General features: G+C 39.5%; 40 protein-coding genes (1 of these 40 running past the window's edge). 11 read left to right on the top strand and 29 right to left on the bottom strand.

Annotation, left to right across the window (positions count from 1 at the left end; genetic code table 11):
* The 7 genes from rlmF to AC04Q1_RS12835 all read right to left on the bottom strand — a co-directional run.
* Positions 1 to 499: the 5' end (the start) of a 23S rRNA (adenine(1618)-N(6))-methyltransferase RlmF gene (gene rlmF, locus AC04Q1_RS12865; RefSeq protein WP_478365005.1), read on the bottom strand. 518 nt of this gene lie to the left of the window's left edge; only the first 499 of its 1,017 coding nucleotides appear in the window; its start codon is at positions 497 to 499; its stop codon lies off the left edge, out of view.
* A gap of 369 nt (positions 500 to 868) precedes the next feature.
* A complete protein-coding gene (gene dctA, locus AC04Q1_RS12860) occupies positions 869 to 2,137 on the bottom strand; it encodes a C4-dicarboxylate transporter DctA (RefSeq protein ID WP_478365004.1) in 1,269 nt (422 codons plus the stop codon).
* A 359-nt stretch (positions 2,138 to 2,496) separates the two neighbouring features.
* Positions 2,497 to 3,339, bottom strand: coding sequence for a cyanophycinase (locus AC04Q1_RS12855; protein ID WP_478365003.1), 843 nt, complete (start codon positions 3,337 to 3,339; stop codon positions 2,497 to 2,499).
* Positions 3,339 to 4,364, bottom strand: a complete 1,026-nt coding sequence (locus tag AC04Q1_RS12850; RefSeq protein WP_478365002.1) for an isoaspartyl peptidase/L-asparaginase family protein — start codon at positions 4,362 to 4,364, stop codon at positions 3,339 to 3,341. The genes AC04Q1_RS12855 and AC04Q1_RS12850 overlap by 1 nt, the downstream gene beginning before the upstream one ends.
* A 57-nt stretch (positions 4,365 to 4,421) precedes the next feature.
* Positions 4,422 to 6,191: an ABC transporter ATP-binding protein gene (locus tag AC04Q1_RS12845; RefSeq protein ID WP_478365001.1), complete on the bottom strand. Its 1,770-nt coding sequence runs from the start codon at positions 6,189 to 6,191 to the stop codon at positions 4,422 to 4,424.
* 108 nt (positions 6,192 to 6,299) lie between these two features.
* On the bottom strand, positions 6,300 to 7,052 hold the full coding sequence (gene truA / locus AC04Q1_RS12840) for a tRNA pseudouridine(38-40) synthase TruA (RefSeq protein WP_478365000.1): 753 nt from the start codon (positions 7,050 to 7,052) through the stop codon (positions 6,300 to 6,302).
* 76 nt (positions 7,053 to 7,128) lie between these two features.
* Positions 7,129 to 9,612 carry a prolyl oligopeptidase family serine peptidase gene (locus tag AC04Q1_RS12835; RefSeq protein ID WP_478364999.1) on the bottom strand — a complete coding sequence of 828 codons (2,484 nt, stop codon included), beginning with the start codon at positions 9,610 to 9,612 and terminating at the stop codon, positions 7,129 to 7,131.
* A 253-nt stretch (positions 9,613 to 9,865) separates the two neighbouring features.
* Here AC04Q1_RS12835 and AC04Q1_RS12830 point away from each other — a divergent pair, with 253 nt between their 5' ends.
* The 7 genes from AC04Q1_RS12830 to AC04Q1_RS12800 all read left to right on the top strand — a co-directional run bounded on the left by AC04Q1_RS12830 (position 9,866) and on the right by AC04Q1_RS12800 (position 18,844).
* A complete protein-coding gene (locus AC04Q1_RS12830) occupies positions 9,866 to 10,324 on the top strand; it encodes a DUF4293 domain-containing protein (protein WP_478364998.1) in 459 nt (152 codons plus the stop codon).
* A 3-nt stretch (positions 10,325 to 10,327) separates the two neighbouring features.
* Positions 10,328 to 10,798 carry a DUF4293 domain-containing protein gene (locus tag AC04Q1_RS12825; RefSeq protein WP_478364997.1) on the top strand — a complete coding sequence of 157 codons (471 nt, stop codon included), beginning with the start codon at positions 10,328 to 10,330 and terminating at the stop codon, positions 10,796 to 10,798.
* Between the two features lie 31 nt (positions 10,799 to 10,829).
* Positions 10,830 to 11,684, top strand: coding sequence for a carboxylesterase family protein (locus AC04Q1_RS12820; RefSeq protein WP_478364996.1), 855 nt, complete (start codon positions 10,830 to 10,832; stop codon positions 11,682 to 11,684).
* Between the two features lie 324 nt (positions 11,685 to 12,008).
* Entirely contained in the window at positions 12,009 to 13,919 is a 1,911-nt protein-coding gene (locus tag AC04Q1_RS12815; RefSeq protein ID WP_478364995.1) for a DEAD/DEAH box helicase, read from the top strand.
* 250 nt (positions 13,920 to 14,169) lie between these two features.
* Positions 14,170 to 16,011: an alpha-L-fucosidase gene (locus AC04Q1_RS12810; RefSeq protein ID WP_478364994.1), complete on the top strand. Its 1,842-nt coding sequence runs from the start codon at positions 14,170 to 14,172 to the stop codon at positions 16,009 to 16,011.
* Between the two features lie 70 nt (positions 16,012 to 16,081).
* Entirely contained in the window at positions 16,082 to 17,668 is a 1,587-nt protein-coding gene (gene bshC / locus AC04Q1_RS12805) for a bacillithiol biosynthesis cysteine-adding enzyme BshC (RefSeq protein ID WP_478364993.1), read from the top strand.
* Between the two features lie 90 nt (positions 17,669 to 17,758).
* Complete coding sequence (locus tag AC04Q1_RS12800) at positions 17,759 to 18,844, top strand: Ldh family oxidoreductase (RefSeq protein ID WP_478364992.1); 1,086 nt, start codon at positions 17,759 to 17,761, stop codon at positions 18,842 to 18,844.
* Between the two features lie 145 nt (positions 18,845 to 18,989).
* Here the strand turns inward: AC04Q1_RS12800 and AC04Q1_RS12795 are convergent, their stop codons facing one another.
* From AC04Q1_RS12795 to AC04Q1_RS12725, 15 genes are all read right to left on the bottom strand, one after another.
* Positions 18,990 to 21,662 carry a glycoside hydrolase family 3 N-terminal domain-containing protein gene (locus AC04Q1_RS12795; protein ID WP_478364991.1) on the bottom strand — a complete coding sequence of 891 codons (2,673 nt, stop codon included), beginning with the start codon at positions 21,660 to 21,662 and terminating at the stop codon, positions 18,990 to 18,992.
* Positions 21,662 to 23,092: an alpha-L-fucosidase gene (locus AC04Q1_RS12790; protein WP_478364990.1), complete on the bottom strand. Its 1,431-nt coding sequence runs from the start codon at positions 23,090 to 23,092 to the stop codon at positions 21,662 to 21,664. The genes AC04Q1_RS12795 and AC04Q1_RS12790 overlap by 1 nt, the downstream gene beginning before the upstream one ends.
* 50 nt (positions 23,093 to 23,142) lie before the next feature.
* Positions 23,143 to 24,777 (bottom strand): SusD/RagB family nutrient-binding outer membrane lipoprotein, encoded by a 1,635-nt coding sequence (locus AC04Q1_RS12785; protein ID WP_478364989.1) that lies wholly within the window; start codon positions 24,775 to 24,777, stop codon positions 23,143 to 23,145.
* Between the two features lie 21 nt (positions 24,778 to 24,798).
* A complete protein-coding gene (locus tag AC04Q1_RS12780) occupies positions 24,799 to 28,254 on the bottom strand; it encodes a SusC/RagA family TonB-linked outer membrane protein (protein WP_478364988.1) in 3,456 nt (1,151 codons plus the stop codon).
* 122 nt (positions 28,255 to 28,376) lie between these two features.
* Complete coding sequence (locus AC04Q1_RS12775; protein WP_478364987.1) at positions 28,377 to 29,567, bottom strand: ROK family transcriptional regulator; 1,191 nt, start codon at positions 29,565 to 29,567, stop codon at positions 28,377 to 28,379.
* A gap of 85 nt (positions 29,568 to 29,652) precedes the next feature.
* A complete protein-coding gene (locus AC04Q1_RS12770; RefSeq protein ID WP_478364986.1) occupies positions 29,653 to 30,972 on the bottom strand; it encodes a cytochrome c in 1,320 nt (439 codons plus the stop codon).
* Position 30,973: 1 nt separating this feature from the next.
* On the bottom strand, positions 30,974 to 31,552 hold the full coding sequence (locus AC04Q1_RS12765) for a redoxin domain-containing protein (RefSeq protein WP_478364985.1): 579 nt from the start codon (positions 31,550 to 31,552) through the stop codon (positions 30,974 to 30,976).
* Positions 31,553 to 31,611: 59 nt separating this feature from the next.
* Entirely contained in the window at positions 31,612 to 33,330 is a 1,719-nt protein-coding gene (locus tag AC04Q1_RS12760) for a SusD/RagB family nutrient-binding outer membrane lipoprotein (protein ID WP_478364984.1), read from the bottom strand.
* 25 nt (positions 33,331 to 33,355) lie between these two features.
* On the bottom strand, positions 33,356 to 36,670 hold the full coding sequence (locus AC04Q1_RS12755; protein WP_478364983.1) for a SusC/RagA family TonB-linked outer membrane protein: 3,315 nt from the start codon (positions 36,668 to 36,670) through the stop codon (positions 33,356 to 33,358).
* 500 nt (positions 36,671 to 37,170) lie between these two features.
* The gene (locus AC04Q1_RS12750; RefSeq protein WP_478364982.1) at positions 37,171 to 38,328 is read right to left on the bottom strand and encodes a peptide-N-glycosidase F-related protein; all 1,158 of its coding nucleotides are present in this window, start codon (positions 38,326 to 38,328) and stop codon (positions 37,171 to 37,173) included.
* 276 nt (positions 38,329 to 38,604) lie between these two features.
* A complete protein-coding gene (lepB, locus tag AC04Q1_RS12745) occupies positions 38,605 to 39,798 on the bottom strand; it encodes a signal peptidase I (RefSeq protein WP_478364981.1) in 1,194 nt (397 codons plus the stop codon).
* A gap of 171 nt (positions 39,799 to 39,969) precedes the next feature.
* Positions 39,970 to 40,704, bottom strand: coding sequence for a 4-hydroxy-tetrahydrodipicolinate reductase (gene dapB, locus AC04Q1_RS12740; protein WP_478364980.1), 735 nt, complete (start codon positions 40,702 to 40,704; stop codon positions 39,970 to 39,972).
* A 124-nt stretch (positions 40,705 to 40,828) separates the two neighbouring features.
* A complete protein-coding gene (locus tag AC04Q1_RS12735; protein ID WP_478364979.1) occupies positions 40,829 to 41,551 on the bottom strand; it encodes a DUF5683 domain-containing protein in 723 nt (240 codons plus the stop codon).
* A complete protein-coding gene (locus AC04Q1_RS12730) occupies positions 41,551 to 42,459 on the bottom strand; it encodes a ParB/RepB/Spo0J family partition protein (RefSeq protein ID WP_478364978.1) in 909 nt (302 codons plus the stop codon). Before AC04Q1_RS12730 ends, AC04Q1_RS12735 begins: the two co-directional genes overlap by 1 nt.
* A 7-nt stretch (positions 42,460 to 42,466) precedes the next feature.
* Positions 42,467 to 43,270: a ParA family protein gene (locus AC04Q1_RS12725; protein WP_029280114.1), complete on the bottom strand. Its 804-nt coding sequence runs from the start codon at positions 43,268 to 43,270 to the stop codon at positions 42,467 to 42,469.
* Between the two features lie 179 nt (positions 43,271 to 43,449).
* Between AC04Q1_RS12725 and AC04Q1_RS12720 the strand changes: the two genes are divergently transcribed.
* Both AC04Q1_RS12720 and AC04Q1_RS12715 read left to right on the top strand, forming a co-directional pair.
* On the top strand, positions 43,450 to 43,971 hold the full coding sequence (locus tag AC04Q1_RS12720; protein WP_478364977.1) for an NADPH-dependent FMN reductase: 522 nt from the start codon (positions 43,450 to 43,452) through the stop codon (positions 43,969 to 43,971).
* Positions 43,972 to 44,860: 889 nt separating this feature from the next.
* A complete protein-coding gene (locus AC04Q1_RS12715) occupies positions 44,861 to 46,609 on the top strand; it encodes an ATP-binding protein (RefSeq protein WP_478364976.1) in 1,749 nt (582 codons plus the stop codon).
* Between the two features lie 134 nt (positions 46,610 to 46,743).
* Here the strand turns inward: AC04Q1_RS12715 and AC04Q1_RS12710 are convergent, their stop codons facing one another.
* The 4 genes from AC04Q1_RS12710 to AC04Q1_RS12695 all read right to left on the bottom strand — a co-directional run bounded on the left by AC04Q1_RS12710 (position 46,744) and on the right by AC04Q1_RS12695 (position 51,478).
* Positions 46,744 to 47,220: an acyl-CoA thioesterase gene (locus tag AC04Q1_RS12710; RefSeq protein WP_478364975.1), complete on the bottom strand. Its 477-nt coding sequence runs from the start codon at positions 47,218 to 47,220 to the stop codon at positions 46,744 to 46,746.
* A gap of 213 nt (positions 47,221 to 47,433) precedes the next feature.
* Positions 47,434 to 49,578 carry a glycoside hydrolase family 97 protein gene (locus tag AC04Q1_RS12705; RefSeq protein ID WP_478364974.1) on the bottom strand — a complete coding sequence of 715 codons (2,145 nt, stop codon included), beginning with the start codon at positions 49,576 to 49,578 and terminating at the stop codon, positions 47,434 to 47,436.
* Positions 49,579 to 49,752: 174 nt separating this feature from the next.
* Positions 49,753 to 51,006 carry a DUF2130 domain-containing protein gene (locus AC04Q1_RS12700; RefSeq protein WP_478364973.1) on the bottom strand — a complete coding sequence of 418 codons (1,254 nt, stop codon included), beginning with the start codon at positions 51,004 to 51,006 and terminating at the stop codon, positions 49,753 to 49,755.
* 91 nt (positions 51,007 to 51,097) lie between these two features.
* The gene (locus tag AC04Q1_RS12695) at positions 51,098 to 51,478 is read right to left on the bottom strand and encodes an OsmC family protein (RefSeq protein WP_478364972.1); all 381 of its coding nucleotides are present in this window, start codon (positions 51,476 to 51,478) and stop codon (positions 51,098 to 51,100) included.
* 183 nt (positions 51,479 to 51,661) lie between these two features.
* Between AC04Q1_RS12695 and AC04Q1_RS12690 the strand changes: the two genes are divergently transcribed.
* Positions 51,662 to 52,027: a YtxH domain-containing protein gene (locus AC04Q1_RS12690; protein WP_138818195.1), complete on the top strand. Its 366-nt coding sequence runs from the start codon at positions 51,662 to 51,664 to the stop codon at positions 52,025 to 52,027.
* Between the two features lie 150 nt (positions 52,028 to 52,177).
* Positions 52,178 to 52,879, top strand: coding sequence for a YdcF family protein (locus AC04Q1_RS12685; RefSeq protein ID WP_478364971.1), 702 nt, complete (start codon positions 52,178 to 52,180; stop codon positions 52,877 to 52,879).
* A gap of 145 nt (positions 52,880 to 53,024) precedes the next feature.
* Here the strand turns inward: AC04Q1_RS12685 and obgE are convergent, their stop codons facing one another.
* The 3 genes from obgE to AC04Q1_RS12670 all read right to left on the bottom strand — a co-directional run bounded on the left by obgE (position 53,025) and on the right by AC04Q1_RS12670 (position 57,067).
* The gene (gene obgE / locus AC04Q1_RS12680) at positions 53,025 to 54,020 is read right to left on the bottom strand and encodes a GTPase ObgE (RefSeq protein ID WP_478364970.1); all 996 of its coding nucleotides are present in this window, start codon (positions 54,018 to 54,020) and stop codon (positions 53,025 to 53,027) included.
* Positions 54,021 to 54,227: 207 nt separating this feature from the next.
* Positions 54,228 to 54,803 (bottom strand): adenylate kinase, encoded by a 576-nt coding sequence (locus AC04Q1_RS12675; RefSeq protein ID WP_478364969.1) that lies wholly within the window; start codon positions 54,801 to 54,803, stop codon positions 54,228 to 54,230.
* A gap of 437 nt (positions 54,804 to 55,240) precedes the next feature.
* Positions 55,241 to 57,067 (bottom strand): glycoside hydrolase family 2 protein, encoded by a 1,827-nt coding sequence (locus AC04Q1_RS12670; RefSeq protein ID WP_478364968.1) that lies wholly within the window; start codon positions 57,065 to 57,067, stop codon positions 55,241 to 55,243.
* Between the last annotated feature and the right edge of the window lie 604 nt (positions 57,068 to 57,671).

Genomic DNA, 57,671 nt, shown 5'->3' with positions numbered 1-57,671 from the left:
CCGCACCCTGCAAAGGTTTATTGGCTTCGATAATACGTTTGGCAGAATCCACCGAAAGTGGGTCAATCTCTGTTCCAACGAAACTCCAGCCATATTCCTGATGACCGATGATCGGATAAATACAATTGGCACCTACGCCGATATCCAATACATTGATGTTGGCACCCTTTGGATTTTTGCCTTTATTGCTTGAGCCTAAAAGATCAGCAACATAATGGATGTAATCGGCCCTGCCCGGAATTGGCGGACAAAGAAAATCGGCAGGGATATCCCATTGGGAGATGTTATAGAAATACTTTAATAAGGCCCTGTTAAGCGCTTTAACAGCATTTTGATCAGCAAAATCGATAGAATCGTCGTTATGCTCGTTTTTAAAAACGAAACGTTTCAATTCTTTAGAAGTTGCAGTAAGTTGTTTGAAATTGTAACGCGAACGGTGTTTGTTGCGTGGATGTAACTCGCTTTTTTCTTTGCGGTTATTTTGTTCTTCTTGAGCCAATGTGCTATGAGTTAATTAAACAAGCTGTGTGCATGTTTCTGCTGCAAAGATAGGTAATTAGTTGGGAGTTTGGAGTTTTTAGTTCGGAGTCACCCAGTGGGCCGGTATCCGTACCCATTAATTAGTTGGGAGTTCGGAGTTTTTAGTTCGGAGTCACCCAGTGGGCCGGCATCCTTACCTATTAATTAGTTAAGGGTTCGGAGTTTTTAGCTGGGAGTTATCCAATGGGCCGGCATCCTTACCGATTAATTAGTTAAGGTTCGGAGTTTTTAGTTTATAGACCGATCAACTCCGAGCACTAAACTCCAAACTAAGGATTTGCTTTCTGCTCCCAAAACTGAAAACTCCAAACTGAGAACTCCAAACTTTCTATGCTTTCTCTATTCGAATAGCATTTTGATATTTCTCTTCATCAAACTGGTTTTCACTTTTCGCTATTACGATTGTAGCTACGCCGTTTCCAATTACATTGGTGATGGCCCTGGCTTCGCTCATAAAACGGTCTACACCGATTAATATCGAAATGTGTTCGATGGGCATAATCTTTAACGCGGTCAGGGTAGATACCAAAACAATAAAGCCACTTCCCGTAACACCCGCAGCGCCTTTGGAAGTAACCATTAAAACGCCTAAAACCGTAATCTGCTGCCCCAGGGATAAGTCGACATGAAAAACCTGACAAAGAAAGATCACCGACATGGCCAGATAAATCGCTGTTCCATCAAGATTAAATGAATAACCCGTTGGGATAACTAAACCGACAACCGATTTATCGCAACCAATAGCTTCCATTTTCTGCATCATACTTGGCAGGGCAGACTCTGAAGAAGAGGTACCCAGTACAATTAAAATTTCCTGACGGATGTACTTCAGATATTGCCATAAACTAAATTTATAGTATCTGCAAATCCCGTTTAATACAATAAAAATAAACAGAATGCAGGTGAGGTAAACCGAGCCCATGAGTTTGGCCATGCCCACTATACTTTGCAGTCCATGGGTACCGATGCTAAATGCCATTCCACCGAAAGCCCCGATTGGTGCCAGGCGCATAATTACCTTCATAATTTTGAAAAGCACTTTCGATATTTTGTCGAATGCATTGAGCACGCTAGTTCCCTCTCCGCCCAGTTTATTTAAGCCATAACCAAAAAGTATGGCAAAGAGCAAAATCTGTAAAATATTTCCTTCTGCGAAAGCGGCAATCACGTTATGCGGAATAATATGTAAAAAGAATTCGGCCCAGTTCATATCCTTCGCTTGCTCAGCATAACCCGTAATCTTGGCCGCATCACCCGCTTTGGCTACCATTCCGGCACCTGGTTTTAAAATATTGGCCACCAACAAACCGATCGCAATAGCCACTGTACTTACGATTTCGAAATACAAAAGCGCCTTACCCCCTACCCGGCCCACCTTTTTCATATCGCCCATGTGTGCGATCCCCAAAACAATCGTAAAGAATATAATCGGGGCAATTAACATGCTGATCAGGTTGATAAAACCCTGACTGATTAATTTAGCCGTTGGCGCAAAACCGGGAAAGTAAGCACCAACACTAATCCCTATGATGATGGCTAAAATAACCTGGAAGGTTAAATTGGAAAATACTTTCTTTACAAATTCTAGTAACGTCATCTACATGGGGTTATTGGAGAATATTTTTTCATTTAAACGATTGAAATTTGTTAATTTATCCCATATGTCAAGTGAGCTCATTGAGTATCTTATTTTTATAATTTGAAAGCACTTCGACTCCGATCAGTACAACATGAATAAAAATATCCGTTATAAATAAACCCGGTTTGGAAAAATGAAAGATAGCGTAATTTTTCTTTTCGTTTAAATTCTTTATAAATATAAAGTGAGCTGAAATAAAAACCTATACCGATTTCAATGGGTATGCTCTTATCCAGGCGATTGAATCGCAATATTATTGCTGCGCTCGTTAGAAGGGGCGCAAACGTAAGTGGGTTAACAATTTAAAAGTACGTTATTTAAGGTTTAATGTCGATTATATCACCAGCAGTGAAGATTCCAAATTCTGCCTGTTTAAATTTTAGCAAACCTTTGTCCGTATTTTTAAGCGCTTTAGGGTTAGCGAAACGGATTACCTGACTTTCGCCAGCTACCTTTGCTTTATTGCCATGAACAATGATCGCCGTACTTTCATCAATGCCTATACAAACCAGATCAGGATGCGCAGCCAAAGCTGATATTAGCCGGTTATAGCGGCTGCGTTTTAAAAAATGCTGATCGATAATGGTATTTTCCAACAAACCCATCCCCTCCGAAAATTCGATGTTTTTATTCCAAAGTTTGTTAAAGGTTTCCTTGTACACAGTATCCAAAAGCTGTTGGCCTGTAATCATGTATTTACTCATTACGGCCGCACCCGCGCTTGTTCCCGCAATGGTAGCACCATTTTGATAAGCTTTATGGATGGCATTATACACGGGTGTATGGAGCACCGATTTCATAAAACGGTTTTGGTCGCCACCTAAAATGTAGATCAGTTTTGCTCCGGTAAGCGAATCAATCCATTTTTTATTGTTCGCATCGTGTTTGCTAAAATTGAAATTCCTGACCGTTTTATTGCCTATTTTTTTCAATTGGGCAGCAAGGCTTTTGAAACCCGAATCTGGGATTTCGCTGGCCATTGGCAATACAATGATATAATCACTGGCTGTTAGGTTGGCGGTATTCAGCATTTCTTTCATCAAAGCATCAGAACGGTTGCCACCACCAATAATAAACAAGTTGCCTTTAGCCGGTTTGCTTTGTGCGTTTACCAATAGGGAAAAACCAACCAATAGCAAGCTTAAAAAAAGTTTCTTCATTATTTATAAATGTTTACTTCAATTTTTCCATCAGCGGTAATGGTACCTCTGTACATCCCTTCGGTATTGAATGGTAAAGCCACATTGCCTTTTTTATCTAAAGCAATCAAGCCACCATCGCCACCCATTTTGCCCACTTTATCCAATACAATTTTCGAAGCTTCGGCGACGGATAATCCTTTATATTCCATTAAATCGGAAATGGTTTTGGCTACCACGTTACGGATATAAAATTCGCCCCAGCCCGTGCAAGAAATGCCGGCAGTTTCATTATTACAATAGGTACCCGCACCAATAATCGGTGCATCGCCCACCCTACCATATTTTTTGTTCGTCATGCCACCAGTAGAAGTACCTGCTGCCAGGTTACCCGCTTTATCTAAGGCCACACAGCCTACCGTACCAAATTTATAATCACGGTTTTTGATGCCAAACAATTCTGATTTTTTGCTTCCATGGTCTAACACCGCTTTAGTAGAATCCTCTTTAATGGCCTCCTGTAAACCATCCCAACGTTCTTTTGTCCAGTAGTATTTAGGATCAACGATTTCCAGTCCGGCCTCTTTTGCAAACTGATCGGCCCCGGCACCAACCATCATCACATGCTCTGATTTTTCCATTACGGCCCTTGCAGCAGAAATCGGATTTTTAATGGTCGTAACCCCGGCAACAGCTCCTGCCATTAAAGTTTTACCATCCATAATTGCGGCATCGAGTTCATTTCTGCCATCGTGGGTAAAAACAGCGCCTTTACCCGCATTAAAATGCGGATCGTTTTCTAACACATGGATAGTGGCCTCTACGGCGTCAAGACTCGATTTACCTGCTTTAATTTCGGCATAACCTGCGTTTAGGGCCTTTGTAAGGGCAGCGATATAAGCAGCTTCTTTCTCCGGCGTCATGTTTTTCTTCAGAATGGTACCTGCACCACCATGGATCACCATTACATATTTTTTCTGCTGTGCAGAAAGGTTTAGCGTTATTGCCGAGAGCAAAAACAGGATAAACAATCTTAATAATTTCATCTTCTTATTGGATTTAGGAAGGTGTTAAATTAAGAAAATCCTGAGAATAAATGGGCTTTAAACTTTAGCAATCCCCTTCGACGAAAACTGCAGATCGTAAAGTTTTTTATAATAACCGTTTAACCTGAGCAACTGTTGGTGGGTGCCTTTTTCTTTGATCTCCCCTTTATCGAGTACAATGATCTGATCGGCCTTTTGAATGGTGGATAAACGGTGGGCAATTACAATTGAGGTACGGCCTTCCATAAGGTTATCAATGGCTTTTTGGATCAACAACTCTGTTTCGGTATCTACTGATGAAGTGGCCTCATCTAAAACCAGAATGGCAGGATTGTGTACCAAGGCACGAATAAAAGAAATCAACTGCGCCTGTCCTGCCGAAAGTGTAGCGCCCCTCTCCATCACATTATATTGATAACCGCCAGGCAAACGCTCAATAAAATCGTGTGCTCCAACCTTTTTTGCTGCATTAACAACCTCTTCAATGGTAATCTCGGGATTATTGAGCGTGATGTTGTTTAAAATGGTATCTGAAAACAGGAAAACATCCTGAAGTACGGTGGCGATGTGACTTCTGAGGTAATCCAACTCGAAATCTTCAATATGAATACCATCTACGGTAATATCTCCTTTTCTTACTTCGTAAAAACGGTTCAGGATATTGATAGTTGAAGATTTACCCGCACCAGTAGCACCAACTAGTGCTACGGTTTGACCCGCTTTCACCTCAAAGCTAAGATCTTTCAATACGTAGTTTTCGTCGTTATAGGCAAACCAAACCTTTTCGAATTTAATGTTTCCTTCCAATTTGGCAGGTTTTTGCGTGCCCTCATTTGGCGTAGTCTCATCGGTATCCAAAACTTTAAATACACGTTCGGCGCCTACCATTCCCATCTGCAGGGTATTAAATTTATCGGCCAACTGGCGGATCGGTGTAAATACCATGCCCAGGTACATGATAAACTGGGTGATGGTACCAGGCGTTACGTCCAACGGTTTAGAAAGGATGCTTTTTGCACCATACCAAACCAATAAACCCAACGACATGGCCGAGATTAACTCCACCACCGGGAAAAAGATAGAATAATACCAGTTAGAACGGATATTGGCATCACGGTAACGTTTGTTGATGGCGTAAAATTTCCGGTATTCCTGTTTCTCCCGGGCAAAATATTGTACGATTGATACCCCTGTAATGTGTTCCTGTAAAAAGGTATTGAGATTGGAAACCTCATTTCTGATTTCCTGAAAGGCCACCTTAATGGCTTTCTGGAATTTTCTTGTTGCAATGATCAAGAGTGGAATAGGCAAAAGCACCACCAAACTCAATTGCCAATCGGTATATAACATTACGCACACAATCACCACCACCTGCAAACTATCGCCGATCATGGAAATTAAACCTTCAGAAAAAATATCGGCAATGGTTTCTAAATCGGAGACTGTTCGGGTAATTAATTGCCCTATCGGTGTTTTATCAAAGAATTTAAGACGAAGTTTTGTGATATGGTTAAAAACATTGATCCGCAGGTCGCGGATAACCGATTGCCCAAGCGTATTGGTTAATAGTGTGTGGTTATATTGGATTAAAGTCTGTAAGATCAACATAAAAACCATCAGCATGGTCATATTCACCAAACCCGAATAATTGCCTGTTAAAATATAATGATCCAGCGTGTATTTAATCAAAAACGGACGTACGGGGGAAATGGCGGCAAGCAGAATGGTTAAAATAACCGACCATACAAAAACGGCACGGTAAGGCTTTACGTATTGAAAAATACGTTTCAGTAATCCGGTGTTATATACGTCGCCTGTAACTGCCATGTTATGGTTAACTGGTTAATGGGTTAAATTGGTTAACTGTTATTCGGCCAACTGTTTAATATTTGAAATGGGTTAGTGGGGTTTAAACCGATTAACCAGTTTATACAGTTAACCCAAATACGGGTATTCTATCTTCACTAAATACAAACCACAGGCAGGTACCGATTGCCCGGCCTTACTTCGGTTTTTACTTTCTATTATTGCTTTAAAATCGGCCAAATTTATCTCTTTTTTACCGATTTCTACTAAGGTCCCCATAATGGCCCGTACCATATTGCGTAAAAAGCGGTCGGCCTGAATGGTAAAAACCAATCCATCTTTCTGCTGTTCGAAAACCGCTTTGGTGATTTTACAATTATTGGTAAAAGTTTGGGTATTCGATTTGCTGAAACATGAAAAATCGGTATAATTTAATAAAATCGCAGCTGCCTCGTTCATCGCCGCAACATCGAGCTGATCTTTAACCAACCACGACCGGTTTAATTTAAAAGGATCCTTTTCGAAGTGCAGGAAATATTGATAGGCACGTGCAGTGGCATCAAAGCGGGCATGGGCATCATCGCGCACAGGTATAATCCGTTTCGCTGCAATTTGATACGGCAGCATGGCGTTGATCCCGGTTATGGCATTTAATACCTTTGCTTCTTCTACGCCTTCCACATCAAAATGGGCATAAAAATCAGTAGCATGTACCCCGGCGTCTGTTCTGCCACACCCCAAAGTTTCGATAGGCTGCCGAAAAAACACAGACATCGCCTTATCCAGCAATTCCTGAACGGTGATTGCATTGGGTTGGGTTTGCCAGCCATGGTATAAGCTGCCATCGTATGCGATTTGTATGAAATACCTTTTTTTACTCAAAGCGATGCAAAAGTACTTTTTTCCTTTTATTAAAGGAACACGTACTTCATTTATTCCGATTATCCTTCACTATGGTTTAGCGGTATTTTTTTTTGTCAAACTGCCATTTATTATTGTAAAAACCAGCTAGTTTAATGCCTAGGTTTCCTTCTTTTGGCAAGTCTGATGAAAATACCATAAAATCAGGGAAACCACTGCCACCCGCAAAATACTGGTTGGCGTAGGCAGCTTTCATTCCTGCTACTCCGGTACTGGCCACTACGCCTATCAAGAGTTGATCATCCTGTTGTGGCCAAATATAATATGCAGCTAAATCATCTCCTTTCCATGTGCCTTGTGTTGTGGTTATTTGCGAACTGCTTACCTGTATCGGGCAATTGCCAAGTAATTTTTTCCAGGCGGAATTATTTTCGGAGTTTCCATATAAAATAATATTACGCCCCTGATATTTTGATGCTGAAAATTCTTTATCCATTATGATATCAACTGCTCCGTTACCACGGTAATACCAGGTTTCGGCATCGTAATTGGCTTTATTTAAATTAGCCATATTGGCTTCGGCGGCACCGCTTGTTCCCACTACAAAAACCATTTTATGGTTAAACGCTTCTTTAAAAGTGCCATACCTCAACGGGTTTTTATCTCTTTTATCCATCTTTGTGATGATTTGCCATGATGCATTGTTTTTCGCTAAAAAGAGCGTATCGTTAGCGCTTTGGGTGGCATAAGTAATAACATTTAAGCTATCTAAAGTAATTTTTACAGTTGTTTTTGCACCAAAATCTGTTAGCGCCAATTTTAAAAGCGCAACGTTCTGGGTTGTACCTACAATGCTTGATAGCTTCCGGTCTCGCATTAAAATGATGCGGCTATATTGTAAGGGCTGCGTTTGCTGATAAATGGTAGCCCAGCGATAAGTAGCCGAAATCCCCGGACTGGATGTCGTAAAATCGATGCGGTTTACAGCAGAATCGGCAGCAATGGTATGCCACTTAAAAAAGCTGAAAATAGGTGGCCAATCTACACTCTGATCGCCGAACCAGTGCTCGCCTCCCGGGTATTCGTAATAACTAAAATCGGCATGAAAACCCGAAAGCAATTTCTTCATTTGCCTCGCATAACTAACCGGCACAACCTTATCGGCATCACCATGCAATATATAAACACCTAATGGCGTATAATTTGTCGCTATTTTAGGCACATCACTTTGATTACCAGCCCGTAACAACATTCTCTCGACCATATTTTTACTGCTGTCAGGAATTTTCCCATCTGCAGAACCATAATCTTTAAGCGAAGCATAACCTGCAGCAGGTGCAATGGCTGCCCATTTATCGGGGTAAGTGGCGCCTAAAAACCAGGTGCCGTGCCCACCCATAGAATGACCCGTGAGGTAAATCTGTTTATCGCTTGGTTTAAACTGATCTTTAGCCAATGCCAGCACCTCTAAGGCATCCTGGCGGCCCCAGTCTTCCCAATTAAAGCCCCTTGGCCTGCGGTTAGTGGCCGCAACTATGGTTCCCCAATCTTTAGATTTATAGGCTTTTGCCTGACCAATGGCCTCTACTCCAGCGCCATGTACGGAAAGAAACAATGCCGAATTTGGTTTCCAGCCGTTAAGTTGTGGGGTAACTGCGAAATATTGCAAGCTACCATCAATTTTGCTTATAAAGGTCTGTTTATGAGTTGACGAATTTGCCAAAGCTTCAATTGCAATCGTTTTCTGATCTACATTTTTTTTGTTCTGTAAGAGTTGTATTTCGAGATTATAATTACCTGGTGTTGTGATGCCGCTTGCGTCTAACTCGAAAATCACTTTTCGCATGCTCAGTTTTGCAATGCGCGGAATGGCTAATTCCAGTTGTTTTCCATTTAAAATGGTTTTGAAGTGCAAATCATTTAAATCTTTCAAAGAAGAATTACATACTGTTAGTGCCCCTTTCAGCACAGTGTTTGCCTGATTGAGCACAATGCTCGGCAAAGTAATATCATCTGTATGGATGCGTATTTTTTTTGTGTCAATGATGATCATTGGCAATATGCTGACGCCCCTTACAAAAAGTTCGTTCAGGCCTTTTCTTAACTGAACCGGAATATTCATATAACCCGAGGCATAAGGATCGCCCATGTGCGGGGTACCATTAAAAAACAAGCTATTGCCACCCATTACATTTAAAATTGCAGTTTGTTCTTTAGGAGAAGTATAAGTAACGTAAATATAATCAGAACCTCTATCTATACTACCCGGATTCAGGAAGGGATTATTTGTGGTTTGAGAAGATCTTCGCGAGAATGCACTAAAGCGGCCATTGGCATCTGCTTTAATGGCTTTCCATAACACTTTTTGTCCATCTTTACCTGCCGAAAATGTTCCGTTTTCTGTCGGCTTTTCTAATTTTCCGTTAGCCATTTGCCAGGCCAATAGATCAGTATAAGTGGCTTCACGGCCATAACGGCTACCGCTGGCTACCGTTAATGCTTTTTCAAATTTAAGGGTATCTTGTGCATAGGTTTTTATAACAGCAAATAAGAGTACTAGAAAAAGTAAGTTTTTTAGCATAAATTGTTTGTTAGTGTGGTTGATCAAAGTTAATCGATTTAAAAGACTGCCATCGCAGAACAGCTGGATGTAATACCTTTTTTACCCAAAGCGGTGCCCTTTGGCATTGAACGTTTGGACTTAAGAGTTTAGCGTAAAATATTGACCAAAAATTGCAATTCATGATTCTTATATCCCCAGCGCTGTTTCAGAACTTTAATCTTTCTTTCTTTTCTCAAAAAAGGCTAGATTTGTTGCTATACATTTTACATTCATGATACAAAGAATACAATCGATCTGGCTTTTATTAGCGTCAATTATAATTTTATGTTTACTATTTGTTCCTATTTTAACAATTGTTAATGAAAATACAGGCTATGTATTATTTGGAACAGGAATTAAAGAATTTAAAAATGGTGTCGAAACGGCATCAGCTATCAACACTCCTTTACTTATTATTACCGTTTTAGCTGGACTACTTAGCTTAATTAACATTTTCAATTTTAGAAACAGAGCATTACAAAAACGAATTGCTATTATAAACGTCGCATTCATTTTAGGCCTATCTTTTTGGCTATTTCACTTAGCCCAACAAATTCCTGGAGGTATTGAGCATGCAGAAATTAATCCAGGTCTGTTTCTGCCACTAGGCAACATTATTTTTACCCTACTGGCTATAAGAAGTATTGGAAAGGATGAAAAATTGATCCGTTCGGCTGAGCGCCTACGTTAAACTATGATACAAAGAATACAATCGATCTGGTTTTTATTGGCGGCTTTAACATTGGTTTTGATGTTGTTTTTGCCTATAATGAGTAAAAATATAAATGGGACTCCCTTCCCTGTACTGTATACCTGGGGTGTTTCATCTACCTGGGATTTGGGTGAATATATGTCAACTATGATCCAGCCGACCTATCCCTTATTAATAACCAACATCGCTGTAGCACTTATCTGTTTTATCAATATTTTCAATTATAGAAAAAGAAGTTTCCAAAAGCGCTTTGCCATAATTTCAATCCTATTAATTGTTGGATTTGCTTTTTTGTGTAGTGTATACGCCCAAAAATTACCGGGTGGTGTTGAGGGGGCAAGTTTTGGGGTTGGTGCTTATTTACCAGCTGTAGCCATTTTATTTGTAGTATTGGGTATTTTCGGCATCAATAAAGATGAAAGATTGATCCGTTCGGCGGAAAGGTTAAGATAATTCTTTCATTTCAACAGAAAATTACCTCTCTATGCGGATAAAATTAAACCTTGCTTCTTTTGCTTCTGTTGTATTTTTGCTTTGCGGAATCTTATCATGTAGCAAGCGCATTCATACTTTTGGAAAAACCAAGATCGCTAAAAGTGCTGATTCGCTTTATCTTAAACAAAGGATAGCAGGAATAAAAGGTTCAAATACCGATGCTTTTACGAGAGGATCATTCAAAGGCACAGCTGATACCGCAATTGTATACCGATTGTTAAAACCCAATAACACCAAAGGCAAACTTCCATTGGTGATCGTGTTTCATGGATCAAATGCCGTTGGGAACGACAATACCAGTCAGCTGGGCATATTGGCAAAACTATTCGCCAGCGCCGAACTCCAGTTAAAATACCCTGCTTTCATTTTAGCACCCCAATTTCCTTCACGTTCGTCGAATTATGTTTTAGATCGAAGCAGAAATGTATTAACTTCGGTACCACAGCCCTGCCTAACAACTTCCTTAGAGCTGATCGACAGCTTAAAAAACACTTTAAATATCGATGAAAAAAGGATTTACCTCATCGGTTTTTCGATGGGTGCTTCTTCGGTGATCAACGCTTTAGCGTTAAAACCAGAGTTATTTGCCGCAGGGATCAGTATTTCGGGCATACCGCAATTCGACCAGGTAAATGCACTGGCGAACATCCCTATATGGCTCATCCACGGCAATATAGACACCGAGAACCCTTTTGATAGCGACAAACAGTTTTTTGAAGCGGTAAGCTATAAAAACAAAACCCGGTTCTGGGAATTCGATAATCTTGCCCACAACGATATTTTCGCGCCCGCAATTTTAACAGATGAGCTGCCCAAATGGCTCTTCAACAACAAACGTAAATAGCTGCATCGCCCGGGCCACCTAAACCCGGTTGGTGTGGAAATCCTTTTTAAAAACCTGTAAGGTTTAAAAAGATTGAAACGGAAAACGGGACTGCCGCGACCTAAGCCCCGCTACAGTTGCTTTCCAAATAAAAAACATACGTCTTTGCCTTGGTTACCATCTCCTTTTAAACCCATTCCACCACCCATTTCCCATCATCCATATAACCTCCCCCCTTATCACCTTATTTTCAAATATTTAGCTTAAAAAACTATTTACTTGATTCTCTGTAAAATACGGATTATTAACCGTACCTTTGCGGCTCAATTAAAAATAAAAAGACGAATGACAAACCCATTTCAATTATTGGGGATAAGTGATGACGTCGTTAATGCCGTAAAGGATCTTGGATTTGAAACTCCAACACCTATTCAGGAGCAAAGTATTCCTGTACTGTTAGAAGGCACTAATGATTTTGTTGGTTTGGCCCAAACAGGAACAGGAAAAACAGCCGCATTTGGTTTGCCGCTGTTAGAACTAATCGATTTTAAAGTTAACAAACCACAGGCACTGATTTTATGCCCTACCCGTGAGTTATGCTTGCAAATCGCTAACGACCTTAAAAACTTTTCTAAAAACGTTGCTAATGCCCACGTTGTTGCCGTTTACGGTGGCGCGAACATTATGCAACAACTACGCGAAATACGCCAAGGCGTTCAGATCGTAGTGGCCACGCCCGGCCGTATGTTGGATATCATTGGCCGTAAAGCCATTGACTTCACTAACGTTAAATATGTTGTGCTTGATGAAGCTGACGAGATGTTGAACATGGGTTTCCAGGACGACATTAACGACATTTTATCAACTACACCTGATGACAAAAAAACCTGGTTATTCTCGGCTACCATGCCTGCAGAAGTTCGCCGTATAGCTAAAAACTATATGGATAACCCTGTTGAATTAACCATGGGCACAAAAAATACTGGTAACGTAAACATCGAACACGAATATTATATTGTTCGTGCACGTGATAAATACGCGGCCTTAAAACGTATTGTAGATTTTAACCCTGAAATTTTTGCGGTAGTATTTTGTAAAACCAAACTGGATACACAAGATGTTGCCGAGCATTTAATTAAAGATGGTTACAATGCTGATGCTTTACACGGCGATTTATCGCAACAACAACGTGATAAGGTAATGCAACGTTTCCGTGAGCGTAACATGCAGTTGTTAATTGCTACTGATGTTGCTGCACGTGGTATCGATGTAAACAATGTAACTCACGTAATCAATTATTCTTTACCTGATGAAATTGAAAGTTATACCCACCGTTCAGGCCGTACCGGCCGTGCTGGCAAAACCGGTATTTCGATCTGTATCATCAATTCTAAAGAACTTGGTAAAATCCGTCAGTTAGAACGCATTATTGGTAAACAATTTACCAAAGCTGAGCTTCCTACAGGATTTGACGTTTGTGAAAAACAGTTATTCTCTTTGGTACATAAAGTACACAATGTAGAAGTGAACAACGAACAGATTGATCAGTATATTCCACGTATTATGGACGAATTTGCTGATCTGTCAAAAGAAGATGTAATTAAACGTTTTGCTTCGTTAGAATTTAACCGCTTCCTGGATTACTATTCTAAAGCACCTGATTTAAATGCAGCAGTTGGCGACGACCGCGGTGCAGACAGAGGCGAAAGAGGTGCCGGACGCGGACGTGGTAGCGAAGGTTACACCCGTTTGTTTATCAACTTAGGTTCGGTAGATGAGTTTACCCGTGGCGATATGTTATCGTTTATTTGTAATAATGGTAAAATTGGTGGCAAAAGCGTTGGTAAAATCGATTTAAAAGGTGTTTTCTCTTTCTTTGAAGTGGAAGACGATGTAGCTGACAAAGTTTTTGAAGGCTTTAAATCTGTTGAGTTTAACGGTCGTCAGGTACGTATCGAAAAAAGCGGCGACGGTGGTCGTGGTGAAGGCGCAGGCGAAAGACGCGGTGGCGGCGAAAGACGTGGCGGTGGTTTTGGCGGAGAACGCAGAAGCGGCGGTGGCGGTGGTTACCGTGGCGGTGGCGACAGAAGAAGTTCTGGCGGTGGTAGCGGACGACGTGAAGGCGGAAGCGGCGGTGGCGGTTTCAGAGATTTCTCTGGACGTAGCCGTGATGACAAAGGTGGCAACACCGGAGGTCCACGCAGAGAAGGCGGAAACCGTGAAGGTGGAAGTGGTGAACGCAGAAAAAAATGGTAAATCACTAAACCAAATATATTACAGCCGTCCCGATTTTTCGGGACGGCTTTTTTTTGCAATAACATTCCGTTATTGCCGCCCATGAAGCGTTTCCTAACGGAACGGCCCATAATCCTGTGATGTCAGATGTTAGCATCTGACATATGGTCGAAATCCAGTCAGATGCTAACATCTGACTTCGCAACCTTTTTTTATTTTAGAAACAGCTATAAAAAGTTATATTTATTGTTTAGTTATACTACACAAAACCATGCGTTATTTAAAGTTTTTCATTATTTTATTTCCTCTATTTGTAGCGGGCGGACTTTCCGCTCAACAAAAAGTTTCTGATCAAAAAATGCAGTGGTTTGCCGATGCCAAACTGGGTATTTTTATCCATTGGGGTATCTATTCCGTGAATGGAATTTCTGAATCATGGTCATTTTTTAACAATTACATCAACCATGATGCTTATATGAAACAGCTTGATGGTTTTACAGCAGCAAAATATAATCCGGATGAATGGGTAAAACTGATTAAAGAAAGCGGGGCTAAATATGCAGTAATCACCACCAAACACCACGATGGTGTATCACTTTGGGACAGTAAAATGCCAAACGCGACTACAACATTAAAAAACAGTGCCGCAAAAAAAGATCTGATCACTCCATTTGTTGCAGAACTTAAAAAATCAGGCTTAAAAACAGGGTTGTATTTTTCTTTGCCCGATTGGAGTTACCCGGATTATGATGGTTTTACCCGCGACAGGAAACGTTACGATTATAAAAAGGACCCTACACGTTTTAAAAAATTCCAGAATTACTTTCAGGGGCAGTTAAATGAACTCTCGACAAAATACAATCCGGATCTTTTATGGTTCGACGGCGATTGGGAGCATAGCGGAGAAGAGTGGCAGGCCAAAAATATATTGGAAAATTTACGCAAGACAAATAAAGACATCATTGTCAACTCGCGCTTAAACGGTCATGGTGATTATGATACGCCTGAGCAAGGTGTTCCGGTAGTAAAACCAGGCTCACCAGAATGGGAACTTTGTTATACGATGAACGATTCGTGGGGTTATCAGCCTTATGATAAGCACTACAAATCATCCAACATGATTATCCGTACCCTGGTTGATTGCATCAGTATGGGCGGTAATTTATTATTGGATATTGGTCCGAAAGCCGATGGAACAATTGCTCCAGAGCAGGTTCAGATTTTAAAAGATTTAGGCCGCTGGACCAAAAAAAATAGCGAAGCGATTTACGGTACGCAAACGGGCATACCATCAAAACACTTCAACGGCAAAACGGCGCTATCCAAAGACAAAAAAACCTTATTCCTTTACCTGGATTATAAAACTGATCAGGGTGTTTTGTTATCAGGTATAAAATCAAAGATAAAAGATGTTCAGGTGGTTGGTGGCGGGCAGGTGAAATTCTTCAACATCACCGATTCTGATTATATGCTCCATATTCCTTTTACTGATTTTGATCAGGATGTAACGGTGGTAAAGGTAAGTTTTAAGGAGCCTGTTGATCTTATTGAAACCGAAAGCAGAGCGATCTCATTAAAAGATTTATTAACGGAGAATAAAAAACTGAATCTAACTTCTTATAAATTAAAGCAATTGGCTAGTAGCTTAGATAAAGGTACCAACATTTTTAAAGACAGCAATTTAGCAGCTGATGGCATGAATTTCAATGCCAATATTAAACCACTGGATCAAACGGTAAATAATTGGGTGATCAAAAACGCTGAAGCCTTATACAAAACAACAGGGGGAATTCCGGCAGGACATTACCAAGGTAATACTGTGCTTTCTGCCGATAAGCAGACCCTTTATTTATTTGTTGAAGGAACTCCAACCGGCCCTATTGCCATAAAAGGTTTGAAAAACAACATCAGCAGGATCCGGATTGTAGGCGAAGGTACGATGCTTCCTCACGAAATCTATAACAAACTGTACTGGAGCAAAATACCGGGTATTGTTTACATTCCGGTTCCAAAAGATAAACTAGATCCTGAATTAACTGTAATTGCGGTGCTCTTAGATGGTCCGGTTGATTTATACCGTGAAAAAGTTGGCGCGATAGAAAGTAATCTTTAAATTATTTGACAATTGTAAAATAGTGGTACAACTTTACGATTATCCTTAAATTGCATTACTTTCGCACATCATGCAGGCAAAATATATCTCATATCAGGAAACCGGGTCATTTTCAAAACTGGTTTTGGATTATATCAATAACGAAGAGCAACTTAAAGCTTTTTATAGTTACCGTCCTGATATGGAGGGTTTGGCCAAGGCAATTGAGAACAGAAATTTCTTAGGAAATAGAGAAACCCTGGTTAAAGTTTTACAAGATCAATACCAACACTTACAGCCCAATAAATCGGTTACCAAAAACATAGAGCTTTTGGGGGCACCAAATACCTTTACGGTAACAACAGGTCACCAATTGAATTTATTTACCGGTCCGCTCTATTTTATTTACAAAATTGTAACCACCATTAATTTAGCCATTGAGTTAAAAATGGCGCATCCCGATAAAAACTTTGTTCCGGTGTATTGGATGGCAACGGAGGATCACGATTTTGACGAGATTAACCATGTAAGTGTTGATGAAAAAAACATCAGCTGGATACAGCAAACCAATGGTGCAACCGGCAGGTTAAGTACCAAAACTGTTGCCGCAGCAGTAACCGCATATAAAGGTTATTTAGGCATCTCAAAAAATGGAAAACGGATTGCCAAACTGGTAGAACAGGCTTATTTACAACACAATAATTTAGCCGATGCCACCCGCTTTTTGGTGAATAACCTTTTCGAAAAGTATGGTTTGGTAATTGTAAATGCGGATGACGCCCAATTAAAAAAGCAATTTGGAAATATCATTACCAATGATATTATCCACCACAATAGTGCGAAGAATATCGAAGAAAGTTCAAAAAAACTCGAAGATTTAGGGTACAAAACGCAGGTAAATGGGCGGGATATTAATTTCTTTTATTTAATTGATAACCTGCGCGAGCGTTTGATTTTTGAAAAAGGCAAATATATCGTCAACCATACGGATATCAGCTTTACTGAAGAAACGCTAAAAGCTGAAATCGAATCGCACCCTGAGCGTTTTAGCCCGAATGTAGTAATGCGGCCCATGTACCAGGAAGTTATTTTACCCAACATTGCCTATATAGGTGGCGGTGCCGAAGTAGCCTATTGGATGCAGTTAAAGGCGAATTTCGATTTCTATAAGGTTGATTTTCCTGTTTTACTGTTACGTAACTCCGCAATATTGATCGATAAACGCAGTGCCCAGAACTTATACCATTTAGGTTTTTCTTTAGAAGATATTTTCTTACCTGTTGAAGAATTAAAAAATATCTGGGTAAAGCGAAATACAAGCGCGCAATTGAGTTTGGCTGACGAAACAAGAGCGATTAACAGTATTTTCGATCAGATTAAGCTCAATGCCTATAAAATTGACAAAACACTTTCTGTTTCTACGGATACGGCAAAACAAAGAACCAATCATTTATTGGCTAACCTGGAAAAGAAACTGTTCCGCGCAGAAAAGCGCAAACACGAAACGGCATTGCTGCAAATTGAGCATGTAAAGAAAAGACTTTTTCCTAACGGGACACTGCAGGAAAGAATATTGAATATTGCGCCTATGTATGTAAATTATGGGGAAGATTTTCTTTCTTCCTGTATAGAAAATTTTGAACCATTGGGCGGTGATTTTACTGTTTTATTACCGTAATTTATTTTTAGATTCGTCATGCTGAACTTGTTTCAGCATCTATCAAGGAAGACCCTGAAATAAATTCAGGGTGACGACAAATAGTATACTATGAACTTCATCACCTTTACCGAAACCAACCTTCGTACTTTTACTTATAGCGTTTTTAAAAAAATGGGCTGTTCTGATGCGCATGCTGATTTGGCAACCGATGTATTGGTCCGCTCAGATTTACGGGGTATTGATTCGCATGGTGTTGCCCGCTTAAGCGGTTATGTACGTCTTTGGGAAAAGAAAAGAATCAATGCTACGCCTGATATTAAAATTGTACATGAAACACCAACCACAGCAACGGTTGATGGTGATGCAGGTTTAGGTTTAGTGGTTGCCCCTTTCGCCATGAAGGTGGCGATTGAAAAAGCAGAAAAATATGGTAGCGGATGGGTATCGGTTAAAAACTCCAATCATTTTGGTATTGCGGGTTATCATGCGTTGATGGCAGTGGAAAAAGATATGATCGGTATCAGTATGACAAATGCAAGTCCGCTGGTGGCCCCTACCTATGCCAACGAACGTTTATTGGGCACCAACCCAATGTGTTATGCTTTCCCGGCAGGGAAATATCCGCCCGTAATTGTAGACATGGCCACGGCAGCCGCAGCGAACGGAAAATTAGAAATTGCCCAGCGCGCCAATAAAAGCATTCCGGATGGCTGGGTTCAAGATAAAAACGGCGAAAACTCTACTGATCCCAACGAATTAAAAAACGGTGGCTCACTTTTACCTTTAGGTAGCGATAAAGATCATGGCAGTCATAAAGGCTATGGTTTGAGTGCAACAGTTGATATTTTATCAGCGGTGCTCTCTGGCGCTAATTATGGCCCTTGGGTACCTCCATTTGTGGCTTTCCTCGAACCCTCAGCAAATCCTGTTGGCGAAGGGTTAGGTCACTTTTTAGGCGCTATGCGCGTAGATGGTTTCAGACCAGCCGAAGACTTCAAGAGCCACTTAGATAATTGGGTAGAACGCTTTAAAAGTGCCAAAACAATTGATCCTGATAAAAAGGTCATCATCCCTGGAGAGCCCGAGCATGAATTTGAACAGGAAAGAAAGATGAGTGGTATCCCGATAATTGATGTGGTGGTACAGGATCTGAATGAGCTGGCTGTAAAATTGGGTTTGGAAGAATTGAAGTAGATTTGTGGTTAACCGGTTAACTGTGGGATTCCCTCCATTACATGTTTCGTGGAAAACACTGGTTTATAAAAAGCCGCAGATTTAACCAGAATCTGCGGCAACTATTACTTGATATGGTTTATACCCAACCATAGGGGGTGTCTTTTTAAGGCTTAACGGTTAAGTTCTCTTTTAAATAAAGCGTCTTGCTTGATGAGCCGATCATGATCCGATATTCTCCTGGAACCACTCCCCAAACATTATTGATATCAAGTGTTTGAAGTACACCTTTATCCACTTTGAAAGAAATTACCTTGGTTTCTCCTGCTTTTAAATAAATTCTTTGGAAGGCCCTTAAGGCGAGAACAGGCTGTGCCAGTTTGCTCAACAGTGGTCTCATGTACAACTGTACCACTTCCTCACCATCATCATTGCCCGTATTTTTAAGCTCGAAATTTACAGTAGCTGTTTCCTTTTTAGCGATACTTTTGCGGCTAAACTTTAAATTGCTATACGAGAAACTGGTATAACTTAACCCATAACCAAAGGGAAAAAGCGGTTCTCCACTTAAATTATTATAATCATCGCCCCTTCCTGTAGGTTTATGGTTGTAAACCAGGGGCAGCTGGGATTCATCAATAGGATAAGTAATCGGGAGTTTTCCCGATGGATTTACTTTTCCGAGCAATACATCTGCAACAGCACTGCCACCTGCTTCACCCGGGTACCATACATTTAAAACCCCACTCACTTTATTTAACCAGGGCTTCATATTGATGGCACTCCCCCCTGTTAATACCACAACAACAGGTGTCCCTGTTTTTGAAAGTTCTTCGAGTAACAATTCCTGATTACCGGGTAAGGTTAACATTGCCCGATCTAAAAACTCTCCTTCTTTTATGCCCGCAACGAATACCACTACATCATTATTTTTAGCAGCCTTTACCGCATCAACGATTTCGTTCGATGGCCCGTTACCATAATCCCAGATCAGTTTGATCCTGCCATTGCCTTTAGCTTCGAAGAACTCGACTTTAATGGAATAATCTTTATTTTTTTCAAAATGAAACGGAATTGTTTTGGTACTGAAAGATCTTTTATCCCAATTATCGATGATTACATGGCCATCCAGGTATAACCGGTAACCGTCATTTCCTTCCAATCCGATATTCACCTCTGTATTTTGAGGTACTTTAAGCGTACCCTCCCACCTTACCGAATAATCATCTAACTGGAGCTTTTCATCTGGTGGGTACAAGGTCCAGCTGAAATTGATAGTCTTATCGTTTACTTCCTTTATCGGCTTGCCTGAGAAATTAAGTCCTTTATAGTACATTCCAGCTAACCCTGATTTTTGATTTATAGAAAGAAACTGACTATCGATTGGAATATAGGCATGAAGCTCCCTGCTGCTACCTTTTAAATAACTGATCTCCGTTTCATTGGATACTGCATTTTTTAAACCTTCCAATATATTGATCTTATTATTTCCGGTACCGCTATAACCGCCCAATCGGCCTTCAATTGCATCTTCACCTAGTACTAAGATCCGTTTTGCATTTTTTAGGGGAAGAACATGGTTATCATTTTTAAGCAGCACAAAAGATTTTAATGCAGCTTCTTTAGCCAGGTGGTGGTGGGTTTGATCGGTTAACATCTTTTCGGCAACACGCTCGTCTACATAAGGGTGTTCAAACAATCCCAGCTCAAATTTAGCCCGCAGCACTCTCGCAAGTGCATCATCAATCCTCGATTTTGGAATGCTGCCATCCAAAAATGCAGGCAAGAAAAGTTTATAGTGATTATAATCTACCTGAAAAATAACATCAAGGCCAGCATTAATCGATTGCGCAGTGGCATCTTTATAATCTTTAGCTGTAAAGTGTAATACGTTGGCTCCGCCCACTGCACCGGCATCAGAAATCACGAAACCTTTAAATCCCCATTCCGTTTTTAATTTGGTGGTAAGCAACCATTTGTTTGAAGTTGCCGGTGTACCAAAAACGCTGTTATAGGAGGTCATTAATGAGCGGATACCTACATTTTTAACACCATCCTTAAAAGCAGGAAAGTGGATTTCTTCCAGATAATGTTTATCCAGTTCTATCGGATAGCTATCACGGCCACCATCGCCTACATTAGCGACAAAATGTTTCGGGGTAACAATGATATTCTGCCTTTCTATGGCATTCATAAAAGCACGACCCATTATTGTGGTGAGATATGGATCTTCCCCATAGGTTTCTTCTACCCTGCCCCACCTTACATCTGTAGCCATATTGATCACTGGAGCTAAAAGATCCCTCAGGCCACGTGCGCTGGCCTCGGCAGCAATAACTGTACCTACTTTGGCCACCAGAGTGGTATCGAAACTCGCCGCCAAACCAATTGACTGTGGAAAAGCGGTGGCCCCTTGCCGAACCAAACCGTGTAAAGCCTCATCAAAGGCAATCATGGGAATACCCAAACGGGTTTTCTCAACGAAATATTTTTGAATTTTGTTGATCTTTTTAGCCAGGGATAGTCCATCTTCAGAGGTATTGTAGCTTAACATCTGTTGCGCATTGCCACTGCCCTGTGCGGCGGCACTCACTTGCAGACCAAAAATCCCCTGCTTAAATTGATTCTGGTTTGCTTCGGTCACATCACCGGGAATCATGAACAACTGCCAGAATTTTTCTTCTGCCGTCATTCTCGAAATCAGGTCCTTTACCCTTAAATCGACACTTAATTTTGGATTTTTATAAGGTAATACCTGCACCTTTTTAACTTGCGCACAAAGACCGCAAGAAACAAATAGTGCAGGTAATAAGTAGAGGTATTTGATCTGTTTCAGCATTATTGATTGGTTTCAGGCACGAAAGAAAAAGTCAAGGCTATTTTCTCGTCAGTTTTAGGGAAATCAAAGTATACCTTACCATCTTTGGATTTCCATTTAACTTTTTGTCCCGTGCTTAAAATAGTAATTAGCGTTCCTTTTTTAGGCAAGCTTCCCTGCCATGAAATTTCTTTAACCGGAGCATTGTTTAGTAAAGTAATCCCGTATATCGTTTTGCCATCTTTACTCTGGGTAAACCAGTTTTGTCCGTCATGGTAGTTTTTGGTAATTCTTGTTCCATAGATGGCAGTGCCATTTTTACCGGTCCATTTACCAATATCTTCCAATTTTGCAACTACCTCATCGGGTAAAGTTCCATCAGCCTTAGGCCCAACGCCTAACAGTAAACTTCCACCTTTGGCCACGATTTCTACCAGTTTATGCACCACTTCAGCGGCAGATTTATATCTATCGCTGGCTACAAATCCCCAGGCCCCGCCTAAAGTCATACAGCTTTCCCAGGGATAATCCAATTGTTTTTCAGGGATTTTCTGCTCTGGGGTCTGGTAGTTTTCGAACTGACCATGAACCGTTCTGTCCACCACAATTAAACCCGGTTGTGCTTTTCTGGCATCAGCGGCAATTTTAGGCATATCAATATCCTGACTCCACTCCGGAATGGGTGCTCCCCACGAAAGCACTTCCTGGTTTACGCTCGCCCGTGGACGCACCCAGCCGCCATCTAACCATAAAATATCGATGCTGCCATAGTTGTTCATCAGCTCACCAATCTGGTTTTGGGTAAAGCTTTTAAACATATTCCAGCGCCATGGGTTCTTTCTGATGTCGTAATTGTTATTTCTGTTTGCTGTGGCATATTTATCCCACCAATAATATTGCGAATGCCAATCGGGTTTAGAAAAATAAGCACCGATCATAAAGTTCTCCTTACGGAAAGCATCGAATACATATTTGGCTACGTCCTTTTTCGCATTAGCAGAAAAAGGACCTTTAGCAATGCTAAAGTCAGATTGTTTGGTATCGAACATGGCAAAACCATCGTGGTGCTTGGTGGTAAACACCAGGTATTTCATTCCAGCATCTTTACCTGCTTTGGCCCATTGTTCAGGATTGAATTTGGTTGGATTAAATTTTGCGCTAAAACCCCAGTACCACTTCTTGTAATCTTCGTATTTAATGGTACTATCTCTTTCGATCCAGTCTTCAGAGCAGATCGACCAGGATTCGATAATACCAGGAACAGCATAAAGCCCCCAATGGATGATCATACCAAATTTTTTATCCTGCCAGGTATCGAGTTTCTTTTTAACGGCATCATCTTTAGGCCATTCGTAAATCTCCGATTGGGGCATGATGTCGTTTTGTTGAGCGAACGCTACAGCAGAAAAGCATAACAACAAAAAAAGTGAGCTAAAGTACTTCTTATTCATTTTGAGTAATTAAGAATCCCAGCACTCAACATGCTGGGATTGATCATAAATTATGGCATCCAATAAACCTTTTTGGCAATTTGAACATTCGCATCTACATTACCGCCAATGGCAGTTAAGTTTGCCAGATTATTGGTTTTTTCATCATCAGGATAAGGCAATCTATTGTAAGTTGTAGGTGCATAAGTCGCATCTTTAGGCGTTATACCGGTACGGCGGACCGTGCACCAGGTTTCTACGGCATTAAACATACTTGCCAACCATGATTGGGTAATTATTTTTTTATAATTTCCAGCCACATCACCTGTGGTAAACTTTACTGCCGGATTATTGGTAAAAACATCAATCTGTGCCTGGGTTATTGGCCCAGGTTTTGAAGCAGTTGGCCAAATGGTAGTTGTATTGCTATTTACAGTAGTATACCAAAAATTTACTGATGCCCTCATCCCCAAATTATACTCTGTTTCTGCTAAAGCCTGATTTGCAGCAACGCCTATACCCTGATTATAAATTTCGGCCTTTAAGAAATGTACATCTGCCTCAGAGATAATCACATAAGGAAAGCTCTGAAAATCGCGAACGAGGTAATAATTAAACGATGCGAATTTATTATCAGGATCAGCACCTGGAGCCATTGGGGCATTGGCTGATGTATTTGGATATGGTGTACCACCGTCTGATACAGATCCATTTTGCGGTTGTGGCACCCATTTACCGGCATTATTCGGCATAAACCATACTTTGTAACGCGGATCAAAGAAACCTGATCCATCATCAGCATTAGTAGATGACATTTTAGCAAAAACGTTTGAACTCATCCTAATATTTGAAACAGAAAGTTCCCGAAATGCATACCAATAGCGATCGCCATAATCTGGAGAATTTGGTATCACTATTAACGGAAAACTACCAAAATTACTTTTGTATAAAGCCGTAAGATCTTGATTGTCAGGTAATGGATAAGTAGATGGATTACCTAAAATTTCTGCAATGATAGCCTTGGCCTTGGTTTGCAAATTGGTTTTACTTAAACGAACAGCATAACGCAATCTTAACGCGTTTCCAAATTTTTTCCAGGCAACAAAATCGTTGGCTAAAAAAGACTCATATGTGCCTATAGAACTTTGGTTTGGACCGCCAACACCTTCAACAGCAGCTTTTAGATCATCTAATACATTATTATAAACATTTTCTTCTTTATCATACTTCGGTTGGTAGTTTGCCGAACCTTCTGTAGCAATGGCCGCCTGACTGTAGGGTATATCACCATAACGATCTAACATTGATAAAGTTTTTTGGCTGATCAGAATAGTAGCCATGTACTTTACATCATTGTAAATACTTGGGTTTGGAGAGGCATTTACAAGCTTTAACAGTTGTTTATAATCTGCCAGGTCCTGGTAATAATTACTCCAAAAAGCAGTAATATAATTAATGTATGGCAAGTTTTTATTCTGAACGCCCTGTTGATTGGTAATCGGCATAAACAAACCAGCATAGATCGTATAATCTTCGTCTGTTGCGCGTTTGGCCAGATTATTAAAAAAACCTGCAGGTGTTGCCGTAGAAACGGTTGCATCTTTATAGGGCTTGTTTAATTCTTCGAAACCTTTTTTACAGGATACCACACCAAAGATTAGCGATAGGCCAAGTATAGTATGGATTACTTTATGTTGAATTTTCATATCATTAAATGCTTTAAGTGATTAAAATGAAGACCGTATAGTAAAACCAAATGATCTTGTTTTGGGCAGAGATCCATATTCTATACCTTGCATGTTACCGATACCATTTACCCCTTCTGGATTTAAGCCTTTAGGTATAGTAGTAAAGATGTAAAACAGATCTCGTCCAACCAACGAAAGCGACAGATTTTGAATAAACTTTGTTTTTTGGAGTAATGTAGCTGGAACCTGGTAGGTTAATGCCACTTCTCTTAATTTCATCCAGGAGTTTTTAAACACCGATGCCGATCGCGGTGCACCAAGGTGGTTCCAGGCAGAAAAAGTACCCTGATAATACCATTGGTAATTTACCACATCGTTGTTTGGAGTAGCACTTGTTACATTGCCCTGAGCATCTCGTGTAACAAAAACACCTCCAAAATTAACCCCAGTATTCGAAGTAGTTCCGTCAGGATAAACCAAAGGTAAACCCCCACCATCACGTTCTTTTAAGGTTTCTACTAAGTTTCCGCTGCCCATACCTGCAGCATAAGAGCCAAAAAATGTATCTCCACCAATTTTTGCATCAGCCAATATGTATAACGAAAATGCCTTGTACTTAAAGGTGTTGGTAATCCCACCTGTTAATATTGGTTGAGAATTACCAATTGGTACCTCATTGGCTGTTTTTACCCACTGCGTACCTGCATAATAGGTTTTGCCATTCACAGTATATTGCAATGGCAGTCCATCAGTTCCTTCGGCACGCATTACTATCTTTTCGCCATTGTAGTAGGTAAAATCCCTTCCGTATAAGGTACCATAGTAGTCGCCAACTTTAACACGTTGTGAAATACCGTTGCCTCCAAAAAAAGTACCTAAGGTTAAAGTTTCAATTCCATCCTGTAGTGCTAGAACTTTAGTTCTAGCATGCGCTCCGCTTATAGATACATCCCAACTAAAATCTCTCGTTTTAATTGGAGAACCACTTATTATGAATTCAAAACCAGTATTACCTAACGAACCTGTATTAATTTTAACATTATTAAAACCTGATGATAAGGCCAAAGGATTATCCAAAATCTGGTTAAAGCTTTTCATGGTATAACCTGTTAAATCTATATTTAACCTGTTTTTAAATAAACCTAAATTGATACCCGCTTCAAACGATCTACTTTTTTGTGGTTTTACACCCTCAAATTTCAATGTACCAGGTAAGCTTTGTGCTTGCTGGCCATTGTTTGTGGTTACATCCAATAGATTAAAAATGGAATATGGGTCAGTATCTGATCCTGTTTCTGCATAAGAAAGTTTCAACTTTCCAAAACTTAGCCATGGTAAACTGGTCTGTAAACCTTTGATCCCATCGGTAAATACATAACTTAAATTAGTGGCTGGGTAGAAATAAGAGTTAGAGCCATTTGCCAAAGTACTCGACCAATCGTTACGCGCTGTAGCCTCTAAAAAAAGATAATTTTTGTAAGAAAGGTTTAAAAAACTATATGCAGAATTAATCTTTTTGGCATATTTTGTTTCCTCTGGCTGTGGAACTGGGTTTGAACCATTATTTAAAGCAAAAACAAATGGTTTTACAAGGCTTCCATCAGTTCTGTTACTCGAAACATAGTCGTTGCGGTAATAACTTTCTACCCCAGCCGTTAAGCTCGCATTAATCTCTTTGCCAAAAAGATTATCTTTGTGTAAACGGGCAAAAGCCTGTAGGTTTGTTGATAAATTTTTGGCTTGTGCCAACTTATAAGCCCCATTTGCCTGCCCTAAAACATCTGTTGGATAGTTTTTTACAGTAGTTACATCATTCGAGTTATCTACCCCTCCTTGTGCCGTTACATTTAGGAAATCGGTTAAATCAGCCATTACCTTCATTCCGCCGGTAAGTCCGTTCCGATTAAAAAGTGTGTTATTGTTGTTAATATTCCAATATTGGTTTGCTAAATAACTTCCGCTGTAGGGATAGGCAGGTGAACCTGCAGGGAAATTACTTGGTGTAAGTACATCCTTACGTGAATTATTAGGGCCATAAGTATTATCAAAATCTACATAAGGATTATAATCTCTTGGCATAGAATAGATTACCCCGCCTAAGTAGCCAGAACCAACAGCAGGGGCATTTAAACGCGTGAAGTTCACATAGCTAGCCGTAACCTCTGCACTCAGTTTTTTCGATACTTTAAGTGTAGAGCCTAAGTTAAAAACGTTTGATTGGATATTGCTATTTAAAATATTGGCTTTGGTGTCATTTCGGGTATAGGAGATACGCCCAGTAGCATTATCATTTCCTCCGGAAACAGCAACATTATGACTTACTACAGAACCGTCAGGGAAAAAAGCTTTCCAGTTATCCGGCTGGGCCGAATAAGGCCTTAAAACCCCATCATAGTTCAATATCGGTAGATTATCAAATCTAGGCCCCCAGGATTGACTACCAGGATAACTGAAATAGGCATCAGTTGCTTTACCATTTGGATAAGGAACCGTACCGAAAGAGTTACTTAAATATTCTCCCGCCGAAGTATAATTATTTCCGATCTGATAACGTTGGCCAGCACCATTAACCGGGAACATTTTGCTATTATCTGCAGTAAGCATTGAGGCTACACCGCCCTGGCCATATTCATTTTGAAAATTCTGGAGTTCGTAAGGATCTGTATGTCGATACGAGTAATTGTAATCAATGCCAAGCCCAGGCCGGTTGCTGCCTTTCTTCCTTGTAATTAAAATAACGCCATTACCTCCTCTTGCTCCATATAATGCAGCAGCAGCAGGACCTTTTAATACCGTAATGCTTTCTATATCATCCTGGTTGATGAAATTCATTCCAGTACCCCAGTCATTATTTGATGAAACATCGGCACCAGTATTACCGGCAACAGACGAGGTATTGTTACCATTCACATTGGCTGGGTCGTTATTAATCGCTACACCATCCACAATAATTAAAGCCCTGTTATCACCTGTTAACGAGGTATTCCCGCGCACTACAATCCTTGACGAGCCCCCTTCTACGCCACCGCCCGATTGTGAAATCTGTAAACCTGCTACCTTACCCATTAAACCCTGGGCAATAGTAGGCGCCTGGCCAATAGTTAAATCTTTGCCCGCTACTTCCTGTGTGGAGTAACCCAAAGCTCTTTTTTCTTTCTTAATACCAAAAGCAGTGGTAACCTGAACCTCGTCCAAACTATTAGTAGATGATTCCAGTTTAACATTTATTGTTGAAGATGCTCCTACTGTAATTTCTTTCGAAATATATCCAACAGACTTGAAAATAAGGATATTTCCATCGGCAGCTGAAATAGAGAATTTACCACTCCCATCCGTTTGAGTGGCTTTTGTTGTTCCCTTAATGGAGACACTTACACCTGGCAGAGGACCAGATGCTTCCACTACTGTACCAGTAATGGTTTTTTGTGCAAAAGCGGTTATTGTTAAAAAACTCAACAAAAACACACTTAAACACTTTAAGTACATTTTTTTCATAATTGTTTAGGTTTAGATTAGTTAAAGGTGGTTCTTAATGTGGTTCAATAGCTGTCCTTTATTTCCTCATATATTGCTTGTATTGGTTAAAATTTATTCTATAATTCGTTATTTAAGTTTCGCTATTCGAATAAGCTGTTTTCTACCATCAAACTTGCAGCGGCCAACAATTCGGCCTCATCAGTTAATGTAGATAATTTGATAGTAGTTTGTTCGGCTATTCTAGGTATACAAAACTCATTAATTGCCTGTTGAATGGCGGGCATTAGCATTTTACCAGCTTTTGCACCTCTCCCACTAAGTACAATGCACTCAGGATTCAAAATATGTATTAAAGTAGACAGACCTTTCCCGAGCTGAAAAGCCGCTTTTGATAAAATAGAAATTGCCAAGGGATCTTGGGCAATAACGGCATCTAAAAAGTGGTCTCTTGTTTGTTTGCTTTTATCTTTAAACAACTCTTTCATGCTCGACTCAACACCATCTATAATGGCTTTCTCTGCCTTCTCTGCCATAACCACTAAGGAGGTATCGACTTCTAAACAGCCCCTTTTACCACATGAACACAGGTTATTACTATCGGATAATGGGATATGACTGAACTCTCCGGCATATCCACTGCTCCCTCTATAAAGCTGACCGTTTACTATCATCCCTAAACCAGTACCCCATCCAATATTCACAACCATTACATCTTTTAACCCGATCGCTTTACCGAAATTCAGTTCGGCCAAGGCGATTAAACTGGAGTCGTTATCTAAAGAAACAGGAAGTGCAGTTCCTTTAGAAAGATATTCACGAAGTGTTGAACCGTCTTTTACGAAAAGATAAGAAGAATTGATTCCCAGATCTGAGTTTACAAAACCAGGCATTCCGATGCCAATGCCTATAATATCATTGATGTTGAGCTTTGATTTTTTGATACTAGCGTTAATAAACTTGATTAACAGGTCTACATCATCAAGAGATTGCGACATTTCAAGCTCAAGGTATTGCATTGGCAATACCACTTTCCTCGATAAATCGTAAATGGTTAGCCGCGTAATCAGCTGATCCATGGCTACAGCAACAATGTATTTGTTATGGTTAGGATTAAGCAGGTACATTGATGCCCTTCTCCCACCTGTAGATGGAGCAAGGCCCTGCTCTATGATGTAACCTTCATTAATTAAATTATTTACTATGGATGTAACCAATGGCAAGCTTTTTTTAGTTAGCTTGCTCAAATCAGTAAGTGATAGCGATTTCTTATAATAAAGATATTTAATAATATCAGCTCTGAGACGCTGACTCTTCTCAATTATAACAGACATGTAAGTAGGATTTAAACAAACTTAATAAAAAAAAATAAAACTTTACAAATCTTTTTAAAAATATTAAAAAGATTTGTAAAGTTTTTTATTCTTTGGAATCGAGGACTTTATCCTCATCCCCATCTTCATATTTTAAGAATACCAAAAGCATTGTAAGCATCTCGTCAGTTGATTTCATATCATTTGCAGAAAATACCATTTTTGGTGGGCTATTAGGATTATTTGGATTGTTTTTTGTATTATCATAAGTACCTTCAATAGTGAGGACGGATCCTTTAGGAACTTTAACCAATTTTTTAAATCTGTAAATTTCTTGCCATCTAAAGTCCCAGGAAGGAATAGATATCAGCTTAATAGTATCACCGGCAGCAGTAACAGCATACGACTTAAAATCTTTGCCTAAAAGGTGCATATGTGGCCAAATATATAACAAGGACTGATCTTGCGGCGTTAAAATTTTAAGGTTAAATTTCTTTACCGAATCGGCTTGGATCATAAAGTAAGGGTCTATGGAACTCTCTCCTACACCACCAGAACCTAAACTAACTACATTTACAACACGTTTAATTGGTGAATCTTTAAAGAAGAAATTTATACCCGAAATATCTTCTTCAGGTTTGGCAACTGGGGCATAATGTATGGTGAGCAAAATAACCCCACGTTTTGGCATCACCCACCCTAAATCAGCAGGATACGACTCATACGAAGTACCTGGGATCCAGCCTCCATAATAGGTCATTTCTTTTTTAAAAGGGAGGTATTGATCGTAATTAATTCTCGATTCGTCTGTTAAATTGACAAAATCAGCAGCTTGTTTAATATCAATGTTATCAGGAACTGGATGTATGGCAAAATTAGCGTGATGGATAATTTTCTTATTGGTTGAAATAAATTCTATCGCCGCTACATTTTTAGCTGAAGCCATTTCAAAGGGAATCTTAAAAACAATAAACCGTTCTTCATTATCTCCCTTCACCTCAAACGCCTTGTTAACTTTCAGGATCATATCAGGTTTTCTTGCATACTGAGTACCCGAAATAAATTGATTGTCGAACGGCCCTTTCTTTTTATCCACTCCTTCTGGAGCTTTATTGTCTATCCAGCTAATAATCGTTTTCTTTTCCTGATTGGTTAAAGATCGATCATTTGCAAACATGCGGTAATGGTTATCGGGTTTCCATGGCGGCATAAATCCCGATTCAACAACATCTCTGATAAATGAAACTCTTTTAGCAACATCATCATAGCTTAATAATGAAAAAGGCCCTGCTTCGCCCGGGCGGTGACAAGGTGCACATTTAGCACGGATTATCGGAGCAATATGTTCGTAATAGGTAATTTTTTGTGCATAGGAATTTCCAAAAGCGCAAAAAAGTACAAGAATAATAAAGAGTTTATTAAACATATTAAAGATCATTGATAAGACAGCCCAATGGTGTCGTCTCTACATATTTATAGGTTTCTGTATTTATTCCATGAAGTGCATCATCCAAATAATGATCGGTGATAACTTTCCTTTTCACCCCTAATTTTGCCTGCCAGTTATCAATCAGGCCTCGATATCTCACATTGCCATTTTGATCTATCACAACTGTTTCTGGTGTAACTTTAGCATTCAGGATTTTTGTAAAGGTTTTATCCTTATCTAGATAAATATCGAAGCCAGCATTGTAATTTTCAGCAAATTGCTTTATGTCTTCTAGCGTATAACTTTTCCCCGGCACAATCCCAATAATATTTACTTGGGGATACTTTTTACATAAATCATTTAATACCAGCATATAATTTCTGCAAAGTGGACACTCCGGGGAAATAAATACAAATGCAGTATTCTTTTTCAGTGCGACTTTTGTTTTACTTTTAACATTAATCAGATTACTGGCATCAATTTGTGCCCAAAGTATTTTTTTCGGCAGGATACCTTGACCAAGTACCTTCGTAAATGGAAAAAGAAACATTAATCCAATGGCTACAACTAATTTCATAATACAAAAAGAACTCCTAAATTACATCAGGAGTTCTATTAATTTATATAAAGATATTTTTATTTTTTATCCCACCAAACTCTGCCTGTAATATCGCTTGGCCCTTGACCGAAATCAGGGTCGGCCTGCATTATTTTGTAAGCATCAACAATATTCTGATAGTTGAGATTGGTAACCGAAGGGAAAGCCAGGCTTGCTCTTCTTGGAATAATTTGTTCTGTACCACTGGCTATAATTTTTTCGAGTTTTAACACAGTAGTTGAATTTGGCATTCCAGTTCTTTTATACAATGCCCAAGCTTCGGTAGGTTGTTTAAAGAAGTTTAAATAGGCTTGACCAATAATTTGATCCAATCCTTTCGCTGCATTGTATTTAATATCAGCTTTAGCCATATAATCAGCAGTTTCGTTAGCCGTTAAAGCCACATAGCTTAATACGTTATATCTATCCACAATTTGCGCTTTATTTGCTAAGTCATCATAAAAAGCAATTGAAGCGCTCACACCTTTATTGTACCACTCTTCGGCAGATTCAGTTGTTACAGTTCTTGCTGCTAGCTCAGCTCTCATGAAACAAACGTCAGCATAAGTAATCAAAGGAAATGCATTTATCCCTTTTCCACCATTCTCTCCTGCAGCCCATAATCTTGGTTGAATTAATGATAGAGAGTCCATAGCCTGATTTGCTGTTTGCCCATTTGCGTTTGCAACTGAAATCGTAATATTGTCAAAGAAATTTGCAAAGGCCGGAGCAGCAGAAACATCAGGACTTGTTGGCACCCCATAAAATCTTCTAGTGTCGTAAACTGCTGAAGCAGCTATTTTATTTTGGGTTTTTGCTGCATCAAAATTAGTTTGTGAAAAAGTATTTTGCTGATAGAAGAATCTAATTCTAGGATCGCTATTGGTATACATAAAATCTACCACTGGTTTTGGGGCCCTTAAACCTGCTGCAGACCAATCGCCTCCATCAGCATAAGTTGCATTAGCTTTAAAAACCCAGCTATCAGCAGCACTATTAATTAAGCCTCCTGGTGCAGCTAAAATTTCAAGGACTTTGGTTTTCATTTTCACTGGATCTCTTTTCATTAATCGCATTGCTATACGCAAACGTGTTGAGTTCGCAACTTTTATCCAGTTAGCTACATTTCCTTGATAAAAAAGATCGTTAGCGCCTAACGAAGTTTGTGCTACAGATTGAGTCGTATTCAAAATTGCTACGGATTTTTTTAACTGGGCATCTAGCAATTCAAACAAAACTTCTTGAGTATCATATTTTGGTGCTTCTGTACCTCCGTATCTTACTCTAAAAGCATCTGTATATGGCAAACTTCCATTTACATCTGATACGTAAAAAGCATAATAAGCTTTCACAATATGTGCAATTTCAACCTGATAAATCCTTTTGGCCTGCTCATCTGTTGAGAGTCCTTTTACGAGTTCTTCCATGTCGGTTAGATTACCACCAACCTTCGGATAGAAATTATTATACCTTACATTTCTAAAACTTGCCGCATCAGAAATAAAAGTTACACTATTTCCGTTTAAAGCAGTTAACATCTGCATCCATGGCATAATAGCTCTAAAGTTGTCATAATAAGCTTCAAAACGATCACCGTGCATATTGATTACCGAGTTCATGAACTGTTGCTCAGGTGTTATTTTATCGATAATAGCGGGGTTTGTATTCAATTCAACAAACTTCTCCTTTTTACACGATGATATGCAAATCCCGAATAATGTAGTTAGCATTAGGATTATTGTATTTGTCTTTTTCATTTTTAATTTCTTTAACTGTTAATCATTATAATGCTGCCCTCACAGAGAATGCGAAAGTACGTACGTAAGGCATACCGCCATATTCGGCAAAAGCACCTGCACTGTTTGTAAATAAACCTTCTGGGTTTAAATGATCTGGCAAACTATTATATATATACATTAAGTTACGTGCAGTAATACCTACATTAACTTGTTTGAAATTAATCTTATCTGTAAATTTCTTTGGTAAAGTATAACCTATTGAAACTTCTCTTAATGCAACCCAGCTATTTTCGAATGTAGAATATTCTCTGATACCAGTTGACCATTGTGTTAATCGCGCATAATGAATCCTTGCACTTACAGGTTGTACGTAACCTTTATCAACAGCTTCTTGGAAAGTTAATCCACCAACATTAATGTTGTTAATGATTGTTCCTTTAGCAAATACACCATCTGGAATAATACCATCATTAGCAATTACAGCTCCAGAAGCATCCTTTCTTGGCAAACCGCCAAATTCAGCTGAGCGACCGAACAATGTACTTTCAAATGCACCAAAGTTAGTTCCATATTGGTGAGTACCCGAAGCCAATAATCCGCCAACTTTAGCATCGATCTGGAAGCCTAAATTGAAATTTTTAAACCTAATGTTATTGATAGAACTTGCATTGAATTTTTCCATCATAGATCCCAAAATCTTATTGCCCTGTCCAGCATCACTACTTCTGAAATAACTTCCATTTGCTTTTAACAATTTCTTACCATTATTAGGGCTATCAATGTTATTTCCTGAGGCATCAGTTGCTTGATAAGAAGCATAGCCATAGCCAGTATAAATACTGCCATATTCTTCGCCAGCAATTGCAACAGAAGTCATATCAGCTCCAAATGCATAACCTAAAGTATAAGAATCTACTCCCGGCGCCAATTCGATTATTTTATTCTTATTTCTTGCAAAGTTGATCGAACTGGTCCACTCTAAGTTTTTTGTTTTTATAGGTGTACCTGTTAACAAAATTTCGATGCCTTGGTTCTGAATGTTACCAGCATTAAATAATTTTTTGGTAACTCCTGATTCTGATGGCAATGATAAAGATAGGATCTGATTTTTCGTATTCTTTTTATAGTATGAGAAATCAATGCCTAAACGATCGTTAAAGAAACGTAATTCGGTACCCAACTCCAACTCTTTAGTTAATTCATTTTTAAGTGATTCATTACCAAGCGTATATTCTGGATACCCGTATCTAGGTAGTTGTTTTCCTGTTTCATCAGTATATGTACCTAAAAACTGATATTTACCTGCGCTTGTTAGGTATGGGCTGGTTCCTAAACCAGTATATCCAAAATTCGCTCTTAACTTACCATACGAAAGAAAGCTGAAAGCAGGAATATTTTTTAAAGATTCTGAGAAAACATATGATAAACCTGCTGCTGGGTATACGTATCCATAATCACCATGACCATCAGGATAAGTTAATGTTGATGACCAGTCATTTCTTACACTAAAGTTTAAGGTAAGCATGTTTTTATAAGTTAAATCACCAAAACCGTAAACAGCATCTGTTCTCTGGCTTCCATCTAAGCTGGTAGTAGTTACCTGTGCATTTACTGAGTTACCCATAAAAAATTTGCCCGGATCTTTTAACCCACCATCTGTTCTGGTACGGGTATAATTATTACCAAAATCTTTTGAGGTTTCGGCTCCCAAACTCATGTTAAAATCAAAATCTTCACCAATTTTTTTGTTACCATTTAATAAAAACTGCAACCTGCTACTTTTTTGGTTTGACTGACTTAAAGCATATTCACCACCGGCAAAGCCTACGCCACTGCCAATATTTTTGGTTTCACCTGTAACATTAATCTGATTTAATGTTCCTCTAACCAAAGCATTTAACCAAGGGGTAATATTCGCTTTAACGTCTATATTACCTCTAAAATTATTTTCGCGCTGTCTAACATTAGTTTCATTAATCGAAAACCACAAGAACGACATACCATAAGGATCATCATTGCCGCTTAATTGGCCACCATTTACAGGATCTAAATATTTATTTTTCCAATAATTGGTATCATAACTTCTTGGGTTACCATAAACCAGGGCAAATAAAGGATTATTATTGTTGGATTGGTTGATAGGATTGAAACTATTGCTAATGGTGTAGTTAACACCTGCATTAATTTCAAAGATCTTTCCTATTTTTTGCGAACCTCTGAAATCTAATGCATCACGATCAAATTTATTGTTTGGTAAAATACCCGTGCTATACAATTTCGAGTAAGAAAGTCTAAATGTTCCGGTTTCGCTACCACCTTGAAACGCTAAATTAGAATTACTATAATTACCTAACTTATACGCATCTAATAAATTGTTGGGTTGCGCATTCCAACTGATCATTCTTCCGTCTATATCTTTTACAGTACTGCCATCGAACCTAGGGCCAAAACTCCAAAAATAATTGGCTGCATCTACTACCGGGGTACCTGAAGCGTCTTTTGTAAAAGTCGGATTAATACCTGCGCCGAATTCATTTTGCAAATCCATTGTTTTGTATGCTTCTTCAATAGTTTGGGTATGTGAAAATGAAATACCTAAACCTTGTCCACCTTTACCTTTTTTTGATGTAATTAAGAGTACTCCATTTTGAGCACGGGAGCCATATAAAGAACTAGCAGCTGCTCCTTTTAATACTGTAATACTTTCATAATCATCCGCATTTAGATTTTTCATAATATTCCCAAAATCCTGTGGACCATTACCGTATGAGTCTGCCCCACTTACGCCTGGCTGGATAAGTACACCATCGATTACAACTAAAGGCTGTGTATTTGGACTAAGTGATGAATTACCCCTGATTCTGATCCTGGAAGATGATTGGGGACCACCAGAACCTTGATTAATCATTACACCTGCAACTTTACCCTGTAGTGCATTTACAATGTTCTGCTCGTTTGCCCTGACTAAATCTTCGCCTTTTACCTCCTGGATTGAATAACTTAATTTTCTGGTCTGTTGTTTAACACCAAAACCTGTGGTTACGGTAACCTCTTCCAGAGATTTAGAATCTTCTTTTAATAACACATTAAAATCCTTGTTGTTCCCAACAGCTATTTCCTGGCGTACAAAACCCACTGCAGAAAAAACAAGTGTTTCGGTGCTAGAAGCAGTGATTGCAAATTTACCGTTTGCATCGGTTTGAGTATTTTTTTGGGTTCCCTTAACAGAAACATTTACTCCTGGCATAGGGCCGGAGGAATCTTTTACTGTTCCCGTAACTGTTGTTTGTGCATGAGCCACAATTGCTAAAAAGGTAAGCAAAAGCAAACTCAAACATTTAAAGTACATTTTCTTCATGTCCTATTTTATTAGTTTTTAAAAATTTGATTAGTTGATTAATGTTGGTGTGGGGTTTCTGGTTATGTCATAATTTTCGGTTTAGTTTAGAATTGGTAACGGAAATAGGCGATGATTTTATTATAGATGGATTATTTGAGAAAAATCAGAAAGGGATAAATGGATGGTTTGATTAATGAAAAAGATTCTTTACAGTTGAATTGATACAATAAGCCCCACGCAGTGAAATTATTAAGTATCATAGTTTATTAGTTTGATTAGGTTAAAACAAACTTAATAAAAATATACAAAACAAAGCAAATCTTTTTAATTTTTTTAAAAAGGTGATTTCAGCATATAAAAGGCTTGCTGAATGCAAGCCTTTTTAAAAATTATCAATTACATTAATTGACTTCTAAAAGTATTACATGTCCATAGTTGCCACATACAGTATCTATATCCGGCGTTTGTTCCCAGCTGAATATTGCTCTAAAAATTTAGGCTTTATCTGAACATGCTTACTAACGTCCCTGCAAATAAACCGAATGCAAAATATTACCTTGTTGTTGATTAAATACTGCAGTTGGAACATCAATTCTGAAACTATGATTGCCCGCGGCCAGGTTACCAAGATTAATAACACGTGTCGGAATGACATCGCCAGGACACCAGTTACTCGATGCAGCCCAATCAGCAGCACTTCTAGGCACACGGCCATAAATAAAATTATCCTGGGTATTATATTGCCGGTATGGCTCGCATGATTTCCCGCCTGGTTTATAGGTCAGCTTCTGAACATTATCAAAATAGATATAGTGATCTCTGCGGTTATATTCTTCCCCACCACTATTGGCTCCATGTGCGGAAGTGATAAGGTAGAGTCTAGCATCTGTTATCGCTGATGGCAAATTAACGGTATAGGTTTTTTTGGAAGTACCAATCTGATCGGTATTGCCTGCGGTGTAATTATCCAATAATTTATTGTTGGCTATCGGAAACATTTGTACCACTGTTGCAGGATCTGTTCCACCGGATTTATTGATAAATTCGACTGTACCATACGCTGTTTCATTACGGCCACTACAGCCAGCTATTTCTGTGTTAGCAGCATAAGGAACACCAAACACGCTAAATACCACATAAATATCATAAGTAGAGCGCCAGGTTGCATCCCGCAAAAGATTAGCAACATTATCTGTACTAAAAAGATAGGGCACTACGTTGGGTGTTTTGTTTTTATCCATAAATGGCGTAATAAAACGCGCTACTTCAATATGCTTCCCAATACTTTCGCTAAAAGAAGTATTTTTAGGGATAAAACTTAAGCCTACAAATCCTATCCGATCATAATTATCGCAATATGGCGTAATACTTACTTTAATATCTAAACTATTCGAGAGCTTGGAAAGATCGGTAGCCGTTAACTTTTTGATGTACTTGGCATTCGAAACCCTTGTTATTCCTGCTGGCACAGGGGCAGTCACAGTGGCAGCATAGCCATCATAAAATAGAATTTGATCGAATACCTTGAAAGTATTAGGTGCTGCGGCCGGCGTATTGGCCAGCGCTAAAGTTGCATTTTTAGAAAGCGATAGCCTTTCGCTCTCTACATTTTCATGCCTTTTGCACGAAACCAGCAATAACGTTATTGCTGAAAACATTAACATTTTGTTTTTCATAATGGATAGACTTTGGTTAGAAATTTGACTATTCACCCTTGCCATGATTCATAAGTAGTAGAAAATCAAGACTTAAGCATAAATAAATATAAGTATAAAATTTAAAGTTTATAATTATTTTAAAAAGAAATATAATCTTTATAAAAAAAATAAAAACATCGACTCATAACAATTTTTTTTCTCGTTAAAACATATTTCTAAATTTGATTAATAGGGATAAAACAAAAAGGGCGGATAATCCTCGATTATCCGCCCTTTTAATAGAATGATATTTTATTAATGAATGCCCATAAACAATCTGCTCCATCTGATCTTGTGCAAGAAAGATGCGGTACTGTCCCAGCTCATCCAAACAAATAAAGCTTTACCTACAATATGGTCTTCTGGCACAAAACCCCAATAGCGCGAATCGGCTGAATTGTGGCGGTTATCACCCATCATCCAGTAATAGTCCATTTTAAAAGTATAGTTAGTGGCTACCTGATCGTTGATGTACCATACACCAGCTTTTTGTTCTACTTTGTTTCCTTCGTAAGTTCTGATGGCCCTGTAATATAATGGCATTGTATTGCTATCGATTTTAACCGTCCATCCTTTTGAAGGAATTTTAATCGGGCCAAAATTATCCCTGTTCCAAACACGGTTCGGATCGTTAGGAAAAACACCTCCCTGAACTGGTCCTGGTGCATCAGGATTGAGGGTTACCGATTTTACGAAATCAAAAGTTTTCAGCTTATCGGCAATTTCTGGCGAAGCATCTACCACATAGGTATTCGCAGCTTCTGCAGGTGTATTTCCCAGGTTTAGGTTAAACTCATCAAGCGCAGCGTAGTTAAAATCCATGGTTTTAAATACGATACGGTAAGGCATCATACCCGTATTTTTTAATGGCTCAGGTTTAGCATTTACGCTGGCGATACCATTGCTCATCGAAATCACATCACCCGGAATACCAATACAGCGTTTAATAAAATTCTCACGCTTATCAACCGGCCTATCGATAATGGTATAGGTACTTCTTACCTGTTCGCGGCCCATGTTACGAACCAGATTATAGTAACTATCGGCCTGATTTTCAACAGCAACAGTATCACCTTCAGGAAAGTTGAAAACGACTACATCATTCCTTTTAATTTTAGACAAACCTGGCAAACGGTGGTATTTCCACTGTACGCCATCCCAATACGCTTTGGTTGATGTAGTTAAAGGCATGGTATGGTGCGCAAAGGGAAAGGCCACTGGCGTCATCGGGATTCGAGCACCGTAATTTACCTTACTTACAAAAAGAAAATCTCCGATCAGTAAAGATCTTTCCATTGAACCAGATGGAATGGTATAGGCTTCTATAAAGAATACGCGGATAATGGTTGCGGCTACTACTGCAAAAACAATCGCATCTACCCACTCGCGGGTTTTGGTTTTTTTCTTTTTTGGGGCATCTTTTTTCTTCTGCCAGAATTTATAATTCATATATCTTAATTTTGGTTTACGATCAACTGAATCGGTTACCTGTTGTCTGTACTTCCATTGGTGTGATTTCACAGATTGCGTGATTTCACCGTTTTACTTTTGACCGGTTAATCGGTTAACTGCATAAACTGGTTAATTGAAAATTGCCAATCGTTAACTGAAAACTGTCTTCTATTCAAAAATATCAGTAATGTTGAAAAATCCTTTTTTATCTTTCACCCATTCTGCTGCCACCACTGCACCTAAAGCAAAACCAGCCCTATTGTGTGCAGTGTGTTTGATTTCAATTTCATCCACTTCACTGCTATAAATTACCGTGTGCGTACCTGGAATATTTTCAATTCTGTGCGATTCGATCAGTAATTGTTCAGCTTTTGGAAACAATTCCACATCAGTTCCTACCACTTCGTTTAACCACTCCTGCTTTCTTTCCAAGTTATCTACAATGCCTTCGGCTAGCGTAATGGCCGTACCACTTGGTGCATCTAACTTTTGGGTGTGGTGAATCTCTTCTACCTGTACCTCATAAGCGGGATAATTGTTCATCAGTTTAGCCAAGGTTTGATTCAGCTTAAAAAACAGGTTTACGCCGATACTAAAGTTAGACCCATAAAGCAGGGTATTGTTACTGCTGTTGCAATCGTCTTTCACCTCCTGCAGTTTACCATACCAACCGGTTGTACCCACCACTACGGGAACGTTGGCATCAAAACAGGCATCAATATTTTTCAAAACTGAATCTGGCGTACTGAAATCAATCGCCACATCTGCTGATTTTAAATTCTGTCTGGTCAAATCTTCCTGATTATCGATTGATATTTTTAAAACGATTTCGTGACCGCGTTCCAGTGCAAATTTTTCGATAATCTGCCCCATTTTGCCATAACCTAAAAGCGCAATTTTCATTTCTATATATTTTTTTCAGTTTTTATTATTTTAACAGTCTTTAAGACACCTTTGATGGTTTAAAGGTAATAAAACGATCAAGATTTCATATTGATATCGGAGAAATCATTTATGGTTTCATTTCTTAAAAGGTTAGCGATAGTTTTAAAGCTGGTGTAGCATTAAAGCCATATATGGTACTCGAATTGATCATAGATGGTCTAACCTTAAAAGAAAGGTCATTATCGATATTAAAGAAATGCAAACGTGCCGCCACGTAAGCATCAACAATGTTGGCGGCATAAAGTAAACCATAAGAGAAAAGGACAATCTGCGAATTCCTTTTATAAAGACTTTTTCCATCTAATATTCCCTGGTTGGTATATTGCGATAAACCCTGATCCGATTTCTTGCCAGGATTGTCCTCCCGGTATTGTGCTTCTGCCAAAAAGCGGCTATAATTTTTTCTGCTGTCCAGATAGGATAAGGTTAGTGCCGTAGCACCGCCATAAATGGCCACAATTTTACCGCCGGTATACAATTTCTGTAATACCTGACTTTTGCCCGCCCTTGTGCCATAACCATCTTTCAACAGTTGTATATTGTATAACTGCCCCCAACCTGGTATCAGCATTGATCTAAAAACCGCCTTCCTGCCTGCAACCTTACCAGGATTTACGTATTTGGCCTTCATCGAATCCTTCCTGGTCAATGGTTTTTTGGCCGCGGTATCTAATGATTTGGATAGTTTAATTTTTTTTGAGGTATCAACAGGTTTTAATACAGAATCCTTAACCTGAGCTGAAGCAAGGTTCACAAGAAAAAATGTAAATAAAGAAACGAGTATTAAAAGCTTAGTCTCTTGCATTACCAGTCTAATAACTCCAAAATCCTGTTCAAGTCGTCATCACTCATAAAGGGAATCTCAATTGCACCTTTCCCGTTCTGACTTACTTTTAACTTTACGCGGGTAGCAAATTTAGAGGCCAGATCATCCTGTAGTTTTTGGTATTGGAAAGAAACACCTTTTACTTTGGGTTTCTCACTGGCTGGTAAAGGTATATGTTGCAAATTGCGCACAATTTCTTCTACCTTACGTACCGATAAACCTTTTTCTAAAATCTCCTGATGGATGAACAATTGTTTATCCACACCATCAACATTAATCAAGGCCCTTGCATGGCCCATACTTATTTTCTGGTCGCGGATAGAAGCCTGTATTGCTGGTGGAAGTTTTAACAAACGTAGGTAATTGGTAACCGTTGTACGGTTTTTACCTACACGCTCGCCCAATTGTTCCTGTTTTAAGCCTACCTCATCAATCATCCTTTGAAAACTCAGGGCTACCTCAATGGCATTTAAATTTTCGCGCTGAATATTTTCGATTAAGGCCATTTCCAACATCTGCTGGTCGTTGGCGCTTCGGATATAAGCAGGAATCTGTGTTAACCCAGCCAGTTTCGAAGCCCTGAACCTACGTTCGCCCGAAATTAACTGGTATTTATTTGCGCCCAATTTCCTAACGGTAATCGGCTGGATTAAACCCTGTATTTTTATCGAATCGGCCAGCTCGTTTAAAGCAACCTGGTCAAATTCGGTACGTGGCTGAAATGGATTGGTTTCAACTTCAGTTAAACTTACGTGACTGATATTGCCAATCTGCTCGGTTTCGCTAACAGCATTTACCTGCTGTTTCGGCGGATGAGCAGATTCGCTATCATCTAAAAGCGCACTTAACCCTCTTCCTAAACCTGTTTTTCGCTGAAAAGATGTCATCTATAATTTATAAAGTTGCTGTTCCAATGTTTTCTTCCTCCTTTAACAGGCCGTTTTTCTTCACAATTTCGCGGGCTAGGTTAAGGTAATTAATGGCACCCTTGCAATTGGCATCGTGCATAATTACAGAAACACCATAACTTGGTGCCTCGCTCAAACGTGTATTACGCTGTATAATGGTATCGAAAACCAGCTCGTGGAAATGTGTTTTAACCTCTTCTACCACCTGGTTCGATAAACGTAAACGCACATCGTACATGGTGAGTAAAATACCCTCAATCTCGAGGTCAGGGTTTAAACGGTTCTGAACAATTTTGATGGTATTTAATAATTTACCCAAACCTTCTAAAGCGAAATACTCGCATTGAACCGGAATAATAACCGAATCGGCAGCCGTTAAAGCATTAATGGTAATTAAACCCAACGATGGAGAACAATCAATGATGATAAAATCATACTGATCTTTGATTTTCTCTAAAACTGCTTTCATTTTGTACTCGCGGTTGTTGAGGTTGATCATCTCGATTTCTGCACCAACCAAGTCGATGTGTGCAGGCAGTAAATCTAAATTCGGGGTATCTGTTTTCTGAATAGCCTGTAAAGGGTCAATATCATTAATGATACACTCGTAAATACTATCTTTAATGTTCCGGGGATCGAAACCGATACCTGAAGTTGAATTTGCCTGGGGATCAGCATCAACAAGTAAAGTTTTATATTCTAATACGGCCAAACTCGCAGCCAGGTTTATAGAGGAAGTTGTTTTACCAACACCACCTTTTTGATTTGCTAATGCAATAATTTTGCTCATCTATGTATCCGAAATTTACGTAACGTTTATTTGGGCTGTGTTATTATGCGTTTTAATTGGCAAAAAGTTCTATTTTTGCATGGTTTACGGCCTTTTTCACAATCAGCTAAGATACAAACTATATGGCAATTTTAGCAAGAAGCGCATTTGGGTTTTACACATCTTATTAACAATTATCCATGATCACAATTATAGCCGCTACAAACAGACCCAATAGCAATACGCTAAAAGTTGCCAAATATTACCAAAGGCAGCTAAAAGAAAAAGGTGTTGCTGCGCATTTGTTCAGTTTGGAACACCTCCCCATGGATGTGCTGAATACCGATATGTACGGCAAAAGATCGGAAGCTTTTCAGGAAATCCAGAACATGATCAATAATACCGAAAAGTTTCTGTTCATTATGCCCGAGTACAACGGAAGTTATCCGGGCGTATTAAAAGTGTTGATAGATGCCTCGAATTTCCCAGATAGTTTTTATGATAAAAAAGCGGCGCTGGTTGGTATTTCTTCAGGCAAATACGGCAACATCCGTGGTGTAGATCATTTTACAGGTGTTTGCCATTATATCCACCTCCATATTTTACCGCTGCGTTTACACATTCCGAATATTAAAACAGAGCTTGACGCCGAAGGCAACTTTACCCAGGCAGATACGATCAAGTTCACCAACGAGCAGATAGAAAAATTTATTAAATTCTAATCTTTATTTATTTTTTCTGCACCCCGCAACCCCAAATATTGCCAGCTGCGCCATTTAAACCTCATGGAAGCGGCACGCAGTAAAGCGTACAGCAGGACTGCATTGTCCTAAATGCTACCTAACTGCTTTCCAAAAAAAAGACAAAAGCGTATTTATTTTTTTGAAAAGCAAAGCCTGTATTTCATGGTAACATCAGTCCCGTCTTCCGCTTATACGCCTGCAGGCTTTAAGCACCGGGCCGGTATCCGCTCCAACCGGGTTTAGGAACAAAAAACTGTGCTATAAAGTTTAAATCACTCAACTTAAAAAAAACTTTCATTTTCTGCACCCTGCAACCCCAAATATTATTACCAGCTGCGCCATTTAAACCTGATGGAAGCGGCACGCAGTAAAGCGTACAGCAGGACTGCATTATCCTAAATGCTACCTAACTGCTTTCCAAAAAAAATGAAAACGTATTTATTTTGTTGAAAAGCAAAGCCTGCGCTTTATAGGAATGTTTGCCCTGCTCTTCACGGCATCCCGATTTCATCGGGGATATCGCTTCTATCAAATTTAGTGAACAAACTCAGTTCTTTTAAGCTCCAAAACAACATTTCAAAATGGTAAAAACCCTTCCAAAATGAAAAGGTTTTTTGCTCAGCTCAAATCATAAAAACACCATATCTAATTAAAAAACAACAACTTAAAAAACCAAAGACGCTACTGGCATAGCTATTGGTTATAGGCCAAACAAGATGCTATTTATTTAACAAGCTGTTATGTATTTTAGTTAATCGAGAAACAGATTTAATTATAACCTATTTTTATCACAAAAAACCGGGCACAAATCGCTTTGCGCTCCCTTAGAAAGAACATTCCGCCCTTTGCGGTTAAAAAATAAAAACAGATGAAAATCAAGACCAAACTCCGCCTCGGATTCGGGTTTCTCTTTATAATCGTATTATCCTTCGGATTAATCGCGCTCTTTTACTTAAACGAGCTGTCAGACAAATCGAAGGTAATCCTTAAAGACAACTACAAATCCCTCAAATACGTTGCTGCCATGCGCAATGTTATAGATCAAAACCAATTTCCACTAAGCCAAAAGCAACTGGGCATATTTACCGAAAACCTCAAAAACGAAGGAAAAAATATCACCGAGCCTGGCGAAAAAGTGGCTTTTCAGAAACTGGAAAAAGCATTTGGTTTATTGAATAACGCTCAATCTACCACAAAAGAAAACAGCCTCAAAGATTTACGCATAGCCTTTCAAAATATTGAGCAGGTAAACATGAAAGCCATTTATGATAAAAATGAACTGGCCAACGAAGCCTCCTCAAGGGCAAATCTATATATCATGATTGCGGCTACCTTGAGTTTTATTATCCTCTTTACCTTCATCGTCAACTTTCCAGGTTTTGTGGCCAATCCGCTTGCCGAATTTAGTGCCGCCATTAAACAGATCAGTCGCAAAAATTATAAACAGCGCCTGCATTTCGAAAATGATGATGAATTTACGGAACTCGCCGATTCTTTTAACGGTATGGTAGTGAAGTTAAATGAATGGGAAAACAGCAACTTATCTAAAATCAAATCAGAAAAATCGCGTATCGAAGCCATTATTGCACAAATGCAGGATGCCATTATCGGTTTGAATGAAAAAGGTGAGATACTGTTCTTAAATCATTTGGCAGCAAAGCTGATGAGTTTAGATGAGGATAAAGTGGTCGGCCAGAATGTGGCGGAACTGATGCAGAAGAACGAATTGTTAAAAAGGATCATTAAACCCGAAACAGCGGATAATACCTTAAAAATCTACGCTGACGACAAGGAATCTTATTTCCTGTTAGAGAACCGCGAAATCATTATTCCGAATTACGAAGAACAGGAAGAAAAAACATTAATTGCCTCTTCAAAATCGGCCGGAAGTGTTTACACTTTAAAAAATATTACGCAGTTTAAAGAGCTTGATGAGGCCAAAACCAATTTTATAGCCACGGTTTCCCATGAGCTGAAAACGCCCTTGTCATCTATTAAAATGAGTTTAAAACTGCTTAATGATACGCGTGTGGGCGACATGAACGAAGAACAGCACGAACTGCTGAACCACATCAAAGAAGATAGCGACCGGCTTTTAAAAATTACCAGCGAACTTTTAGACCTTTCGCAGGTAGAAACCGGTAATTTAAAGCTCAGCTTTGCCATTACCAAACCAGAAGAAATTGTTCAATACGCCATTGATGCGGTTAAGTTTCAGGCCGAACAAAAATCAATTGAACTTGTACTCCACTGTGATGAGAATCTACCAAGTGTAAATGCCGATATTCAAAAAACAGCCTGGGTATTGGTCAATTTTTTATCCAATGCATTGCGTTACAGCTCCGAAAAATCGAAAGTGATGATCGATGTTTTTCAAAAAGATAAGTTTATAGAATTCTCGGTACGCGATTTTGGAAAGGGTATTGATGAAAAATATCAGAAAAGATTATTCGACAGGTATTTTCAGGTACCTACCGATGGACAGAATAAATCAGGATCAGGATTAGGTCTGGCCATTTCTAAAGATTTTATAGAAGCAGAACAAGGAAAAATATGGGTGGTAAGTGCCATTGGCGAAGGTAGTAAGTTTTGTTTTAGTTTGCCCGTGGTAGGTTAGGTTCCGTTTTACCACAGAGGTAAATAAAAAATGGAAAACGGAAGATGGAAAAATGCCGCCGCCAAACACTTAACGCTGTGCGCTCTGTGGTTAGACAGGGATAGACTATGCCACAAAATGCCATCCACCCTGCGCTACACAATATACGGCTCCATTTCCTTATCAATGCTCTTGCGCAATTCCATTAGCTTAATGGCATAACCATGCATGGCAATTTCCTTTTCGGTTTTCGGATTAAAAGCTGGGATCGGTTTTGGCTGTCCATCGTCATCCACAGCAACGAAAACAATAATACAATGGGTGTTTTTTACAAAATCAGTTTGTCCTACAGGTTTCGAAAAGGCATCAACAGCAATATGCATACTGGTTTTACCCGTGTAAATGATGCGTGCTTCCATTTTAACCAGATGTCCGATATGAACGGGATGAAAAAACCTGATCCCACCCACATAAACCGTTACACAATAAGTCTGGCTCCATTGTAAGGCACAGGCAAAAGCAGCCTGATCAATCCACTTCATCATCATCCCCCCATGTACCTTACCACCATAATTTACGTCAGAGGGTTCGCTTAAAAATTGAAGTTCGATGTGATTTTTGGTTCTGGGCATGGTAATATTACTTGATTTAATGGTTTGGCTAAGATATTATAAAATAAGATATAATGAAAGAAAGGTACAGCCGCATGTTACCATCTGATGCCACAAATCATTTCTGTGGTAATCAATTAAATCTGCGGTAAACCAGCTATAGATAAAACAAAAAAGTCGTAGCGGGATGCTACGACTGGAAAAGTGTCAGTTGGCAACAAAGACAGCACAAAATTATTTTGCCATAATGCTGATCGCGTAGCCTCCTCCTGGTGCGCAATATTGAGATAGTTTGGTTTTACTCGTTACTTCCATTTTACGGATGGTATAAGCTTTAGGGTTGCTTTCGTACTGGGCATCCTTTGCATCGGCGTAAATAGTTGCTGTATATTTTTTACCAGGATCTAAAAAGCTGAAATCAATTTTAGAGGTACGCGCTTCTTCATCATTGGTACGGCCAACAAACCAATTGTTTTTACCTTTCGCCTTACGCGCAAAAGTAATGTAATCGCCAGGCTCTGCTTCCAAAACTTTGGTATCATCCCAATCTACTGCCACATCTTTAATAAACTGAAAGGCATCCATGTATTTGTTATAGGTTTCTGGCAAATCAGCAGCCATTTGCAACGGACTGTACATTGTTACGTATAGAGCCAGCTGACGGGCCAGTGTGCTGTGCACAAAAGAAGTATTTTCAGGATTATAAGCACTTACCCTGGTTTCAAAGATGCCTGGTGTGTAATCCATCGGGCCGCCGATTAAACGGGTGAATGGCAAGATGGTGGTATGATCGGCATTGTTGCCTCCAAAAGCTTCGTACTCTGTTCCCCTGGCCGATTCATTTCCGATTAAGTTTGGATAGGTACGGGCCAAGCCTGTTGGGCGAACTGCCTCATGTGCATTTACCATAATTTTATATTCGGCAGCTTTTTGTATGGCATACAGGTAATGGTTGTTTAACCATTGTCCATAATGGTGCTCCCCCCTGGGGATCATATTGCCTACATAACCACTTTTTACGGCATCATAACCATTGGCTTTCATAAATTTATAAGCGGTATCTAAATGGCGTTCGTAATTACGTACCGACGAAGATGTTTCGTGGTGCATAATCATTTTAATCCCTTTGCTTGCGGCATAACGGTGTAATTCTTTTACATCAAAATCGGGATATGGCGTTACAAAATCAAAAACATAATCTTTCGTTTTACCGAACCAGTCTTCCCAGCCTTCGTTCCAACCTTCAACCAAAACAGCGTCTAAACCATTTTTAGCCGCGAAATCGATATATTCTTTTACATGTGCGGTATTTGCGGCATGTTTTCCGTTCGGTTTTGTTTTGGCATAATCGGTTACGCCCAATTGTACACTCGTTAAATCGTTATAGGCCCAGGTGCTTTTACCGGTAATCATTTCCCACCAAACGCCAACATATTTTGTTGGTTTGATCCACGATACGTCTTTAAACTTGGTTGGTTCGTTTAAGTTGTAAGTAAGTTTTGAAGTTAAAATGTCGCCAGCTTTATCACTTACGATAATGGTGCGCCATGGCGACAAACATGGTGCCTGCATATAGCCTTTATCCCCAACGGCATCAGGTGTTAACCACGATTCCAGAACCATGTTTTTATCATCAAGATTTAGCGACATCAAAGAATAATTGATCAGGGCCGCCTCATGGATGTTAATATACAAACCATCTTTACTCTTCATCATCAAAGGCGTTTGTAAACCCGTTGGCGAAAAAGTAGTTTGCGATGCATTCGGCGTTACTGCAGCCTTCATTTTAGCCCGAACTTCCGATAAACTTGAAGTTACCGTACTGTACTCCTGGGTATCATAATCGCCCGGAAGCCAAAATGCTTTATGATCGCCAGCCAGGGCAAACTGGGTTTTCTCTTCCTTGATCACGAAATAATCTAGGTTTTTCTGCTCCGGAAATTCATATCTAAAACCTAAACCATCATTAAACAAACGTAAACGTACAATAATATAACGGTTGCTTTCTTTTTGTGTTAGCGTTACAGCCAGCTCGTTATAATGGTTTACAATTTCTTTTACTTCGCCCCAAACCGGTTTCCAGGTTTCGTTAAAAGTGCTGGTTTTGGTATCAGTAACCGCAAAGCCATTCATTAAAGATCTGCCATCTTTAAGTTCCAAACCCAATTTGCTTGTTTTGATAACCTCCTTGCCTTTGTATTTTAGACTATAAGTAGGCACACCGCCTTCGGCCAGAGCAAAGCTGGCCACCAGATTGCCATCAGGTGACTTCAAGTTCTTTTCGGGAACGTTCCCGAAAACATCCCCAAAAAATAGCAAAGTGCATATTAAAGTAAGGATTTTTGAGCGGTTAAAGGATTGGTTAGGTTTCTTATTCATGTTATTTATTTATTGTTATTATTATTTATACCACATTTGAACTTGCAGGTTTTGGTTGGTTCAAATTGATGATAATGAGCTATCAATCGTATCTGTTCGGATACTCATTCAGTCAAAAATTATTGTCAAGACCTCACAGGTTTTCGAAACTTGCAAGGTCTAATCTACGATAACTTACTCTAAAAGCAACGTATCATCGTCATCATCAGTCAAACTTAACTGCACACTATCACTCCCTGCAATTCCTTCTATCGAGCCCCTGATGTGGGTAGCATTTAACAATACTTTTTCCAACTGTTTTTCGCGGGCTTTCCATAAACGCTCCATGGCATCACGCTCGCGTTGGATAGATAATTTCATGCTCATAAAACCTTCCCTAATGGCTTTCCATTGCTCTGAAAATTCGGCCCCCATCAGATAATCGTATAGCATGTGCATTTTTTCGCCGCGGTTTTCCTGCGATTTTACCGCTCCGGCCAATCGCAATATCCCCTCACGCAAAACATAGGCTACAGCATTTACTTCTTCGAAAGAACAGATCCAAACCCCATCACGCTGCCCGAAACAATCCATACCTTTAGGGTAACACTGACTTACGATTACCGCAACATCAATGCCCATACTCCGCATGTCTTTTTTCAGCTTTTCGATCCAGTCGCCACCGAAATCTTTGGTACGTTTGCTTTCATAAATAATTTTGCCGCATTCCTGGCCAAACTGGTTGCGTACCACCTGCACACAATCTGCACCACGAACCCCTTTCCCAACCTCTTCAATTAAATCGAAAGGATAATTGGTACGCAACAATTCTTCTAAAATCAGTTCTTGTACCTCTCCCTGCAGTTGCATACTGCCCTGCTCGGCCTTGCGTTTCATCTCTTCGGCCAGTTTTTTCTGATCGTCTAGCTGTTTTTCCAGCTCCTTTAAACGCAATTGGTGTTCGGTATCTTTAATGCTGTTTTTTTCTGCCTCCTGTTTGCGGATCTGCTCCACCAACTCGTTACGCTGCTCCTGCATTTTACGTTGAAAAGCCAGTTCCATTTCTTCCTCTTTCACTTTAAGACCTTCCTCCCGACGTAAAAACTCCAGTTCTTTCTCACGCGCCAGTCTTAATTTTTCCGCATTGTCTTTCGCATTGCCTTCGAGCATCTGCAGTTTGGTTTCGAAATCAGCCGTAATGCTTTTACGCAGGTTTTCTTCAAGGTTATCTTTAAGCCTGGTTTTTTCTTCAGCTAACTGTGCATCAAAAGCCTTTTGTTGTTGAAGCTTTTCAGCATCCAAAGCCGCTACCTTATCCTGAAATTCTTTATCCCGCTGTTTGGTAAACGATAACATTTTCTCGCGGAGCTCTTTTTTATAATCTTCGGCCATGGCTTCTTCCATCGGAAAAACATGGGCACAATTGGGACATTTTATTTCGGTAGGCATAACTTATTTTTTACCACAGCGAACACTGGGGGTTACAAAGATATTAAAGCTTTTTATGAATGTGCAAAGGAGTTTTGCACTATTCTATCTGCTAAAGCACCTTTGATCTGATCTCATGACCGGCAGCCAGGATTTTACTTACCGGACACTTTGCTGCGATTTCTTCCAGTCTGATTTTTTGCTCTTCAGTAAGTACCCCCGTGCAGGTTATTTCTTCAAAAAATATGGTTTCACCATTTTCGGTATCAATGTTAACTTCTACCTCTATTTTATCAATCGGCCACTCTTTTCTATCAGCATACATCCTTAAGGTAATGGCTACACACGATGCCAAAGAAGCCATTAATAATCCCTTTGGTGCAAAACCTTTGTGCGTGCCGCCCAGTTCTATAGGTTCGTCTACTATAATATCATGAGAACCATTGCTTACCGAACACGCATAGTGCTCTTTGTTTATTGTTGCTTTAACCATTATAAATTGATTTTAGATGCCAAATATTGTGCATTAACTTTAAACTTAAGCAAAACGCAGGTCTTTTTTTTAAAATGAAGATTGAACCCGGTTTAATTATCCCAAAATTTAAGTATTAGTTTCCAAATCAAAAAATAGCAAACATTATCATCCGGCATTTGTTCTTTTTAAAAATGCTACGTTATGAAATACAGAAAGTTAATCGGAAAATATTTAAAGCACGAATCAGATAACAGTGCTAAAATAGCACTGGCCTTAGTGGCAGGTTTAGCGGCGGGGGCAGTGATCAGTATCTTATTTGCCCCAGATAGCGGCGCAGGTACACGTGGAAAAATTGTTGGAGGAGCTAAAAATCTACGCTATGGTTTTCAGGATAAATACAATCTTTTAAAAGAGAAGGTGTTTGGTGTAGAGGCTATTGAAGAAGATATTGTTGAACATGAAGTACCTCATTTTAAACATACCGTTGCCAAGAAGCGCAAATCGGATGTGAAAGAGATTTTGGAGAATGCCCATGAAAACGGACAGGTGCAAGAAGGACAGGGATAAAAACAATAAGCATTAATTGGTTATTGCATTGACTTTAACCAATTAATGCCGCTCAAGCTTATAACTTTTAAACAATTTATTAGTTTTACGGGATAATTTCTATACATGATTTTTATCCTCTCGAAGCTTTTGCTGTTCCTCATAAAACCAATGGTGTGGATTTTTGTGCTTTTGATCTTTGCAATCGCATCTAAAAATCCAAAAAAAAGGAAACGGTATTTAGTATTTGTATTGATTCTTTTTTTCTTTTTCGCGAATACTTTTATTGTAGGAAAAGTGATGAACGCCTATGAAGCAGACTATCCAGAAATACAACATTATGACGTGGGGATTGTGCTTGGCGGTTTTTCAGGATTAAATAAGCGGAATAATGAAATTGCCTTCGGTTGGTCTAGCGATAGGTTATTTCAAGCTATTGCGCTTTACAAGAAAGGTGAGATCAACAAAATACTTTTAAGTAGCGGGAATGCAAACCTGATCAATAAACAGGTTAAAGAAGCCGATTTAGCCATCAAATATTTGAAATTAATCGGCATTCCGGATTCAGCAATTTTGATCGAAAACCAAAGTAGAAACACAATTGAAAATGCAAAATACAGTCTGGCACTTATTGAAAAAAATAATCCCGGCGCTAAAATTCTAGTGGTTACCAGTGCCTGGCATATTCAACGGGCAAAACTCATTTTCGATCGGCAGGCCAAGCGTAAAATCGAATATTATCCAACCAATTTTGCTGAAAACACTGATTTTGAATTAGGTGATCTCATTATTCCAAATGCCGCCGCATTAGAAACATGGGAATTATTATTTAAAGAATGGATAGGTTTGGTTGTAGACCGTGTAAGAGCCTAGCATCGCAGGTTAATTGTTAAAATCAGTTAACCGGTTCATTGTTCAAAAAGGGCAAATGCTGATTGGTTTATTCATCATTAGTTCATCGGGCTACACTCAATTATTTAATGCTCCATCTCTCATGAGCTACTGACCATTGAACTACCTATCCTTCAATCGCTTTCCAAAGCATATCTTTCAGTTCAAGAATATTTTTCTCCGCCACTGACGAGATAAATATGGATGGGATTTTTGGCAGATCCTGTTTCATCTCCTCCATTAACTCTTCATCCAGCATGTCGGATTTGGTAATGGCCAATACATGTGGTTTTTGCATTAATTCCGGGTTGTAAGACTCCAGTTCGCGTTTAAGAATTTCGTATTCTTCTTTGATACTTCGGCTCGTATCGGCCGGAACCATAAATAAAAGCACCGAGTTTCGTTCAATATGACGCAAGAAACGATAGCCTAAACCTTTACCCTTTGATGCGCCTTCGATAATCCCTGGAATATCTGCCATAACAAAAGATTTCCCACCCCTATAACTTACAATACCCAGGTTTGGAACAATCGTGGTAAAAGGATAATCGGCAATTTCGGGTTTGGCAGCAGAAACTACTGAAAGTAAAGTGGATTTTCCTGCATTAGGGAAACCAACCAAACCAACATCCGCTAAAACCTTCAATTCGAGCACATTCCATACCTCTTTTCCCTGTTCGCCCGGTTGTGCAAAACGTGGTGTTTGTTGAACAGAGTTTTTAAAATGTGCATTACCCAAACCACCACGGCCCCCGGCTGTTAAAATTTTGGTCTCGCCATCTTTGGTAATTTCAAAAAGTACTTCTCCTGTTTCAGCATCCTTGGCAATGGTTCCAAGCGGAACTTCCAGAATCTCATCCGTTCCCTGCTTGCCAAATTTATGCGAACTACCTCCTGCACCACCATCCTCGGCAATAATATGCTTGCGGTATTTAAGGTGCAATAATGTCCAGATATGGATACTCCCCTTAACGATAATGTGGCCGCCACGGCCGCCATCACCACCATCGGGACCACCCATTGATGTTAAAATATCACGATGTAAATGTGCCGAACCTGCACCGCCTTTACCAGAACGGCAACAAATTTTTACATAATCTACGAAATTCGAACCCTGTGACATATTTTATTATTGAAATGTTAATATTGGAACGTCGGGGATGATAGTTCCTTTAAAATTAAAGAGTTATAACGTTTTTAACATTATAACTCCTTGTATGTTTTTGAATATTGGATCGGGAATTTAATTAAAACCCTTCCCTGATACTTACTACTTTAAACTGGCTTCTTGATACCTATTACCTGATACCTAATACTTGCTACCCGGACTTTATACTTTATACTGATCAATTACTGCGCAAAGATCATTGTATACCGTTTCAATTTCGCCAATTCCGTTTACTTTATTCAACTTTCCCTGCTCCTCATAATAAGGCAGTACATGGATGGTTTTATCGAAATATTCTGAAATCCGTTTTTTCAATTTTTCAGCATCGTCATCCGGGCGGCCACTGATTTTATGGCGCTCGGCGATACGTTTTGTCAATTCGTCCTGATCAACGTCCAAAGCAATAACACCGGCAATTTTACTGCCTTTACGCTCTAAAAATAAATCAAGCTCAATCGCTTGTGGAACGGTACGCGGAAATCCATCAAACACAAATCCTTTAGCATCCGGATTTTTATCTACCTCTTCTTCAAGCATGGCAATTGTAATGGCGTCAGGAACCAATTCCCCATCAGCTAACAATTGACTAACTTTTTTTCCTAATTCGGTTTCTCCTTTAACGTGTGCTCTAAAAAGATCGCCTGTTGAAACGTGTACCAACTGATATTTTGCAATCAGCTTTTCAGATTGGGTGCCTTTACCCGCCCCTGGAGGGCCAAAGAGAACTAAATTAAGCATTCAAGTTGTTTAGGTTGTCTTCAAAATTAAAAAAGCCTTATTCCTATGGCTCTATTAAAAGCAAAACGCAGATCACTAAATAAAAACATCAGTTAAATTGTTTACTTTCAAGGTTGCAAATATATAATTATTAATTTAGATGCCATTTAAAATTGATATTTTATTTAAAAAAGCGCTATTTTAATGACATTTATCTTATTCTAAGAAGAATCTTGTGCGATATTTATATTTAACAGAATATCTTTCAAATACGAAGTTAAATCACCAAATAATCCGTTCGCTATTTACCCCAAATTTATTAAGATTATTTGGTGCAATCGGATGTTTCCCTATCTATGGAGTCAGATGTTACCATCTGACTTTTTCAAATATGTTTTAGTGATAATCGATCTTTGCCAGATGACGTTATAATATCTGCTACGGATTTTTGTTATTCGTTAACGACCTTCAGGAGAATTTAGTTTTTTACCCTCAGCAATTACCGCCGTATTGATTTCACTTACCCGCTTGATATCCATTTTTTCGACTGCTCGGTCATAGGTCAGCAGCCCGTTTACCTCATGTTCAACATCTGTCGTTTGTGTATACACAGCAACGCTCAGCCCTTTATATTTCATCAGCTGCTCTACCTGACTCATCAGGAGCACATACTTATCGGTAAGCGCTGAAATGGTTGGTTCGTAAGCATAGGCATTGTTCTCTACGGGCCACATGTGGTCTCTCACAAAAAGCCCTACCCCACCGAACTCGCCAAGAGAGGCCGCTCTTTTAGCATCGGGTTTAGAAGCATCATAGGGACCAATGTAAATGTGCGTATCCACAAAGTCGCCATTTCCCGGATCACCGGCAGCCTTCTGATAGCCCGGATTGTTGTTAAATCCTGAATTTCCATTCACCAATCTGGAAGGGTCATATTTTTTAACCCAGTCGGTAATCTCCGGCACATCGAAGGCACCCCAATTTTCGTTGAAGGGTACCCAGGCAATAATTGATGGTGAGTTGTAGTGTTCATCCATTACTGCTTTAAGTTCCTTACGGAAAGCCGGACGCACTTTTGCTGTATCTTCGTTCTGGTACCAGATCGCCGGCATATCCTGCCATAACAGGATGCCCAGTTTATCTGCCCAGTAATAAAAACGCTTCGGCTCGGTCTTCATATGTTTGCGGATCAAATTAAAACCGGCTTTCTTGGTAAATACGATATCCGATTTTAGTGCCTCATCCGTTGGAGCGGTCAGAACACCATCCGGCCAATAGCCCTGATCCAGCAGCCCAAGCTGCATCACGAACTTACCGTTAAGCAGTGGCCGCACAACGTCCGCCACCTTGCCTAGCTTGATCTCCCGCATACCAAAATAACTGCTGATTTCATCGGTGGTTTTACCATTACTGTCTTTGAGCGTGATTTTTAGGTCGTAAAGAAAAGGCACTTCCGGTGACCACAGTTTTGGATCTGCGATGGGTAGATAAAATGTTTTACCGGAACTCCCCTCCGCCTGCGAAACGATCTTCTTCCCATCAAGCGCTACCGCGGACAGGGTAGATAAACCTGCATCAACCGTAACCTGGAGCCTGCTATGCTCCAGATCTGGTAAAAGTCTGATATTTTTGATGTGTAACGTACTTACGGGTTCGAGCCATACGCTTTGCCAGATGCCCGAGCTAAAAGTATAGTCACCTCGCGGCCCATTCTTGCCCGAAGGTGTCCTACCGTCGTTGGGATCATGGGCGGCCACGATCAGCTCGTTGCTTCCGGCCTTTAGCAACCGGGTGATATCAAGGGAAAAGGCGTCATACCCACCAGAATGCGAACCAGCCTTTTTTCCATTCACAAATACCGTCGCGTCGTGATCAACCGCTTCAAAATTGATCATTATATTCCTCCCCTTCCAGTTCTGCGGAATCTCAAAACGCTTGCGGTACCACATGTTCACTTCCTGCTTACGCTCTATTCCCGAAATTACCGATTCGGGGCAATATGGCACGAGGATTTGCTCTGCCCTGCCTGTAAATTCAACTGGTACTTTGGGATTTAGTGCCGGTGCTTTTTCTTTTCCACCCATATAGTCCCATTTGCCATTTAGCGACTTCCATTCCCCGCGAACGAGCTGAGGGCGCGGATATTCAGGAAAGGGAACTGCAGCGGTCATGGCCTCAGTTGTCCATTTTGTAGGCAGCTTTGCAGTCTGAGCCAAAGCATTCCCGCAATAATTCCCCAGTAACAGAACTGTTAAACATATGATCAATAGGCTGGTATTTTTCATGGCATATCTAGGATAAACCCTTTCGGGCACAAAAGACCAAGATACTATTTTTTCTAAATTCTAAATCGATTTATCTAGAGGAAAATATCAAAGATGATCTCCTTATCAATTTTACATATGACCAAAAGTTGATATAGATAAAATATTTCAATCTGGTATTTCTGTTTGAGATGTGTGACATATTTTTGCAGTTAATCGCCAGGCTTTTTTGCTGGCGTGGGGGAATCAGTTTGTTTTCGGTACAGGCGGCAAACTGCGATTTTGTGTCACCATACTCGGTTCCATCCGGTTTGGACACAGCCTTGGCGGGATGAAGGAAATCATCGGCCGAAAGATTTCCAAGGTTCGAAAATACCAGCGCATTCGACAGCCAAGCAATCATTCTTCCCATATCCCAACCCGTGCAATCAAATATAGTAGACTAGCAAGGCTTTCATCGTCTATATATCTGTAATACCATTCTTACGCAAGTTTATCGCATATGGCCTAATTTGTGCTTCAAGTAGATCAATGAGATAAAAACATATCTAGCTATATTTCAAAAAGTACATATCACCCACCGCTAAAAATAAGAATTCGCTAGTGTATTATGTTGGGGATTTCA

This window comes from Pedobacter humicola (genome assembly GCF_056490705.1).
This window is presented reverse-complemented; position numbering and strand designations above follow the sequence as displayed.

Coding starts and splice junctions, on each gene's coding strand:
- dctA (WP_478365004.1), bottom strand. CDS start 2,137: ATGACGTTACTAGAATTTGTAAAGAAAGTATTTTCCAATTTAACCTTC.
- AC04Q1_RS12855 (WP_478365003.1), bottom strand. CDS start 3,339: ATGAAGAAACTTTTTTTAAGCTTGCTATTGGTTGGTTTTTCCCTATTG.
- AC04Q1_RS12850 (WP_478365002.1), bottom strand. CDS start 4,364: ATGAAATTATTAAGATTGTTTATCCTGTTTTTGCTCTCGGCAATAACG.
- AC04Q1_RS12845 (WP_478365001.1), bottom strand. CDS start 6,191: ATGGCAGTTACAGGCGACGTATATAACACCGGATTACTGAAACGTATT.
- AC04Q1_RS12835 (WP_478364999.1), bottom strand. CDS start 9,612: ATGCTAAAAAACTTACTTTTTCTAGTACTCTTATTTGCTGTTATAAAA.
- AC04Q1_RS12830 (WP_478364998.1), top strand. CDS start 9,866: ATGATACAAAGAATACAATCGATCTGGCTTTTATTAGCGTCAATTATA.
- AC04Q1_RS12825 (WP_478364997.1), top strand. CDS start 10,328: ATGATACAAAGAATACAATCGATCTGGTTTTTATTGGCGGCTTTAACA.
- AC04Q1_RS12820 (WP_478364996.1), top strand. CDS start 10,830: ATGCGGATAAAATTAAACCTTGCTTCTTTTGCTTCTGTTGTATTTTTG.
- AC04Q1_RS12815 (WP_478364995.1), top strand. CDS start 12,009: ATGACAAACCCATTTCAATTATTGGGGATAAGTGATGACGTCGTTAAT.
- AC04Q1_RS12810 (WP_478364994.1), top strand. CDS start 14,170: ATGCGTTATTTAAAGTTTTTCATTATTTTATTTCCTCTATTTGTAGCG.
- bshC (WP_478364993.1), top strand. CDS start 16,082: ATGCAGGCAAAATATATCTCATATCAGGAAACCGGGTCATTTTCAAAA.
- AC04Q1_RS12800 (WP_478364992.1), top strand. CDS start 17,759: ATGAACTTCATCACCTTTACCGAAACCAACCTTCGTACTTTTACTTAT.
- AC04Q1_RS12795 (WP_478364991.1), bottom strand. CDS start 21,662: ATGCTGAAACAGATCAAATACCTCTACTTATTACCTGCACTATTTGTT.
- AC04Q1_RS12790 (WP_478364990.1), bottom strand. CDS start 23,092: ATGAATAAGAAGTACTTTAGCTCACTTTTTTTGTTGTTATGCTTTTCT.
- AC04Q1_RS12785 (WP_478364989.1), bottom strand. CDS start 24,777: ATGAAAATTCAACATAAAGTAATCCATACTATACTTGGCCTATCGCTA.
- AC04Q1_RS12780 (WP_478364988.1), bottom strand. CDS start 28,254: ATGAAAAAAATGTACTTAAAGTGTTTAAGTGTGTTTTTGTTGAGTTTT.
- AC04Q1_RS12775 (WP_478364987.1), bottom strand. CDS start 29,567: ATGTCTGTTATAATTGAGAAGAGTCAGCGTCTCAGAGCTGATATTATT.
- AC04Q1_RS12770 (WP_478364986.1), bottom strand. CDS start 30,972: ATGTTTAATAAACTCTTTATTATTCTTGTACTTTTTTGCGCTTTTGGA.
- AC04Q1_RS12765 (WP_478364985.1), bottom strand. CDS start 31,552: ATGAAATTAGTTGTAGCCATTGGATTAATGTTTCTTTTTCCATTTACG.
- AC04Q1_RS12760 (WP_478364984.1), bottom strand. CDS start 33,330: ATGAAAAAGACAAATACAATAATCCTAATGCTAACTACATTATTCGGG.
- AC04Q1_RS12755 (WP_478364983.1), bottom strand. CDS start 36,670: ATGAAGAAAATGTACTTTAAATGTTTGAGTTTGCTTTTGCTTACCTTT.
- AC04Q1_RS12750 (WP_478364982.1), bottom strand. CDS start 38,328: ATGAAAAACAAAATGTTAATGTTTTCAGCAATAACGTTATTGCTGGTT.
- lepB (WP_478364981.1), bottom strand. CDS start 39,798: ATGAATTATAAATTCTGGCAGAAGAAAAAAGATGCCCCAAAAAAGAAA.
- dapB (WP_478364980.1), bottom strand. CDS start 40,704: ATGAAAATTGCGCTTTTAGGTTATGGCAAAATGGGGCAGATTATCGAA.
- AC04Q1_RS12735 (WP_478364979.1), bottom strand. CDS start 41,551: ATGCAAGAGACTAAGCTTTTAATACTCGTTTCTTTATTTACATTTTTT.
- AC04Q1_RS12730 (WP_478364978.1), bottom strand. CDS start 42,459: ATGACATCTTTTCAGCGAAAAACAGGTTTAGGAAGAGGGTTAAGTGCG.
- AC04Q1_RS12725 (WP_029280114.1), bottom strand. CDS start 43,270: ATGAGCAAAATTATTGCATTAGCAAATCAAAAAGGTGGTGTTGGTAAA.
- AC04Q1_RS12720 (WP_478364977.1), top strand. CDS start 43,450: ATGATCACAATTATAGCCGCTACAAACAGACCCAATAGCAATACGCTA.
- AC04Q1_RS12715 (WP_478364976.1), top strand. CDS start 44,861: ATGAAAATCAAGACCAAACTCCGCCTCGGATTCGGGTTTCTCTTTATA.
- AC04Q1_RS12710 (WP_478364975.1), bottom strand. CDS start 47,220: ATGCCCAGAACCAAAAATCACATCGAACTTCAATTTTTAAGCGAACCC.
- AC04Q1_RS12705 (WP_478364974.1), bottom strand. CDS start 49,578: ATGAATAAGAAACCTAACCAATCCTTTAACCGCTCAAAAATCCTTACT.
- AC04Q1_RS12700 (WP_478364973.1), bottom strand. CDS start 51,006: ATGCCTACCGAAATAAAATGTCCCAATTGTGCCCATGTTTTTCCGATG.
- AC04Q1_RS12695 (WP_478364972.1), bottom strand. CDS start 51,478: ATGGTTAAAGCAACAATAAACAAAGAGCACTATGCGTGTTCGGTAAGC.
- AC04Q1_RS12690 (WP_138818195.1), top strand. CDS start 51,662: ATGAAATACAGAAAGTTAATCGGAAAATATTTAAAGCACGAATCAGAT.
- AC04Q1_RS12685 (WP_478364971.1), top strand. CDS start 52,178: ATGGTGTGGATTTTTGTGCTTTTGATCTTTGCAATCGCATCTAAAAAT.
- obgE (WP_478364970.1), bottom strand. CDS start 54,020: ATGTCACAGGGTTCGAATTTCGTAGATTATGTAAAAATTTGTTGCCGT.
- AC04Q1_RS12675 (WP_478364969.1), bottom strand. CDS start 54,803: ATGCTTAATTTAGTTCTCTTTGGCCCTCCAGGGGCGGGTAAAGGCACC.
- AC04Q1_RS12670 (WP_478364968.1), bottom strand. CDS start 57,067: ATGAAAAATACCAGCCTATTGATCATATGTTTAACAGTTCTGTTACTG.